This is a genomic window from Arthrobacter sp. Ms25, from assembly GCF_059090365.1.
This window is the reverse complement of sequence record NZ_JBNHFP010000006.1, coordinates 1-50,507: the sequence shown is the minus strand read 5'-3', so window position 1 is coordinate 50,507 and position 50,507 is coordinate 1. Positions and strand designations below refer to the sequence as shown.

Below are 50,507 nucleotides of genomic sequence, written 5' to 3'. Positions count from 1 at the left end.
TGACCGGCTGCTCCTTCGTCGCATCCGGTGGATGTGTCTACGACGTTTTTTGCTGCTGTCCTTACGGATTATGCGCCCCCGCTCCAGCCTGTCCAGCCCCTCCTGCGTCGGGGCCTGCGGCCTGGAAATTTTCCTGCGGCGCTCCTTCGTCGCTTACTTCCTTCGGAAATTTTCCCTGCCTTGCCCTGCGGGTGGACAGGCTTCCGACGGGGGCAAGCGAGCAAGCTCGCCAGCAGCAAAAAACAACGGGGGAGGGGCCAACTGCTGGACCACCACCACCCTCAAACCCGCACCGCAACCATACGAGGAGCAAGACAATGACTGTTCTGGAACAGATAGACCCGGCCCAGCTGACCATCGACGCGAACGTTCGCGCCGATGCCCAGCTCGACAAAGCGTTCCTGGCCTCCGTCAAGGAACACGGAGTTATCCAGCCCGTCGTCGCCCACCGCACCGAGGACGGCACCCTGCACGTGCTTTACGGCCAGCGCCGCACTCTCGCTGCCGTGGAGAACAAGCTGACCAGCATGCCCGTCTACATCGTGGACAGCCTTACCGAAGCCGACCGGCTGGCCAAGCAGGTCGTGGAAAACGACCATCGGCAGGCACTGACCGATCAGGACCGGGCCGAAGCCTTCCACCAGCTCTCCCTGCTGGGAGTCTCCGCCATCCAGATCGCCCGCAGGACCGGGGCGAAAAAAGCCGTGGTTGATGCGGCCCTGAAAGTCCGCGCCAATGACACCGCCACCGCCGCCCTCGCGGGCGGCATGACGCTGGATATGGCCGCTGTCGTCGAGGAATTCAGCGACGACGAGGACGCGGTAGCGAAACTGGAACGCACCGCCGCCGAGAACCCGCAGAACTTCACCCACACCGCCCAGCGGATCCGGGACGACCGCCGCCGCGCTGCCGAAATCGCAGAGGCCACCGCCGAGGCAGAAGCCCGGGGACTGAAGATCATCACCGAGAACGTCCTCTACTACGACTACAAGGGACCGATCGCCCCGATCGATGCCCTGCGCACCACGGACGGTGAAGCACTCACCGTCGAGGACGCAGATGCCGCATACATCGGCCACAGCTACAGCGGACAGATCAGCACCGTTTACCTGCACACGAACTGGAAAGCCGCCGGATTCACCAAACCCGGAGCGCCCCGCTCCGGTGCCATGACCGAGGAGGAAAAAGCCGAACGGCGGGCAGTGATCGAAAATAACCGGGCATGGGATGCCGCCGAAACCGTCCGGGTCGAGTTCATCAAGACCCTGCTCAAGGCCAGGACCGCCCCGAAGAACGCCCTGCGGTTCATCTCCGAAGCCATGGGCACATGCTCCTACACCGTCGCTGACGGCCTGTCCAAGCACAACGGCTTCGCCGCCGAACTGCTCGGCGGCACCGATGCATTCGGGGAACTGGCCCGGTTGACCTCCAAGCCCGGAGGAAAGCCCGAAATCAACATCCTGGCCATGGTCCTGACCGGCTTCGAAAAGAGCCTGTCCCGCCAGTCCTGGCGGCAGCCTTCCGAGACGGCCCGGACCTACCTCAGCCAACTCGCCGCGTGGGGATACACACTTAGCGATGTGGAGCGCATCATCACCGACCACGGCACCGAACCGGAAGCACAAGACCAGACCGGGGACCCCGAAGCAGGGTAAACAGGCCGGGGGAGAGGGGCCGGAATCCCTACCAGATTGAGGGATTCCGGCCCCTCCGCCGTGGGTCTGGTGGACGCGCAGTGTGTCACGGCGGCGGCCGGGGGAGCGTGTGTGCCCGGGGATCCGTTAGGCGCGCGGGCGGCGGCCTCCGCCGCACCAGCACGGGTACCGCTGCCGGTTCCTGCCGTGCCACCGGCATCAGTCAAACGCCAGGCCAGGCATGCCGGCCGGCGCCGGGGCCAACGTGCGGGCTTCCCCCGAAAACGGCCCTCCGCTGCGCTCCGGACAGAAAACCTCTTTTCCCTTGCTCGGGGCTGGGTATCTCCGTCATACAAGGCCACCGATCGTAGCCGTCCGGGGGCCCGACCCGTCAATCCACGCGCCCGGATGCCTGCACGCGGTCGCTGGAGCTCCCTTATTCCGCGCAGGCACCCGGGCACTCTCCGGGATTGACGGCCCACCCTCGACCGGCTGAATCGGTGGGGCCTCGCTGGCGGGGCAGAAAGGAGGTGCGGCTAATGAGCATCGACATCGCGCTGCAGTTCACTACCGCGGTAGTGCAGCTGGCCACAGCGGTCGTGGCTCTCTTCGCTGCACGGCGTGCGCTCCGAAAGAGCGAACGCCCCCGAGGTGGCACTCGGAGGCGCAGGCGCCGTGCGAAGAAGTAGCTGCACATAACACCCCGGTGGTCGTGACCGCCAAGGCTGCGGCCACCGGGCTCCTTTCACATTAACCCCTCCGAACCGGAAAGGAAACGGCCCATGGAACTGCTCAACCTCATCCTGTCACTGCTCGCCCTGGGCACCGCGATTACTGCCCTGGCAGCAGTGCGGTCCAGGACAAACCGCTGACTGCGAAGGGTGGAGGCCCCGGGATTACAACGGGCCTCCGCCCCCGCCAGCAAGTTCAACCCCCGATCGCGCAGAGGCACAGAAACACGGAAACACGGATTTCTGTGTCTGCGCCGGCTGCTTTCCGGGCCGGGGAAGGCAGCCCTGATACTCGCTCGCTCGCATCAGGGAAGCGGACCTCCGCTAACGCTCCGGATTATGACCGGCTGCTCCTTCGTCGCATCCGGTGGATGTGTCTACGACGTTTTTTGCTGCTGTCCTGCGGATTATGCGCCCCCGCTCCAGCCTGTCCAGCCCCTCCTCCGTCGGGGCCCGCGGCCGGGAAATTTTCCTTCGGCGCTCCTGCGTCGCTTCTATCCTCCGGAAATTTTCCCGCCCTTGCCCTACGGGTAGACAGGCTTCCGTCGGGGGCAAGCGAGCAAGCTCGCCAGCAGCAAAAAACAACGGGGGAGGGGCCAACTGCCGGCATCACCACAGGCCCCGAACCCACACCGCAACCATGAGGAGCGCACCGTGAACAACCACATCAAAGCCACCACTGCCGCCGATATGCTCGCCTTCTTCCCGCACTCCCTCGGCTTCGAGCCGCGCGAATCGTTCGGATTCATCACCCTCGCCGGTGCCAAGACCGGTGCCTCTCTGCGGATGGATGCCCCGGACGAGTCCGTCAACCCGACCGACTACGGGCAGACGGTCACCCACTACCTGCTCTCGGACGAAGCCGCGGACGGGTTCCTGATGTTTGTCTACACCAACGAACCGGCCGCGGACCCGGCCCCCGGCGCCAAGCCGTACAGCGGTTACGCCCGCGCAGTCCGCGCCGAAGCCGAAAAAGGCGGCCTGAGCCTGCGGGGCGGCTGGCTGATTACCGATGCAGGCTGGACCACGTACTTCTGCGAGGACCCGGCCTGCTGCCCGATGCAGCCGCTGAGCAGCATCCGGGACAGCGCCGTGAACGCGGAAATGGTCTACCGCGGTTCCGTGAAGCGGGCCGACCGGGCCACCGTCCCGGCCTTTACCGGCAGTGAGGGCAACTGGGAATACATCTGGGAGAGGGCGGCCCGGTACCCTAACATCGACGGACTGGACTTCAACCACCCGGACATGCGCGAGGCCCGCCGCGCATGGCACGAAGCACTGGGAACGACCCCGGACGAAGCCGACGCGGTGGAGCTGCTGGCAGCCCTGCAATGCAAGCCCCTCCGGGACCGCATCCTCGCCGACGCGATCAGCGCCACCGAGGACCCGGCCACCTACATGCAGGTGATGATCGGACGGTTCGAAGGACAGCCGGACTGGTCCCGCGTGGACGCCACCGAGGACCTGCTGATGCACCTGCTCACCTTTGCACCGGAAAACACACGGACCCCCGTGTTCTGCTTCCTCGGCTGGCTCAGCTGGTACAAGGGCCGGTCCTCCCTCGCCGCCGCGTACATCGCCCAAGGACTGGAAGCGGACCCCACGCACCGGCTGGCACTGCTGCTGATGCAGCTGCTCCGGCTGGGCACACTGCCCGAAGCGGCCAAGAAGCCCAGCACCTCCTACCCGGCATCATTTAGCCGGTAGAAGTACCGGGGGAGCGGGGCCGGAGTCCTACCAAGGGATTCCGGCCCCTGCCGTGTGCCCGCAGAATCCCCTGGGTGCGCGGGCGGCGGCCTCCGCCGCACGCTCCCCCGGCCGCCGCCATGACACGCTGCGCGTCCACACCGCCCGGCCCGGAGCACCAACACCGGCGGCCGGTACAGTGGGCACACCAGGACAGACCCGATCCCAGGACACCACCCATGCCAAACCCGGACCTCACCCATACCTCCGCCATCACCTACCCGCCTGCAGCCGATACCGTGTCGGCTGCCTCCGACACCGCCGCCGAAACGCATCTGGCCCATGCCGCAGCCGCACACCCGCCCGCAGCGGCCGGCCCAGCCGATCTGGTCTGGGCGTCAGAGGAGACCCGCGACGCCCTGGACCGCTAGCACGGCTCAGACGTAGTCCTTGTCCCAGCATGGGACAAGGGCTGGTCCGTCAAATCTCTGCCGGTTTCCGGTTCCTGCTGTCCGCAAGCTCCCAGCAGGGGAAGCGGTCCTTCGCTGGCGCTGCGGCTCTGCCCAGGTTCCTGCTGTCCGCAAGCTCCCAGCAGGGGAAGCGGTCCTTCGCTGGCGCTGCGGCTCTGCCCAGGTTCCTGCTGTCCGCAAGCTCCCAGCAGGGGAAGCGGTCCTTCGCTGGCGCTGCGGCAGTGGTCCGGCACCAGCCCGGGATCACACGGAGGCACAGAAACACAGAAACACAGAAACACAGAAACACAGAAACACGGATTTCTGTGTCTGCGCCGGCGGCTTCCCGGGCCGGTTCCAGGCAGCCCTGATACTCGCTCGCTCGCATCAGGGAAGCGGACCTCCGCTAACGCTCCGGATGGGCCTCCAGCCCGGGATTGGCCGGCTTGTGAGCGGCATGGTGGTTGATTCGGGGGGGGTCTGCGCCGTTGTGGTCGAGCCGGCGGGCTGTTACGCCGACTTCGGTCGTGGGAATGCCGGGCGCGGTCTGCGATGCCTGCCGATTCGCCTGACTCTTAGCTGTTCACCGTGGCATGGAGATGCATGTCATGCCACCCGTCTCCATGTCGAAGGGCACTGTGCTTCACACCCTCCAGCTGGAAGCCGGCTTTTTCCGCAACCTTGCATGAAGCCTCGTTCTGTACCGCGTGAGTGAGTTGGAGACGCTTAAGACCAGCGGAGTAAAAAGCCCAATCGCGAACGGCTGAGACAGCTCGCCCGGCAATGCCGTTGCCTCGAGCTTCGGGAAGGATCCAGTAACCAACTTCCCCATCACCCTCGAACAGATTGATGCGGCTTATTGCGGTGCGTCCAACAACGCTTCCCTGTTGATTACAAACTGCCCAAGTAGCACCTGTTTCCTTATCCCACAGGCCCAGCCAGTGTTTTATAAGCTCTTCCGCCTCCTGCAACTGTTGCATGTCACGGCGGTGCCAGTGCGAGATAGCTGGATCCTGATAGGCGGCAAGAACAGCCTGGCTGTCTGCGGCCACCCAGGGACGAAGGACATACGGATCCATTGCAAGAACGGGTTGTTCGCTGCGGTTAATGGTGCCCCGGGGCAGAAAAGGCTGAATCAGCGTCATCCGTTTACCCTGTCATGCGTGCCGGCGATCGTGGATGAGAATCCGGGGGTGTCGACTTCACGAATGAGATTCCCGAGTCGGCCCTGCCGCTAGAAGAGCTTCCAGTAACCGGTCTGTAAACAGACCGCACACGGGACCCTGATGATCGCTTGCTCGCATCAGGGAAGCGGACCTCCGCTAACGCTCCGGATTATGACCGGCTGCTCCTTCGTCGCATCCGGTGGATGTGTCTACGACGTTTTTTGCTGCTGTCCTGCGGATTATGCGCCCCCGCTCCAGCCTGTCCAGCCCCTCCTCCGTCGGGGCCCGCGGCCGGGAAATTTTCCTTCGGCGCTCCTGCGTCGCTTCTATCCTCCGGAAATTTTCCCGCCCTTGCCCTACGGGTAGACAGGCTTCCGTCGGGGGCAAGCGAGCAAGCTCGCCAGCAGCAAAAAACAACGGGGGAGGGGCCAACTGCCGGCATCACCACAGGCCCCGAACCCACACCGCAACCATGAGGAGCAAGACAATGACCGAGCAGTTCGAGTTCACGACACAGGACACCGGCGAGGCCGTGCGGGCCCCGCAGCTGCCCGCCGATGACCGCACCGGCGACGGATACGACTGGATGGACACCCTCACGAACACCCCGTGGTTTGTTCTGCCCAACTGGGGCAGTGAAGGCTGGGACGCCGGAGCGTGGCCCTACATCATCTTCGCCGTCGCCAAACACTACGACGGGTACAGGTCCACCCTCTACGGGTACGGCCTCTACATCGAAGGCGACACCCACACCCACTGGTTCCGGACAGTGGCCGCCCGCCAGGAAGCCATCACGGCGGCAGTGTTCGACTTCTGGAAGCTGGGACAGTCAGACGGACCGGAGGACCTGCCCAATACCGCCGCCGAACTGCCCGCCCGCTACCGCAGGCCCTACGTTCCCGGACAGGAAACCGTAGAGTAACCCACCAGCCGGCCGCGCCCCTTCCCCCAAGGAGGCGCGGCCGGCCCAGGTCCACAGACACCACGAGCGGCCCTCCGCTGCGCTCCGGCCTGAACATTGCCGCTCCTTCGTCGCGGCGCCTTAGTCCCGCTCCGGCCGGGAACCACCACCGGCCCACCCACCAGCCGGTTCCAGGCAGCCCTGATACTCGCTCACTCGCATCAGGGAAGCGGACCTCCGCTAACGCTCCGGACTATGACCGGCTGCTCCTTCGTCGCATCCGGTGGATGTGTCTACGACGTTTTTTGCTGCTGTCCTTACGGATTATGCGCCCCCGCTCCAGCCTGTCCAGCCCCTCCTGCGTCGGGGCCTGCGCCCGGAAAATTTTCCGACGGCGCTCCTTCGTCGCTAACTTCCTTGAGGAAATTTTCCCGTCCTTGCCCTTACGGGTGGACAGGCTTCCGTCGGGGGCAAGCGAGCAAGCCCGCCAGCAGCAAAAAACAACGGGGAAGGGACAACAACCCAACCAGCGCCACCAGTCCCGAACCATACCCGCTTTCCCCACAAAAACAGGTAGAAAACCCCGAGAATACACGGCAAAAGCGCTGTTTTTTCAGATGAAAAAAGCGGATAATTGAAGCATCACCACAGCAGGGACCGGCGACTAAACCGACGACGAAAACCCGAGGAATGAGTGCCATGGCCATCACCGTCTACACCAAACCCGGGTGCTCACCCTGCAAGCTCACCGTCCGCAAGTTCCAGAGCGCAGGACTGGATCCGCAGGTAGTCGACATCGCCGCTGTCCCGTCAGCCCTGGAGTACATCACCGCCGAACTCGGTTATGCACAGGTCCCCGTCGTCGTGTACGACAAGGACGGAACCGAAGATCATTGGTCGGGACTGAACCCGGACAAGATCAACCAGGTCATCACTCTGGAACAGCGCACCACCTAATCCATAAAACGCAGCACTCCACCCCCACCACACAGAAGGAAGCTGATCACCATGGCAGGCGAACCCACCACCACCATCGCCGGGAACCTCACCGCGGATCCCGAACTGCGCTTCACCCCCAGCGGCACTGCGGTCGCGAACTTCACCATCGCCTCCACCCCGAGGGTCCTGGACCGGCAGTCCAACGAGTGGAAGGACGGAGAAACCCTCTTCATCCGCTGCACCCTTTGGCGTGAAGCCGCGCAGTACGTCGCGGATTCCCTGCGCAAAGGCAACCGCGTCATCGCCGAAGGCACCCTGAAGTCCCGCAGCTTCGAGACCCGGGAAGGGGAGAAGCGGACCGTCATCGAGCTCGAGGTCGAGGAAATCGGTGCCTCGATGCGCTACGGAGCAGTCAAACCCGCCCTTCGGAGCAGCACGGCCGCAGAAGCCGCGCCGGCCAGCAGCGCACCCGCTGACGAGTCCTGGTCCGCCCCGGCCTGATAGAAACACGCCAGTGCCAGGGAAAACCGTTGAGCTGGAGGTAGGTGGAGAGCATGACGTGTTCGTGCTCTCCACCGCCCTGGCCACCCTCCGGGACGAATACCTTTACCGCGCCGGGGATCCCACCGAGGTCACCGGCGCCCCGTACCTGGCATGGGCCGCCGCGGCCGAAAGCCTGCGGCTGCAGATCCAGGACAAATGCTGATGCTTCGTGATGTACCCGGCCGGCCCGCCGTCCAAACACTAACCAGGCCGGGCAGCGCCATAGACTCGGTGGATACACCCGACCCCGACGGATACAGGTAATGAGTAAGCAGAAACCGGCCGGCTTCACCCCCTACTTCAGCGTCGAGGACGCCGACCAGGTCCGCGCAGCATTCCTCGCCGCCGGTCAGGCCGAAGGATACAAATCTGTGTCAGACTTGATCGAAGCAGCAGTGCTCCGAGAGGTGCGGCGCCTGCAGCGCAAGCACAACAAGGGCAGGAAATGGGATCCGGTACAGGCCGGCGCCCTCCGCCCGGGCCGACGGACCCTCAAGGAAGAGGGCCGCCAGACCCCATAGATTTCCTTCGTGGTTGCGGAGGATAGCAAGAACGGAAGCGGGAACCGTGTGGTGCGGTTCCCGCTTCCGCCCTTTAACGGCCCCATGAACCCGGACCTAGGTATGAGCAGACAGTGTGCTCTTGACGAGCTTTGTTCCCGCATGGCGGAGCGGAAGGGATGATCGCTAGCGACGTCAACGTAGCTATTTCATTATCAATAGGACCCTGTTCTCCGCAGAGAGTAGAGAATAACCCGGAACATGAGCGTTACATCTAGGACGAGGCTCCAGTTCTCTGCGTAGTAAATGTCAAGCCTTTTAGAATCGCTCCTGCTAAGAGTAGCCCGTCCTATAGCCCACAGCCCCGTGATCCCAGGTTTCAGTACGAGGTCGGAGCGCTCCCAACCGCCATGAATATACTCGCTTTCCAAACGGGGCCGAGGACCGACAAATGACATATCGCCGCGTAAAACATTGAAGAGCTGAGGGAGCTCATCGATCGAGTACCGGCGAAGGAATCTGCCTATCTTGGTAATCCGAGGATCCTGCTCTAGAAGGAATAGTAGGTTATGGCCCCTTGGGTCGAAAACAACCCGTTCATCCATAGTCCGGAATTTAAGCATCCGGAATTTCTGCCCGTCAACTCCTATTCGTTCTTGACGAAAAAGCGCCGGGCCGGGAGAATCCAGCTTTATGAGAATGATAAGAAGAATAAATATGGGCAAAAGGACTATAATTCCTAGGAGCGAAAGGATGATATCCATGGCTCGTTTTAGAGCTAAGGTCGCTCTAGTTGGAGCTGGGATCCCTTCGAGAAGTTGACGCGCACGAGAAATATCTCGATCGGTGACGCCAAAGAGGAATCCCATCCTGCTCCTGGGCTCGATTTTTTCTGCCGCATCTCTCCAACGATGGTAATTCTCCAGGGAGGGCCCTTGGGGCGTTTCTTGTTCCTCTTCCTCTTGAGGATCTTTGGCAAAATCCTCTTCCAGGAATGCTATGTATTGTTGTGCGGCCGAAAGAGAAGACATTGGCAGTATCCTCCTTACTGAGCGGCGACTATGATGGCGATTGCCGCGGTTCCCGCAGCCTGAATCCAAAAAAATAAATCTGACCGGCCCAGGGCCTGCTTATTTGCCTCAATCGTTAGGATTTTTGCATCAAGCAACTGGCCATTAGGTTCATTATCGTTGCTCCAGCTAGTCAGCGTCACTGGTGTAGGTCCTGGCGCGAGCCTACAGGTCCCTAATAGCAAGACGCCCACAATGACTGTGCCCGCTACGAGCCATACGACAGGGCCGGCCAGCGGTGCTTGTCCGACTTGGAGCGGTCCAATCAGAAGAGTGCATACGGCAATCAGGATACCTGCCCTCGTCGCCAGGGCATCAGAGTGTATGCGTTGCTGCGCAAGCTGCCTGTCAGTCTCGGCGTGCAGTTGATCGACGGCCATCTACTATTCTCAGTTCTCCTCGGACACTTTCTAGAATCATAGGCTTAGCCGGAGGCTGTCCTATGAAAAGGGCAAGGCTCCTCGGAAACTCCCGCGTCCGGTGCACCCAGGTGTCCGCGCTGAAGCCAGAGCGTACACGAATACGACGGAACTCGAGACACCGGCGATCAGGCATGTCATGGGCGGTGGGGGACTATTGGACATCGAAACTACTGACCCATGCATCGGCGGGAAGGTCGGGCTGCCCAGGCACCTCGCGATGTTCCACCTTCCAGCTAGTATCAGTCTCAGCGGCCACGCTCATCCAGAACTGAGACGCCACAGGATTACTGACTGGAACGCCACTGACCCGCGGCCCGGATGCGTAGTCATACGAAAAAACCTCCACCCGGTTGGGCGGAGGTTCTGATGGGAACAGTCTATCGCTCTCCGCCGACCCATCCCATTAGATCTCGCCGAAGCTGCCGGTTGTGTGATTGCACGGGCGGTCGTCGACTTCGGAAACTGACAGATTCTGAGTCCGCTAAACGGGAGACGTGGTGAGCTCTCACATCGGTGCACGGAAACGATCCTTTCTGAGCAGCCCGACCACAGGCCATCCGCGATTTACAGATCTTGTTACCCAGCTGGGGTCGGCGATAGCTGTCCCGTAGGGGATCCCTTTGGAAACTCGAGATCAGCGCCTAGGTTGGAGATGGCGTCCGTATCTCGCGGGCCCAAAAAAAGGGGGACTGTAGTGCTGGTAAGGACAGCAGCTGAAGGCGCAAATCCGATCGTGCCCACTCAGTGGGAGTTCACCGTTCTAGGGATTGGCCTGCTTGCACTGCTCCTCTTTGTAGCGGCTGTCATCGGTATTGCGCGCTCTCACCATCTCACCGGCACCGCACAGGCGCTCTGGGTACTCGTGGTGCTTGCCTTCCCCGTGATCGGTTCGCTTCTCTGGTTCCTCATCGGTCGCCGGGCTGATACCTCCCCAAGCCGCGACGCCGGTCGCAACCCGGCGAAAAGTGCCAGGTAAGGCCTTGCCAGAATGGATCTTCGTCCTCACTGCTATCTAGCCACATCGCCGACGTAGCGGTGGAGGATCCTTCAACGGACGTTTTGCGAACTAGTCAAATGCTCTTTTAGGTATGGCGTGAGCGTCCGCGCCTCACGACGCCTGACATGATGATGTCTCCAAATACATCTAGACGTGAAGAGGTCACTGTGGCTACCCAGTCGGAGGTCTTTCGTCAGGGCGCGCCGGTAGGGATTCGCATCCTAGGTGCCGTCATCGTTATCGCGTGTCTCAGTGGCGCGATACTCGGGTTGACGGCGGCCAACGGTGATTTGGGGATTCTTATTCCTATCTCAGGCCTGTTAGTCGGTGCCGCGCTTGGGGTCGCAATCAGCGTTAGCAACATTGCTGTCTCGGTCGACGGACGGCAGATCGCCGTCGGCCTTTGGCCGCTGTACGGGCGCACACTGACACACGAAGAGATCGCTTCGTGCTCGTTAGTTGAGAATGTTCACCCGGTCAGATTCGGCGGTACAGGCTATCGACGGGTCCCTGGGGGCCGCATCGGACTGCTCTGGTCGGGTGGGACCGGTGTCGAAATCGTGACCACCGAAGGCCAACGCATCACTGTGGTCCTGGATCACGCGGAGGAACTCCATGCCGCCCTGACTCGGATCTCCTGAGACTGTCTGCCCTTGAGTCCTTCCCTATATGTTCCCAAGATAGGTTCCCAAGAGTTTGAGAACTTCAGAACCAGCCGTATGCCGGGCTTACTAATCGCCATCGGATGTTTCCCTTCAAGAGATCCATGCTTGCCGATACCGTCCCGTAAGCCGGTCCTTTAGCGCAACGTGCTGCCACCACTTCCCCTCCGGGAACGTCGCCATGTCGCTGCCGGCACTGAGAATTACATATACCCCGCCCGCGAAAAGGCCCGGTGAGGGTGGTCCAAATGCCACGGTCAGCGCTGCTGCAAGAGCGTGCACGAATACGATCGTTATCGTGCCCTGCCCTTGCCAGCGTGGGCATCCTCCAGTCGTTCGTGCTGTATGCGGCTAATTTTGCACGGAAGGCTGAACGGATCCTTCCTGAACGAATATTGCATCCAAGATGGGTTTCGTGCGCCCTTGATGGGGCATCCCCGACTCCCTGGCGGCTGACACTGGTCCCGTTTACTTCAGAGGCACCGGGGAGAGTTGGCGGATATGCGGTTGAGGTAAGGGCACTTATTTGCAGACTAGAGTAGGTAGGTTGGTTTCGCGGTGGGGGCGGAGTTCACGCCCTGATATTCCTTCAATGCTTAGGCGGCAAGCATGGCACAGCGCGTACAGGTACAGCTTCTCGATGACATCACCGGCGAAGAAGCCGCAGAGACCATCACCTTTGGCCTGGATGGTGTCTCCTATGAAATCGACCTTTCCGCGGACAACGCCCACCAGCTGCGCGACGAGCTAAGCATTTACTTGGAAAAGGGCCGCAAAGTGCGCGGCAGCGCGGGGTCGCAGCAGCGCTCTAGGACTTCTTCACGGGATGAAACCCGCCGTATCCGTGAGTGGGCGGAGAAGAACGGTTACAGCCCCAGCAGTCGGGGGCGGATCAGTAAGACCATCATCGAGGCGTACCAGGCAGCCAACTCCTAAAGAGGTCGGCTCGCTGTCGTCCTTGGCCTTGGAAAGCCTCCCACGGCTTTCCCCGCACCTTCGCCTGTCAATAGGCCTATACACTCATTGACGGTCGTATTGTCATAGTTTTCCGGGGGGATAGTTTGAAAAGTTCGAAGCTTGCCGTTGCCGTATTTGTTCTTTCGATGGCGTTAGCCGGTTGTGCGGGGGAAAGCAGCCAGGCAGGAGAGCAGGGGAACCAGCAGGCCTCTCCTTCGGCTTCTCCGTCCCCCACTCCCACGCTGGATCCCTTGGAGCGTCTTCCTGAGCGGCCCTTCGGACTTGATCCTGTCAAAATGGCAGCTGACCCTGCGTCCTACGGTATCGAGTGGGAAACGACCGGAAACCGGGCCGACGCGGCAGAGGCAATCAGGACGTTCCTGCAGGCAAAATGGGTGGAGGACGAGCGCGATGTCAGCGTCGCCGGCCCTGATGTGGAACAACTCGAGGCCAGCATCAATGACAGCCGTTACTTCATCACGATGGTTACCCTTCCCTCCGTGCTGGAGAAGGGGCAGCAGGGCCTGGACTTCGCGCGTGCCCTGGAAGCGGATCCGGCCGCGGAATTCCCCGGCAAGGAGGCGCTGTACTACCCGCTGCACAACGCAGTGGTTGCGGGACCGGACACTGAGGACTCTGATCAAATCGCTGAGGACCTCCGGAAGGAGTGGCCGGATTTGAACCCCAACGAGCTTGTGTGGGTGAGCGATCTCGAGGGAGATGGAAAGCGCACTCCGATTGATCCCGCGGCCGAGGTGGAGACAGCGGTCGAAATCAACCGGATTGAGGATCCCGACCCGGCGAGTTATGGAGATTTCGCAATCCACGCCACGATCCACTACTTAGTAACGCTGATGGATGGACGGAAGGCTGAAGCGACCAATAACTCGCAGTTCTGGATGAAAAATGAAGACGGGCGCTGGAAGATTAATGGCTACCACAACGATGCGGCCACGCTCACGGCCAAACGATAGCGGGCCGTGCCTGCTGCCGTGAGGGGCAGGTGCCAGTTGCGCCGGCTCCAGGGCGCCCGGTCGCGTGAGCTCAATCCCTTGGATCCTGCACGTTGATTTGATCTCGACCAATCCATTGCGGATGTCAGGCAGCCCTGCCTGCCTGGCCCTGCTTCTCAACGATCGTCAGGACGGTCCAGGAACGCAGATACGGCCAGCACCCGTTGAGCCGGGACGCTCTCTTCCACCAAGCGTTCAAGCTGGGATCGTTCCTGAACCTGTCTTCCACAGCAACTTTTCTGGATGCTCTGCTAGTGCTGGGATTAAAAGCGTCATCCTCATCGGAATGCCCGGCATCGAAAAGCGACTCGCCCGCTATCCCCAGCTCTACAGCCGCATCGGCTACGCCCACGAATACCGGCCCCTGACACCCGACGAACTCACTGCCGTCCTCACTCATCGACACCCCACCACAGCGAACACAGCAGCTGACGGAATCGCCCACACCACCGCCATCGCGGCCATCGTCCGCATCACCGGCGGCAACTTCCGCCTCGTCGACCGGCTCCTCACCCAGATCGCACGCACCCACTGGTTGAACAACCTCGACACCCTCACACCCGAGCTCGTCGACGCAGCCCGAGAAGCACTCATCATCGGCCACTAAACTCTGTGAAAACCGTGCCACTTATCGTTGCAACTCATACGGCACGGCTTGTATCACGCGAGTGCCTTGTATCCCACGGGATAGAAGACGTTCACGTGAGACAGTGCACCTGCCTCGCCACACCAGCAAGGTTGGTGTCTCGTCACTATGTGTTGCAACCTACTGCTAGCTTTAGTGACATGATGATCGGTTACAAGACACTGTCGAGGATTCCGTGGGAAAAGTGATTGGGTATGCCCGGGTTTCCACCAAGGCCCAGGATCCGGATCGGCAGATTATGGACCTGCTGGCGGCTGGCGTGCGTCGCGATGACCTTTACATCGACCACGGCGTCAGCGGAGCCAGAGCGTCCCGCCCGGGATTCATGCGGGCCTTGGAAGCACTTCACGAGGGTGACACCTTGGTGATAACCACCCTGGACCGGCTCGGTCGGTCCACGGTGAACATGCTCGGTTTGTCCGAGGATCTGAAGGCCAGGGGAGTGAATCTGCGGGTGTTGAACCTCGGCGGGGGAAACGTGGATACCGGCACCCCGATGGGATCCATGGTCTTTACTGTCATGGCTGCTTTGGCTCAGATGGAGCTGGAGATCAAACGGGAACGTATTAACGACTCCGTCTCCAAACGTAGGGCGGCAGGCAAAGACCTTGGGGGGCGGCGGGTGCAGTTTAGTGACAGTCAAATCCGCAACGCCCGGCGACTCATTGAAGCGGGGGAGCCGGCTGTCCACGTTGCCCGCGACCTGGGCATGTCCCGAGCTACTCTTTACCGGCGTATGGCTGAACTCGATGCCAAGGAATGGGTAAGCACCCAGGGGCAGATGCAATCAGGAAGTCGTTGAGGCTCGGCAACACGTCGCTATCCGGTATGTTGACGCGATTAGGGCACGTAAAATTCACGAGGCTCACTGGCTTGAACCGAGAGCGCACCGCCCGGTCCGTTGCCGCCCACCGTGTGCGCGTATGGCTTGCCCGATCCGTGATTCCTGCCTGCGCAGGCGCATTCACATAGCCATGCTTTCTCAGGATTGCCACGGTCCCAACACTGCTCAACGCACTTATCGACCCCACCGTGCTGGATGACCTTGACCCGCCCGTAGCGTTTAGCCAGCCCGAGAATGACCGTGTTCGTGTGAGTCCGCGCCACGGACCAGACGCCACCGTTGTACTTCACCTGCCCCTTGCGCGATGCATTGAACATTTCACCCAGGATCAAATAGCCGGCACCCTTGCCCTCATAAGGAAGATTTAGGATCTCTGTCCGTTCTGCAGGTTGGATGACCACAGTTACATCGCTCATGAGTAGAGGGTAGGGTGTGATTCTTCCGGCAGCCAATCGTCTCGCTTGGGGTCGAGCCGGGGGACGCGACAGAAAAACGTTAACCGGCGTGTCGCCATTTCTTCATTCCGGCTGCCCGCCGCACGCTTGGGATATGAACCAGAAACCGAAGGGCCGGGCTGTCCCCTCTATTCAGTCTGCAGCTTCACAGCACATGGTGCAGATGACGGGGGCGGCGGAGACTGCGCAGCGGTATACCAGCCAGATCGCGCAGATGACGGGGGCGGCGGAGACTGCTCAGCGGTATGCCAGCCAGATCGCGCAGATGACGGGGGCGGCGGAGACTGCGCAGCGGTATGCCAGCCAGATCGCGCAGATGACGGGGGCGGCGGAGACTGCGCAGCGGTTCGCGGCGGAGGCTTTGCAGACCACCGGAGCAGCAGCTTTGGTGGAACGGTATGCAACGCAGCTCGCACAGATGACAGCCGCGCCGTTGGCGGATTTGAGCTGGGTTATGAAAATGTCCTTTTTCCCGGCGGCGGATCTAACGCGGGCACTGGATTGGTTGCCTTCCAGGTTGCTAAACCGGGATACAACTGAATTGTTCAAGCCGTTACTGGAGAGCACAAAATCTGGACTCCCAGAAGGGGCGACTGATGCTTTGGCGTCTTGGGCGGAGGAACGACTTACAGGCACCGGGACAGCCACTCCTGAGCGGTTCGCAGAAATTGCAGAAACATTCGCAGACGTAGAGCTGGACGAGGAAACCGAGCGGCAGCTTGAACATCTGGCGCAGGACAAAACGGGCCTTATGGCGATCGTGAACTCTTGGGGTCTTCGGCTCATCCCCAAGACGCGTGCAGATGTCTTGGCACTTGCAATACTCGGAGGCTTTACCGCCTTCATGCTCCTGTTCGTGGGGCTATTGGCGGCTCCGGTGCTGACCGGATTCATCGTCACGAGTATCGGAGGAGGGGTAGCAACCGGGCAAAGGATCTACGGGATGTCGATAAAGTACACTCCTGCGGCCCGTGCGCAACTCGATGCAGCAACGGGGCCTAGCGATGAAGGGCAGACGGATTAGCTTCCTGGGTGGAATCCGCCGAGGTTTTCTCCGCACACGGGATTCTCATTATTTCCCGGGGCTCCGTCTCGCTGTCGGTGCACAGGACCAATCACCTTCTTCAGCGTCAGTTTGCTGGGCCGAGATGAAGGAGGTTTGAGACGATGAAGTTCGAGGAAAGGTACTGGACATGGCAGACCAGGAGGAAGTCGAGAGGCGGTATCGCGCGGTCTTGGAAGCATTCGTAGTGCGGAGCAGGCGGGTAGATGCCCACTCTCTCATGACCGATCCCGAGAAAGTCCTTGCGATGTCCCAGGGCGAAATGAAGCTGCAACTAATCCCTCGGAGCGGGGAGAGGTTTCTAGTGCAGGATCTTCCCAGCGAGGAGGTTCTGGAATCTGCCGCAGCGCGACTCCGGCCGTTGATCCTCAACGAAGATCCCGTCTACTGGGGGAAAGCCCTGAAAGCTCTCGGTTACTTCCTCCGGGACAACAATGATCCAGAGATTCAAGGATCCTTTAGGGAGCTTAAGGATCGTTGGCGGAAACGGGTAGACACACAACCTGGCAAGGCTCGCGCGTACTTCCTACAACTGAAGCGAGGCGATGACGCTCCTACGTCCACTATCGTGGACTCAGATTTAGGTATGGCGTGGTTCTATGGCGATGTCGTCCACGCTGATGCAGGGCGGCGTGAAGTTGGTGCCGTGTATGGCATCAAGGAGCGATACAGGGCCGCTGCGCTGCTCATTTCCAATGTTCTCGTGTGCAATCGCATGACCTTGAATTTTATTCGCCAGCTGCACGAGCGAGGACTACTTGAATTGGATGGGGAGGCCTTCTCAGAAGAAGTGGTGGTAATGGATACCTGCTTCAGGACGGCGGCCGAGTTCTATGTAGGAGCGCCCGGGACTGAGATGCCCAAGGACATCACGGGATCCATTCCAGAAGGTTTCGAGCAATTCGATCCTATAAAACACCTCCCGGGAGGGAAGGGTCCTGCAGCAGGCGCAGCAGCTTCCTCCAATGAAGTTCCCTAGTAAAAGCCGGACAGCGCACGGAGGGAGATGGCGGGGACCTCTCCCTCCATCTTCCGTCAGCTCGCGGAGCCCCTCTTTGGATCTCAGTTGCACCCTTCCGGCCCATAGTTTGAGGAGGAATCCTGACTGGGGGCGGTATTGAGAGCCTTACGCAGCTGCTTCAGCCGCTCCAAGACTTCGTCGAAGGTAAGTACCGTCACGTTACTCAGACCTCTACGGTAGCGGCTGAACGATTCACGTTTTTCTTCGGTGAGCGACGAGACTCTTCCGGTGATCACCACGCCGTGTAGTTCATTCACCGTGTTGAAACCAGATCCCGAAAACAACACCATGGCGTACTCAGCGGCCGACGCCATTTGCGATTGAACCTGCGCGACGGGTCCCCCCAGATCATCGTGTGGACTGTAGACCGCGCTGGAGTCTTTCCCGCGGTAGGGGGCGGATCTCATCAAAGCCGCCCCGGGCGTCTTGATCTCCACCAGGACCACAGAATGGGTGAGCGGGTTCGCGCACAGAAAGTCGGTGATCCGAGATCCGCTGCCGTCGAAACCTTGAGTCTTCACCGTTGCCTGTTCACGTTCGACGACCAGAGGCGTGGAGAGGATGAGCTGGAGAGCGAAATGGTTGTTGCCAAAGAAGTTCTGCCAGTGGGGCTCGCTGTTGGCTTTCGAACCCAGGTTTGATTCGAATTCGGCGATGAGGGCGTCTAAGGACACTAGCTCGATGTCGTCACGCAGCCTAATGAGGCGCTGTGGATCTTCTTTAGCGATCTTCGGCGCGGCGTTCGTTACCGCGTCAGCGAGGGTGACCCGGTCCTCAGTGGTGGTCACGTGCCCTGTGGCCACCTCTTCGGTGATCAGCCGGATCACCGGGTGCTTGGTGTACTTCGGATCCACATTCTCCGAATGGAGCAAGCCCTTGAATGCGTTGTGCGCTTCGGCGTCGTTAACTCGTTGAACCGCAGACTGCCCACGACCCCGGTTGCGTTCCACGGCCGCACGGTATCGCTCAAAACGTTGGAGCGTGACACGGTAGGTCGATCCATCCGGAGAGGTACCTTCATCTCCCATCTGTAGAAAACGGACGACGGTGCACTCGGTATTGTCTTCGATTTCCTTAACGAATCCCCTGTAGCTCTTGTTTATGCCAAGACCGAAAGCGTAAGTGGAGTTGAAGCCCTTCGGTAGACCTGCCACTTGAAGGAGAAAAAAGCGGTCATTCTCGTAGCTGTGATCGCTGATGGACCATTCCGGAAGTTCGACCTGGAGTTCTTTGATCTGGCCCCTATTGCCGCTCGGAAAGATCCGCATCAGCTTTTCCCCCATCCGGTAGCGGAGGGCCTCGTACGGAACCGCGTCACGTTGGTTTCCGATGTAGGTCACCACGAATTCATCCTCGTCGCTGATGCACTCAAGTCGGCCCGAACTATCGGTCCTTTCGACTTCGGCAGCCTCGGCGGCGTCAAATGCCAGCTCCGGTTTAACGGGGCTTTCACTAAATGGATTCGTGAGCATATTGGTCCCCCTGATGGTGTCCGTCCTAGCGTTTAGCTTAGGTACCCAAAATTCTCCCATGATGCACATTAGGCTAGGGGCGGTGCTGTGCTGAGGATCGGGAAGGGACGGCATGATGGCCCCTCGGCGAGGTCACGGGGCGGGGAGCTGGACGGCCGAGGTCGACAAGCTGATCCCCGGCCAGGATCCCCGCCCGCGCGCGTACTAGCGTCCCTCGATTCTCGGCTGCGGAACGCCCCGCAACGATAGCCGCACGCCGGTTGTACGGGTCTGTGGCGTGGATATCTCCTCAGCCTTCACGCGCGGAAATCCGGGTGAGAAACTCGCATGAATGCTCGCTGACAGGGTGGCTTCACGGTGTGTGGACTCTCCCGGTGTGGTGGGTGGGATTTTGCCCGCCGCCGCGAGGGTTAACGCCTCCTCGAAGCGTTGGTTTACCGGGTCCGTCCGGTCCAGCCAGGCCAGTTCTTGCAGCCGCTTCAGATCGGCTTTGAAGAGGGTGGCCCAGTCCTCGCCAAGACGGGGAATGTCTTCGGTATTGGCCCACCCCAGGGAGTTGCTGCGCAGCGGCAGCAGAATGCCGGGATTGGCAGCGGCACTGTGCCAGGTTCGGTGCCGGCCGTCGGACCACGTGCTGTCCCAGGGGTCCATCGTGACTGCTTCGGCAGGGCTGAACCACGCTCGGACGATTTTGAGTTCAAGTGGTGACAGGCCGGGGTCCTGGACGTGTATGTGCCCGCGGCTCACCGGTGCGGGACTGTCTTCGTAGGAGCCGGAGGCAAGCACGTCGCCGACATCCTCGAGGACGTGCCCGATGGCTTTCCAGTTCTGGTCGTATGACTCCCAGCGGGGCTGGCCGTCTCGCACATCCGGGTCCGCCACTCTGGGAGCCAGCTGATCCGGTGTTGCCCGCCACCAGGTGAGTGGGCGGTGCACGTCGATACTTAACCACGGCATGGTGCTGTCCTCCGGCCCTTCGTTTATGTTGGCGAATGCCTCCGCGGGGAAATCATGCCAGCGTGAGTTGGCCGGGTCGCGGAACCATTGGTCGACGGTTTCGGGCAGGTAGCGGATGACCCGCCTACCCAGCAGATAGTAGTCCGGGCCGATGTTTCGGCGTCTCCACTCGGCCAGCTCCTGGACGCTGACACCGTATTTGTGGGCTACCTGTTCCGGGGTGATGAGTTGCTTCACGGTCTTGCTCCTTTTCTCCTGCCACCGTTTCTTTCGGCAACGCCGTCAAACCTTGCCCGCGAAGTGAATTGGCCAGCCGGAGCCGGGGGAGCGTGGAATACCGGAGGGAGCGAAGCGAGTGAGGATATGCCGCGAAAGCCCCCGGCGCAGGCTTGCCAAGAGAAGGGCGGGCAGTACCATCCAAAGCCGAAACGGAACGGCGCAGCCGGTCAATGTCTCAGGAGCGCAGCTCCCGAATGTTGTAGGAGCCGGGTGAAACGAAAACGGTCCGCCCCGCGGAGCAAGCTATAGACTTGGGTCCCCCAAGTCGCCTGCCCACTCTGGACCTGGGTCCGGTCGTGGGTCACACTGAGCGTGTTGTCCCCGCTGCGGGGTCGCTGCGCTGGGCTGAAAGGCAGGGGAGTGCCATGGGGCGTCCGTCCGAGAACCGGCTGTTTGGCCGCCGCAGGCGTGCCAACGTTCAGGGCGGCCGGCAGCACGATCACCGGGTGAAGGTAACCCCGGAGGAGGAAGCCCAGCTGCTGCGTTTGGCGGCGGCCCAGCGGGTGACTGTGCCGCGGCTTCTGATCGAATCCACCCTTGCAGCTGCAGCCGGGGAAACGCCCACGGAACGCAAACAGGCCATGGCCGAATTGTTCGCGCTTCACCGCCTGCTGGCAGCGGTGTCGAACAACGTGAACCAGATAGCGCGGGCCACAAACGCGACAGGGGAGATGCAGGCGGAGTCCGCGGCGACGTTGAAGAAGGTCCGGGACGTCGCCGGACGGATTGATCAGGCGATCGACGGTCTGGGGTTCCAGCAATGATGCCCAATGTTGTGCGCGGTGAGCGGATGGCGGGTCTGATGATGTATCTCGTCGGACCGGGCAAGGCCAACGAGCACACGGAACCGCATCTGGTCGCCGGGGACCCGGCGCTGCTCGCCTGGCATGATGACGCCGAGCTGGACCGCGAAGGAGCACTGGGGATGGCCCGGCATCTGGAACGGCCACGCAGTGCCTATGGAGTGAACGTCACCGGCGGGCACGTGTGGCACTGCTCGCTGTCTCTGCGCGCCGACGAGGGCATGTTGACGGATGAAAAGTGGCAGGCCATCGCCAACGACTTTGTGCAGGTCATGGGGTTCGACGATCACGAGGGCGCGAAGGCCCCCTGCCGTTGGGTGGCCGTCAGGCACGGGGTGTCGAAGAACGGGAACGACCACATTCATGTGGCAGTGAATCTGGTTCGGGAAGACGGCACCAAGGCCTCCATTCATAATGACTTCCGCCGCGCCCAATCCGCTGTCCGGGCGCTGGAAGTGAAATACGATCTGGAACAGCTGGAGTCAGTGAAGGCTGAACGCGCCACTCGCGGCTACGACCCTGCCGAACGCGAGTCCGTAGCCCGCCGGCGCGCCAGGGCCAAGTACGAAGGGCAGCGAACCCGTTCAGGCGAGGAACAGCAGCCGGCGTGGGATGCCTTAACCAAGGCCGAGAGATCAGCTCACGTAGCCGCTCAGCTGAAGGAAACCCAGCCCCGTCACGAGCTGGCGCTGAAAGTCAGAGCAGCAGCAGCAGCGAGTGAGAACGAAGCAGAGTTCGTGCGCAGGATCAGGCGCAGCGGCTGCCTGGTGCGCCCGCGTTTTGCTGAGAACCGGACCGACGTCATCACCGGCTATTCCGTGGCTGAGCGGCCGCACAGCGGCGAACGGCCGATCTGGTACGGCGGCCGGCAGCTCGGACGGGACCTGACACTGCCCCGGCTGCGCGGTGACTGGCCGGACACTCCGACAGGAGCGAGTGACGCTGCAGCCGAATGGAACGCGGCCAGGAGAGGACGACGCGTCGTTCATGCGGGACGGGAAGTCCGGGACGTTAGTCCTGAAGCGTGGGAGCAACAGATCACGCAGCTGCAGGAACTCGTGGACGGTCTACATGCGGTCGACGTGAACGATAAGGACACCTGGGCCACCGTTGCACGGCAGGCGTCCGGAGCCCTGGCAGCATGGTCAAACACCACTGAAGACACGCCCGGTGACCTCGCGGCGGCGTCGGAAGTTCTGTCCCGGACCGCCCAAACGTACCGCCGCCCGGCCACCCCGAGGAGGGCCGGGAGCACCGCTCTCTCAGGCACCGCCGTACTGCTCGCCAGCGCGATGCACCACGGCCAGGGAGCCGTTGCGCAGGCGGCCGTGATCAGAGAGCTGCTGCGGGTTACCCAGGCCGTCCATGCAGCTGCCCTCGCCGGAGGCCAGGCACGGCAGGCCAGGCTGCTGGCGGAAGACACCAGGGCGCGCCTGGTCCGAATCCGTGACGCCATGTCGCACGCGGGACCGGCAACCGACACCGAGGCCGGCACCCTCGCCACCCGTACCGGCGACCGGAATCCCGTGCTGGAGCCGCAGGCCCAAGCCATGCTCGACAGGCTCCGGGCCGGGCAGGGGAGACCTCCCGCTGCAGGGGCGCCGGTCCCCAACAGGATCGAACCGGCCGTTGAACGACGCACCAGTAAACCGGGCCCAACCCGCGGCCCGGAACGATGAGGGGAGAGGGACCATGGCCGAAGAAACCGACGGCATTGAGGAAGCTTTCGACGGGGAGCTGCGCGTCCTGGTGACCGCAGCCGGGCAGATTGCCGAACGGGTGGCACGTGCCCGTGAGGACGCCTCCCGCCGGGCCCAGATGGACAGCGAGCAGGCAGCGCGGGAGCTAAAGGCCCGGTTCGAGGCCGAACGAAAGACAGTGCACCTTGAAGTGTCCAGGGTCCACGGCCGCGAATGGTGGGACCGGGCCACTCCCGAGCAGATGGCGCACACTTACCAGCTGGCACGGGCCTGGGCACAGGACGATGCTGAGGCAGCCAGGGCCGAGCAAACGATGCGCACGGAATTCCATACCCGTTACAACATGGACACGGACACGACCGGGGCCGATCCCGCCGCCGTCAGGACCGCTGTGCAGAAGGCAGAACGCGACCGTGCTGATGCAGATGCCGAACGCCACCGTGCAGCCACGGAAGCAGCGGAAGCTCAACTGCTGCTGAATCAGGCCGATCAGGAAGAGCTCCGGGCCGATGAAGAACGCCTGTCAGTTGAGCATGAGCACGCCCCAGGCATCCAGGCCCAGCGGCTAGCCGAAGCTGAGGCTGCCGGAGATCGGTCCGGAGCGATCCGGGAGGACGGACGGACCGCGTACGACAGTGCTGAACGGCGTGAGGAGACCGCCCGGGACCTTGAATCCAAAGGCGTCGACGGGCAGACGGTGGCAACACGGATGAGAGCCGATGTGAGTCAGGCGAAGCCAGCGACTGAAGCCGTGACAGATGCCAAGCCGAAGGCGCCGAAGGCTCGTAAGGGACGCAGCTCCCGTGCCGCACAGATCCAGAACGCGGGGCTGGATCGGCGTTAGAGCACTAGCAGTTCCACCATCTGCGGAGGTTGTAGAGGATCGGTGAGGACCCGGCCGCGCCGACTGTGACACCCGTGCCGGGCCCTGCTGCATAGAGCAGGTATGAACTTCGACGAGGTTCTTGCGTGAACCTGCAACGAGGTTCTCGCATCCCCCAAGTGAGTGGAGCTCTATGTCCGAGTTGAACGTCCTATTCCAAGAGCTGGTGGCTGTCCTTTTGCCAGCTGGTGCACCCGCCGTCATTGTGCTGATCGCCTCGCCCCAGCTGAGGATCATCATCAAGCGGAAGGCCAAAGGGAAGCGCAAGAAACGGTGAGCAAAAGCGCCCGGGACTAGTACAGTTCCCGAACGTCAGGAAAGAGGCCTGGGGGAGGGGCCGCGTATGGCAGCGGTCCCCCCTTCGTCTCTTGGTTCTCCCGGCTGACGGCTTCCGCCGCGTAGAAAGGCCCCTGCGGGTCCATCAGCACGGACATGTGGTGATCGGCATGGTCCCGCCACCAGACACTCATTCCTGTACTGGGGTCCAGTCGGAGGTGTTCCCAGGAGCGCCACAGGGCTTCAAGGCGGATGACTGCTTCGTCGTATTCCCACCACCGTGCGGCCCAGACGCGGGACTTCCCATCAATCCTGCGGCGGTAGGCGTTGCGCAGATACTCCCGCACGAACTCATCGACACTGCCGAAATACAGTGCCGGCACCGGTGGTCTGTCCGGTTGAGTCGGCCCGGGGTTTTCCGACGCCTGCTCGGACGGAGCATATTCCTCCACCCCCCAGTCGGTCACCGTGCACCTCCTGTGCCGTAGCCGGCGGCAGCAGCAGCTGTCTGCGTCTCAGCGTCCTTGATGGTTCGTTTGGCCTGGGGATCATGGGCGGATATAGAGGCTCGGACCTGGTCGGCGTGTGGGCCCGTCATCCACGGTTGGGTACGGATGAGGGTGGGGCGGTTCCCGGAAGCCATGACGACCGCCCGGCCCTTGGGCAGGGCGGCCAAGTCGGCAACGTCGAGGATACGTTCGCGCTGCAGGTGCTGGGAGACCGTGCGGTGTCCCGTGCCATGCGAGGTGGAGGAAGAGAGCCGGTCGTAGTCTCCAATGATCTTGGCCAGATCTTCGAGAAACGCCGCTTCGGACACGCCACCGCCGTAGACCTTAACATTCGATGCACTCCAGAGTTTTTTCATCCCTGCCTCCCCCCAGACCTCCGCCCCCTGGGACCAGCTTTGAAGGATGGTCATCAGGACGATTCCCCGGGAGCCGTAGTGGCTGTACAGATTGGGCAGGTCGCGCCAGCGGCAGACGTTGGCCGCCTCATCGAGTACGCCCAGCAGGGGAACGGGCAGCCGACCGCCGGCGGAGTGCACCGCCTGCTCTTCGGCTGCCTCAATAACGGCGACCGTCAATGCCGTCACCAGCGGCCCCGCGGTCCCGCGGCCTTCCTTGGACAGGCTGTAGAGCGTGCCGCCATTGCGGATGAACGAGTCGGGGTCGAACTGCGGACGGGAGTCGGCCATGGTGCGAGGCGTTACCCAGGCCGAGACCTGCCGGTTGGTCAGGCAGGAGGCCATTTGCTGTGCCGTACCGAAGACGCCGGCGCGCTGTTTGTCCGGGGCGTCGACCACGCCGTCAACCTGATCTGCCAGCAAATCGAAGTCGTGAAGCCGGAGAATATCGGCTGCAGTGTGGTCCATGGGGCGGGTCAGCCAGGTGTACACGTTCGTGATGGATCGCTGGTCAAGGGCAGCTGCAAGAAGCAGCGCCGCCAGCAGGTCCTGGCCGGCAGGATCAAAATAGGCGTCCGTTTTGGCTCCGGGGTCCCGGGACCCGGCGGCGAAGTGCTCGGCCATTTTCTGGGCACGAACCTCGTCCGTGACATAGCTGAGCGGATTCCACCACCACGTCGGTTCTTCCAAGGCGATGGACTGCGGGTCAAAAACCCACACGGCACCGGAATCTGCACGAATATTGCGGGTAGCGTCCACGACGTCGCGTTTATTGGACGTGACAAGCACCGGGCCGGGGGCGGTGAGGATAGCCGGGACGGCACGGCTCGTGGTCTTTCCCGTGCGCGGGCCCCAAATGTCGATGTGCATGTCTTCCCACGACCCGTACAGAGCCCGTCCTCCGCTTACCGTGCGCCCAATCGGAACCCCGGGAGAGTCCTCCACCCCGAGACGGGCCGCGGTGGACCGGGCGTTTTTAATCGTGAGTGTCTCAACATCCCGGCCGCGCCCCATGAAATTCGCGGCCCGGTCCACCCGGCTGCGTGATTTCCGGGTTATCCGGAGCAGGAGAAACACCAGGAGCACCATCATGATGACGGCCGCGGCGACCCCGGCCAGGACCCACCAACCGGCCGCCCCCGGCCAGCTCAGCTCACCGCCGATCAGGCCGAAGACCAGCTCGAACGGATCCTTAGGCAGTGTCTCACCCGTGCCGGCCACACGGTGGCCCACATGCATCGCGGCATAGACGGACCCGGTTCCCGTCACCACGAGAAGGACGGCAACCCACACCAGCGCCGCCTCGGCCCCGATCCCTCCGGGATCGCGGCGGCGGTTGTTCGGGGTGTTCACCGTTCCGCCTCCTCGATGAGTTCCTGGACGCGGCGGCCGACACGGGATTGTTCATGCCAGCGCTTGTTCGTGTCGTTGATGGAAGCCTCCACGCTCGTGAGCTGAACATCGACCGGTATTCCCGGCCGGCCGCCGACCTTCACCAAAAACTTTCCGCGGCCGGGCGGCTCGGCTTCTCGGCCGGTGGACGGGTCCCAGGCCGGAGGATCCTGCCAGCCGATCAGCAGGGACTGTTCGGCCTGGGAAAACGGGACCGCTGCGGTGAGCAGGGGCATTTCCGCGGACGGCAGGCCGCCGCAGATGACCATGCCGGAGCGTTCGACAAAGCCGCGGGCCTTCATCCGGTCCTCCTCACTGGCCAGCGCCTGCAGGTCACTCATGGTGTGAGAAATCATCGCCATCCCCACCCCGCGCTGCCGGTTGAGCCGGGTGAGGGCATCCACCCGGTCGACCATGCCTCTGCCGGCCCGGAGCGCCCGCCAGAGTTCATCCAGAATCACGAAGTAGTGCCTGCGCGGTTCCAGTCCGGCGTCGGCAAGGGCATTGGCCACGTTCACCGTGCCGAAGCCCGCGGACCAGCAGGCCAGCAGGGCCGCTGCCTGCAGATCCATCTCCGAATCGTCAATCGCGGAAACGTCATAGACAACAGGGGCGTCACGGCGCATCGGATTGGTGGTCTGGCGGGAAAATGTCTCCCCCAGACGGCCGCCACCCACCAGACCGATCAGGGAAGCTTCCAGCCCTTCGGTGATGGCTTTGTACCGTGTGTCGTCGCCGCGGTCGAGCGCCACCGCCCGGACTTCGGCGGGCCCGAGCTGGATCACCCGCAGCAAATCCCCCAGCACGGGAATGCCGTCATGGTTTTCATCCAGCCACTTCAACGCGCGGTCGATAATTGTTTCTTCGCGGTCGTTCGGCGGAGCCGAGCGCAGGATGGTGAGCAGGGCAGAGACCATGGTGTGGCGCCGCCCGTGAGCGTCAGCGACGACCTGGGAAGCTTCCTTCTCATGTCCGGCCGCCCGGAGCCGTTCGGCCGCCTGGGTTGCCTCTCCGGGATCCAGAACGTTCAGGTATCCGCGTCCGCGGCCCAGGGTGATGACTTGCCCGCCCAGGGCTTCGATCAGGTCAACGTAGTCCGGCTTCAGGTCTCCCAAGACCAGGGGCATCACCCCGTAGCCTGCCAGGCCCGTTGCCATGCGCCGGACAAGGGTGGATTTCCCGAGCCCGGGTTTGCCAAGAATGAACGCACTGGGGTTGCTGAGCAGTTTTGCGCGCTGGAACCAGGAAATCGGATCACAGCACAACGTCGCGCCGGTATGAATGTGCCGGCCCAGCGGGACGCCGATCATCGGTGTGCCGGTGCCAATGGAAAACGGCCACATCCCGCATACCTGAACGGTGGTTCCCCGCCATTCATCGGCCTGCTGGACATAGGCCGCCGTCCCGCGGCCCCGCCCCAACCAGCCGCGCATCGGAGGGCGTTGCGGACGTATGTCCCGGGTCTTTCCTTTGTCAGCCCGGGGCTGTGCGCCGGTCTTGTTCTCTCGCTTGCCGCTCACAGCTTCTCCCTGAGCTCGGTGGGAACCTTGATATGTTTCGGCAGGACCAGACCCAAGGGCAGTGCCGCAGCGAAAGCTGAATCCTGGGACCCGTACACCGGGCGGAGCCGTAACCGGGCGGTCGCGGCCAAGTTATCGACCGCCGCACGCGCGTCGGCTTCCTTGGAGAGGTCTGTCACCGTCGCGGTGACCAGCAAACCAAACTGGACCAGCCCTGCCCCGGAGGCTTCTTCGCTCGCGGTGGCAGCAGCTGCCCGGACCGCCAGCGTGTCCCGGGCGGCAGGTTTATTTGAGGAAGTCACCCGGAACTCCGCTGACCGGAGGTCTGCTTCGACGATTGCCGCTGCTTTGGCTGCGTCCAAGGGCCGGTACAGCAAGGTGACGCGCTTCCGGGCAATATCCCGGTGCGGGGCGAGCAGCCTGGCCAGCACGCCGCTTTGAACGTTCCCGCGCGGCGCCGCCGTCATGGCCCAGGTGCATGAGTAGGCGGAGTCGTGGCGGTATCCATTCCAGTAAGCCTGGGCGGCAGCCGGCCCTACATCCGGCCATGACAGCTCAGGTGTTTCCCCGGCAGCATGGGCCTCGTCAACGAGTACAGCCGCGGCGGGGTCGAAGGACACCCGGACCACTTCACACAGTTCCTGGGCAGAGAGCGGATGGGCGGCGCCTGCACCGGTGGCCTGAAGCCCGGCTGTCAGGCCGGGAAGCCGGGCAGCGAGTTCGCGGCCTATTTCCTCCGCCGGACGTTTTTTGCCGCCTGTACGCTGCGCGGCGCTAAAGGTAATGGACACAAAAGCCTTGATTGTGGAGGACCCTGAAGGATACCGCCCGACCACTTCAGCGAGCATTTCGAGTGCAAAGGCGGGCGCATCGTCGTCTATGTTCAGGGCAACTTCCCGGCGAAGCCTGGTCCCTGAATCGGGTGCGGTTTCCAATGTTACGGACGCTGCTTCCACTCCGGGTTCGTCGCCCAGATTCGCCAGCCAGTGTCCCCAGTCCGCAACCCATACATCGATCTGCTCCTGATCAACAAGAGCAGCTCCGTCAGGTTCTGTTCCGATGACTACGGAGTATGAGCCAGTGGCAGGGGTATAGAGAAGCGCGAAGGGCCGACCATAGGAATCCGTATGCTCGCTTAACCGGATCGGGGCGGCCAGGCCCGGAAGCTGGCATGTCCCCCATAGTGCCCTTCCCAATGGGCCTGAGCGATAGATGTTCGATCCCCGGGAGCGTGCTGACCACCAGGCCAGCCGGGCTCCGCTTCTGCTCAGGAGATTCTTGCCGTGGGAATCCTTGGCCAGAACGGCAAGCATGGCAACACCCAGGATGCCGGCAAGGATGACCGCTTCGAGGAGGCCTCTAATCATGACCATCATGACGATCAGAACGAGGCCACCAAGCAGCATCGCTGTTCCAACGGACCCGAGACCGAGGACGCCGGCGGAGGTAGGGCGCCGCCAGTTGCCATAGGTTCTCGGTGCGCGGTTGTTCGTATCAGCGACTGCCATCCGGGCCGCCTCCTTCTCCTGTTGCGTCCTCTCCGAGACTCTGTGCTGCCTGCCCGGCCCTTTGTCCTGCCTGAAGCGCTACGCCAGCCGCAATACCAATAGGGCCGGCGGCAGAGCCTGCCGCTGCGGATCCTGCCGCAGCACTTCCGCCTCCGGACGCTGCGGAGCCCGCTGCTGCGCGGCCGCCGGTTGCGGATCCTGCCGCTGCACCGCCGCCGCCCGATGCCGCGCCGCCTCCGGTTGCCGCACCGGACGAGCCGGCGGGAGCTCGGCCACCGCCGCCTGTGCCGGAGCCTCCCTGCGGTCCCGTGCTTTGGCCGCCGTGGGAGCTGCCGTTTCCTCCGCCGCCTCCGCCGGTGGGTCCTCCAGGCCCGGTGGGTCCTTCGCCTGCGTTGTTGGATGCTTGAGGTGTCGATCTTCCGGAGTTACCGGCAGCCATGCGTCCCAGGGCTGCTGCACCGGTGGGAATTGCCGCCATAGCTCCCAGCGCCAATGCTCCGCCAGCCCCTCCGGCCATCGGGCCGACCATGGGTGTCACGAACTTCATCAGTGCCGGCAGCGCAAACAACGCGATGAGCATGAGCATGAGGCCGGTGAGGATCGCCAGCAGCCCTGTGCCGTCGTCGGCAAAAACCTTCGTTCCCACGAGCTGAAATGAGGCGGCATAGACGATGGCGGCCGCCGGTTTGTAGAGGATGAAGGCGATCAACCAGCTGATGCATTTCCTAAACCAGTTTTTCCCCATCTCGGTGTTTGTGAACGACGCTGACAGCGGAAGGATGCCAGTCAGGATGACCAGCATTCCCCCGCGGGCAACCATCAATACAATCTGAAAAGCAGACGTCAGGATGGCAAACAGCCCAAGGATGATGATCAGTAGCGGACCTAGGCCGTCTCCGGACGCAGATGTGAGAGCGAGCATGTCAGTCAGGTTTGTCTGGAAGCAGGTCGAGCCGGGGGTGGATACATCGCAATCCGTCGCTCCGTTCATGATCCAGACGGAGAATGAGTCGGCAGCTGCTACGAGGAGCCCAACGATGGTTGTCCCCGCACCGGCGACCACTACTAGTGTCAGCAGGCTTTTAACCGTGTCGCGGCCTGGTTCGGCACGCTGTTCCCACGCCATTCTTGCGCCCCCGATAATCACAGAAACGACAGCGGCTGCGCCCATGTACCACCAGAGACCTGATTGGAGGAACAGCACCGCACCGGCTGCGTTGGACGGGCCGGAGGGCAGCAGCCCCGCTATCAACGCACTGGCGGAGGAAATCAGAACAACCGCAACCAGCAGCAAGCCAACTTTGCCGACAGCAGCGATCCCTTCTCCTGCCCGCAACCGCGTCGCGATGAGGGCGCCGAGGATAAACAGCGACAGGACGGTTATGCCAAGGCTGACCCAAGTGACATAACCCAGCACCGTGGTGATGTTCCCGGCATCAGGCGCTGAGCTCCCAGGATCTATTGAGGACCCGCCGCCGGTACCGGTCAGATTCGGGGTTCCGATGTTTACCCACATGGTTCCAAGGGAAGCGATTGTGTTTGAAACCGCCCCCATAACTGCCTCGGCCATGTCCTCGATCGAACCAGTGAGGGCGTTGCTCGCTACGTCTTTTGCGAAGCAGGACCATTCCCAGAGTTGGCAATCCTGTTCTTCCATCTACATCATTCCCTCCACGTCACGTATCCCGCGAGATCGGGTATCTGTGCGAATCGCAGAGGATTGGAGGTGTTCTGCGGCAACAGCTTCCAGTCACCGTTTTCCCAAACGAGGTCGTAGACCGTAGACATGTAGGCGGTTTCCCCAGAGGCAGCAATACGGGCGGCGAGATCGATCCGGGCGTTACCGCCGTCGTAAGCGAGAACTTTAAAACCTTCAATGCTCAAGCGCATTTCCGGCGGAGCACCCGTGGAGGGGGCAATATCCGTAAGCAATTCCTGCCGATTCACTGTCTCTTCAGAGAGGAAATAGTTAATCCAGGCCACGGATGCCGGACCGGAGCTCTGCACAGCAGCATTTGCAGCGGCAAAGAGTGCACCCTCTGGGGACCGCTGGAAACAGTGCCGAACCGACTCCGTGTTCGTTTCGGCTGGCCCGAACTCTGTGGATGTGGGGAAGGCGAGCGTGTCTTGGTATTCCCACACCGTCTCCGGTGCGGTGGAGACTGTTCCGGATAGGGACCCGCCTGGAAGCCCGCAGATGCTGTCAGCAGCAGGTGGCCCGGGTGATTCCTCTTCCTGCGTCGGTGTTGCACTCGAAAGCGGAGGAGTGGCTGCCTCTGATTTGGGCTCCTTTTGTGTGGCGGTCACGCCGAGAAACACACCCGCCACGATGACCAGAACCACGATCACCGCGGCGATGAGGAAGCCCGGCCTTGCGAACGGACTCTGTTGGTTGTCATGGTTTGAAGCCATGTTTGCCCCTTAGTTAGGCGAGGAATCCGACCAACGCGCCGGCTGCGGAAATGACGATGACGCCACCTAAGGACATGCCGATCTTTCCAACGTGTTCCCCGCCTTCACCTCTGCGGGACTGAATAGCCATCAGTGCCCCTGCTGCAAACAGGCCGAGCACGCACACCGCCAGTGCAACCCACTTGCCCCAGCTCATAACGCTGTTGAAGCCTTCCGTTCCGGGGGGTTGCAGCGGATCGGGGTTCGGGACTTGGGCAGGGACCAATGCCAGCAGATCACCGGCGGAGGCGAGAGTTGTCATAAGCACGCTCATGGCGTTCCTTTCAATTTCCCCGGTGCGGGGCACCGGCTCGGATGAGTTGGTTCAAATCATCGATAAGACGTCGGACCGGGCGCGGTACATCTGCGATTGAGAGACCTTCTCCCAGACGCCATGAATCGATCCAGGGGACTGACCAGGTACGCGGCACTCCCCCACTGATCAGGCGAGCGAAGTCACGCAATTGCCGGGGAAGTTTGCCCGGTGCATCTGCCACGAGGACCAGGCCAATCACCTTCGCTGCAGGGATGCCTCCGGATGCCCACTGGGTCGCGGCCGCCTGCGCAGACAGCAGACCGGCCATGCTGGTGCGGGCTACCAGGACAACATGTGCGGGACCTCCGTCCAGAGGATGAGGCCAGCTGTGTTCCGCGGCCGCCCAGCCATCTACCAATGCGGCCAAGCTCGATTCGCCGGAACCGCCGTGAGTTCCTAGCCACCATAAGTCCGCGTTGGAGATCCGGTCCGTCACGGAAAGGAGGTCCTTTGCGGCGGGCGCCGGAACTCCGTTTTGAGGCGTTTGAGGTCCCGTGGCCGGTGGCAACTGCTCCGATATCACCTCCGGCAGGGGGAGCTCAACCGAATCCGGTTGAGAGAGCCACGGGTTACGCGCAGACGACACGACACGATTCCTTACTAATAAGGTGTAGGAGCCTATGTGTCCCACAGAGTAGGCGTCTATAGCGGAAGGAAGCAACGGTATGCGCCCTATATATTTTTTTAGCTACCTATGTTCGTTTAGTGGTGTTTCGTTTAGGCTCGCGACATGCAGCACAGGACATGGGAAACGGCAGTGAAGGACGCCAGAGGAACCGAAGGCCTCGACTCGCTCTTTGCTGACCGCCCCGAGACCCTGAGCGTGGACGAAGTCGCGTTGCTGCTGAACATCAGCCGGCAGAACACTTACTCCTGGCTGCGCGACGGGGTCATACCCGGCTACAAGATAGGCAACACCTGGCGGGTCATCCGTGACGAACTCAAAGAAACCATGAGACTCGGCGCAAATTCGCATACCCGCAGGACTCAAGGCAAGGACGACGACGAGGACTGAGATGAACCGGTTCCCTCTGCGCATGACCGCTCTGATTTGCATCCTCGCAATGACCGGATGCGCCGGGAACCAGGAGAAGGCAGGAGAGGAAGCTGCCGGAACCACGCCCAGCGCATCGGCGCTGCGGCCGGACCTGAATCGATTCACACCGCCCCCGCCCGGATATGTCGACGATCACACTGGGGAGAAGGTTACGCCAATAGCCGTCCCCACGTGGGATGAAAAATCACGTAGTTCACTGCTCAGCGCAGCGGACCGGGCGACGACGGCCTTTGCCCGGCCGTCCCTGGACTATGACACCTGGTGGGCGGACCTGGAGCCGCTGCTAAATGAGCAGGCGATCCAGGACTACGCCTTTGTTGATCCAGCCAATATCCCTGCAACTACCGTCACAGGGCCTGGGGTCCTGGTCGATGATTCAAGCGCATATGTCGGTTACGTGGATGTTCCCACGGACGCAGGTGTCTATCAGCTCATACTGAATCGCGCCGACGCAGACTCCCCGTGGCTGCTCAGCCGGATCAGCCCCCCGGAGACAGGCAATTAACCATGGCCGGGTCGAGAACGGGAGGGATTATGGCCATAGTCTCCGTTCCGGTGCTCATCTTCGGCACAGTCTTCAGCCTCATGCTCTTCGGCGGGCAGGAGGCGTTGGCGGACTGCAACCCGGCGCCGGGAAGCGAAACAGGGATCAGCATTGACCCTGACAGTGTTCCGGACGCCACTGTCGCCGGCTATGGCCACGAGCAGCTGGTGAACGCCGCACACATTATGCGCGCCGGTAAGGATCTGCGTCTGGGAGTACGGGACCAGACCATAGGCGTCATGACGGCAATGGGTGAATCGTCGTTGACCGTCCTCGACCGAGGCGACGGTGCCGGCCCCGACTCGCGAGGACTGTTTCAGCAGCGGGACAACGGCGCCTGGGGATCCTATGCCGACCGCATGGACCCGTACATCTCAGCTACCAACTACTTCGAAGCGCTCATGGCCGTCGAGGCGAGAGAATCCCTCGAACCAACCATCGCCGCCAGCAGGGTACAGAGAAACGCCAACCCCTATCACTACGTCCAGTACTGGGACCCCGCAGTCCAGGTTGTTGAATACCTAGCCGGCACCGACACAGGGCTAAAGGAAGGCAACGGCAACAACGTCTGCGCCGGAGGCGAACTTGTCCCGGGTGAGGTCAATCCCAATGGATGGTCCAAACCCGGGGCCGGCCCAGTCAACGGCGGATACGGTCCCCGCGGCGTCATCAACACCCCCGCCGGCCCCACCCCGGCGTTCCACTACGGGGTAGATCTGGAGGCCGGCGGATGCGAAGGACCCATCTGGGCAGCGCAAGCAGGCACCGTCAGCCAGATCTTTCAGGATCTCAGCGGCGGATGGATTATCGAAGTCGATCACGGCGGCGGCGTGGAGACCTGGTACGTCCACATGTACTCCAACGGAATTCTCGTCCAGATCGGAGACAAGGTCGACGCGGGGCAAATGATCGCCCGAGTCGGTAACTCCGGGTTGAGCACAGCATGCCACCTACATTTTGAGGTCCATGTCTCCGGCAATCCCGTTGAACCCACCTCGTTCCTTGCTGAAGTCGGTATTACCTACTAACCGAAGGAGTTCACATGAGCAACACACCCACGGAGTGGCCAAAAGTGGAAGCCATCATCAAGGAAGACGGCACCGGGGAAGTCAGGATCGGAGGAAGAATCCATCCCATCCAGACCAATGCCCTATCTGCCGCCCGGGCAGAAGCCGTGGCGGCCGTTGCCGCAGCGGCCCGGAAGCTGGGCCGTGATCTGCGCGCCTCAATGAGCGACCCTGACGGGGAATGGGCGCTGATCATCCACACCGATGGATCCGTCGAAGCCGACCCGCAATCCGACACGCAGGCACAGGCCAGGGCTGTCCCAGCCCAACCCTCCCGGCGCAGGAAATCCACCCGAAACCCCGGAAACACAGGCACCTCCCCACAGCATCAGGCCAGGACCACCTCCCAACCCGCCCCGCAGCAGAAGGCAACACCACCCACGGAAAGCACGGCAGCAGAACGCCCAAAAACAGAACCGTCCCGACCGGGAGAAGAAAGCCACGGTGCCCCTGGACAGTCCCCTCGAGCCGGGTTGAAAGAAACCTCTTTCCTGGTCAGTGCACCGCTCATGGAGCCTGCCACCCAGGGCTGGCGCGGAACATTCAGCCGACTTGGCTTCCGCATGGAACCCTCCCGCGAAGAACTCGCGGAGCGTGAAGACATCCGCACCGTGAGCCAGCACTGGCCCGGGCCCCGCACGGTCGCTGTCGTCAACCGCAAGGGAGGAGCCAACAAAACACCCACCGTCGTCATGCTCTCCGCCATCCTTGCCCGCTACAGCGGTGCCGCCACCGTGGCCTGGGATAACAACGAATCGCAGGGAACTCTCGGATGGCGCACCGAACAAGGTGCCCACAACAACAGCGTCCTGGATCTCATCGACTGCTCCCAGTCGCTGCTGTCCCCTAGTACCAACGCAGCCGAAATAGCCCGTTTCGTTCACCACCAGACCTCGGACAAGTTCGATGTTCTCCGCTCCGACGAGAACGAAGAAGGAGACCATGAAGTAACCGCTGAAGAAGTGGACATCGCCCACCAAGTGCTCACGCGCTACTACCGTCTCATCGTCATGGACTCAGGCAATACCGCCCGGGCAGCTAACTGGCGGCGCATGGTTCACCACACCAACCAGCTCGTCGTCCCGGTTACAGCCATTGAGGACCGTGCAGAAGCTGCACGCCTGACTCTCCAAACCCTGGAAGCCCGCGGCGGCCACGATGCCGAGCTGGCTCACAATGCCGTCGTTATCGTCTCCGAATCCACCGATTCCAAACACAGCATGAGCGGGGACGCACTCAAACGGGCCAAAGCAGAGGCCCAACGGATAGCGGATGGCTTCGCCCCCTATGTGCGGGCCGTTGTGCGGATCCCCTATGACCCGGCCCTGGTCAATGGACCGATTCGCTACGACGCACTGCAGCCGGCAACGCGCCGGGCCTGGCTCGCGGCCGCTGCTGCTGTGGCCAGAGGGTTCTAGATGGATCCACACCGCCGCGGTCGTCCGGACACTGGCGCTGATGGATGATCAGTGGGCAGCGACTCGAATCGAACACGAAGATCGCTTAGACGTCGTTGGACATTGATTACCGGGATAACCGGCAGAAGAACCTCTGTCCCGCTTCAACTACAGCAGATTGCCATAACTCTTCACCGACACGCATGTAGCAGCCCCATATGTGAATTGCCGTTGTCTTGTACTGCGTACGGTGCGCCTTAAAAGCAGCTCTCACTAGGATTAATAAGCCAATTCCCCGTCCTGCCAGGTGTCAGGGGATAGCGACTTCTCATCTGTGAGAGCAGACTGCATACAAGGGGTAATTCACAGTTGCAGAAAAAAACTTTTCTAGAGGGGTTCCCTTTGCGCTGAATCTTTGCCAGAGTGTCACCAACGTCAGGCACATCGAACGATGCATGCAGACACGAATACTTGGGGGAGTAATTCTTGCGCGACGACCTTGAACCTTTCTGTACAGCAAGTCCATTCTATTTTTCAGCGCCGGAGTCAGGTGTAGACAGATCAACCAAATACGAGGTTGAGCTAAAGCCTCCATGGCGAGCACGGCGCGACTTTGAATGGACGTACATAAGTTATCCTGATGCTGAAATCCCAGAACAGGGCTGGAAGGTCCATATAAGTTCGATCTTTGAAGACGCCCGCAAAGTCTTAGAAATCGTCTCGGACGTATGTACGAAGTTATCCATCCCGTACAAGTACCTGAGTTCAGAGTCAAGATTCCACAACCGGAATAGCAAGGTATACCCGCGAGAGCATGCGGGAAAATTTATTACTATCTATCCCGATGTCGACCAGGTGCTGAGCCTCGTAGAGACCTTAGAAGCGCTTCTCCAGGGCTTTGACGGACCTTATATACTCAGCGACAAGCGTTGGAAGAAAGCCCCGGTCTTCCTTCGTTACGGAGCCTTCAAAGCACCCAAAGCCAGCCCGCACCAAAGCGGAGAGCTGCCTAAAATACTGAATCCTTCTCAGGAGGAAGTGGAGGATAACCGGGAGGCATACTTTCATTTTCCCGGCTGGGCTCCGGTACCCTCCGGACTGGAAAAGTGGGCAGCCGAGGATCCTTCAGCTGATCAAACGATGCCATTCGCGATCGATGAGGCGATCCAGTTTTCCAACGCTGGCGGCACCTACAGGGCTGTATTTGAGGGTGTGCGCTCTATCGTCAAGGAAGCGCGGGCTCATGCCGGCCTCGACCTGGAACGCCGCACCGCGCATCAACGCATCGCACACGAGGAAGCGGTCCTACGTGACCTTGCCGGCCTTCCTTGGACCGCTGATGTACTTTGGAGCGGCACCATTTGGGAACACCACTTTCTGGTGGTTGAGGAGCATGAGGCTATTCCGCTTAATCGATGGGTAACGCGGCGGTATCCTCTCTATGACCGGAGCACTGAAAAGGTCAACAAGTATCTTGGAGACACACTCGAGATCTTGGATAATCTGGTCACAGCTATCACTGCGATCCATAGTCGCGGATGGTCCCACATGGATCTTCATCCCAGTAATGTCCTAGTCCGCGAAGACGGGCACCTCGACGTATATATTATCGATTTCGAAAGTGCAAAAAGGACCACGGCCGGGCCGCTATACCAAACCCTTGCGGCACCAGGCTTCAGGACGAAAGAGCGAGCGGATCCAATAGACATTGACTGGCACGGAGTTGCTCAACTCGCGTCGTACATGTTGGTGCCGGTCATTGTTCAGTCCGAGCTTGTGCCCTCATACCCAATCCAGGTAGAGCGGTTGTCACGACTGCTCGTGACAGGTGGCGACGAGAACCGGCGGTTACACGAAGAGCTTGGAGAGCGCATAGCCGCCTTGCGGCAGCGTAGTCCAGAAAGTCTCTGGTCGGCGCGGGACAATCCGAAGGCCGACGGGCTGGTCCTGTCTGAGTACCGAGACGACGGTAACGACCAGAGCTTCACAGAGCGAATACTGGACGGACTCGCACTGGCAAGGGCGACGAAACCCGACAAGGCCCGCAAATACCCGGTCCACCCATACGGTATCGACCAGAATTTGACGGGACTCGCCTACGGCGACAGCGGAGTACTTAGCACCATAGCGTCAGTCAGCGGCTTTCCGTTGGACGACAAAGACATCAATGAGTTGATTGCCGAGGCGCGCGAAGGTGCGTATGCGGGCCTATTTGTCGGAGCGATTGGTGCATCCATGGCCTTATCGGCGGCGGGGCATGCGGACCATGCTGCTGAGATTGTCTCTTCACGTGTAGAAGAGCTGGTGAGGCAGGGCGGCGTGCGGGTGTTTGATGAACTACCTGGGGCTCTCCTCGGAGGTATACGGGTCCTGGCCAACGCCGATGGTGACGCACTGGAGCAGTCGACGGCGGTCCAGTTTCTCATTGACGTTGCTGCATCAGTAAGGACCGCCTACACGAGCAACCCTTCAGGTTTCGCGCCTCTCGGCGCCGCCAGGGGGCCGGCAGGCAACCGGCACGAAGAGCAGAACTCCGGTTTGTTGTACGGGCATCTAGGGTTGGCATGGTTGTTTTCCGACATATATAACCTGACCAACGACCAGGGATGGCTGGATGCAACGAATCTAGCCCTGAGAAATGAACTTACGGGCTACGAGTTCGACGAGAACCACGGCACCCTGCAGCTGATTCAGGGGCAGAGGCAACTGCCATATTTGTCGATGGGCAGCGCAGGGTTCGGTCCCGTCCTGGCTGGGTTCAGTCGGGACGACATCGATGAGGATATATCACAAAAAGTTCCAGCGCTTCTGGTAGCAACCGATGCCACATTTTCGGTATTCCCAGGCCTTTTCAACGGGTATTCAGGTTTGGCGCTAGGAAACCTGGGGATACGCACCTTCATGGGCCAGACACCCACCTCTGCAGACGCTCTTGAAGAAGCACTAAAAGGGTATGCAGTCTCGAGCCAGAATTCACTTCTGTTCGCGGGGGACAGCGGCCTACGAATCACTACAGACTACGCTACGGGCGGAGCGGGAATCGCCTTAGCGCTGCACAGAGTCCGGCAGGGTTTATGTGACCCGCTGCCGGTCTGCCTTTCTCCGGTGCGGGCTTATGCGCCGGGTTTGTCACGAGGGGGGGTGAACAACAATGACCGGATCGATTCTTGACCTTCAGAAGATGAGTGCTCAGAGCACGATGATGGGTGCCGATGATCAGCAGCGCTTCAGCACTCTCAGCTGGGTGAACTGTGACGGCTGGGGCTCCAGCAGCGCCAGTGCAGACAACTGTCACTAGGCAATAAGTAAACGGGGAAGCGTGTGATATCGCACGCTTCCCCGTCAGTCGTTAAGGAGTTTATGTGAATCCGTCTCTATTGGTAGCCCGAGGAGTCAGCAAGTCATTCGCGCCTAAGGGGAGAGGGAAGGACTCTAAGACGCAGCACGTATTGCATAGCGTGGACCTTACGGTGGAGTCAGGCGAACGGGTGGCTATAGTCGGCCCTTCAGGTTCTGGGAAAACTACGCTCCTATACTGCCTGGCCGGGTTGGAGCCTGTTACCGAAGGAGAAATCTCCTTAAACGGCGAATCGTTACCCCGTAACAACCCAGATGCACGGGCTCGCGTACGGCGTTCCCATGCGGGGTTTATTTTTCAGTCTTACAACCTAATCCCCGCGCTGACCGCCATAGAAAATGTTCTAGTGGGGGCAAAGCTCGCGGGAAAGAACCTGTCGCGGAGTTCGGCTCTAACAGCGCTGGCGCAGGTGGGGCTTGAAGATAAGGCCAGACACACGCCGGACGAGCTTTCTGGTGGGCAACAGCAACGGGTTGCTATAGCACGCACTTTGGCACTGAGGCCTGACATCATCTTCGCCGACGAACCTACAGGCGCGCTGGACGTCACAACAGCAAACTCCGTGATGAGTCAATTATTCGAGCTGAGCGCAGACGGAAGCACATCCGTGGTAATGGTGACACACGACGTTTCCTATGCGGCCATGGCGGACCGAGTCCTGATCATGGTCAACGGGAAGATACTTCGATCATTGACCAGCCCTGACGAGAACACACTGCTCCAAGCGATCTCCGCAGAGCGTACCCAGGCTGAAAGGCTGTAGCCGGTGCTGGTACTTGCCTGGAAATCTTCGATTCACGGACGTTCGTACTGGGTTGGCCTGGCAATCATGGCCGCTGTTACGTCGCTGCTATTGAGCGCTTATGGGTGCATCCTTTTTAGGGCTCTCACCTCCTACCAAACAGGTTCGATAGACGACAGGACCCTCGAAGGAATTGTGGGGTTTACCGCCACACCGCTGCTGCTTCTGACAATCACCGCTGTGGCCGCGCTCGGGTCGATCGCCAATCTTGCCGTCCAAGGGCAGCAGCGATCCTACGGCCTGTGGCAAACCCTGGGGGCGCAGCCCACGCAGGTGAAGAACGTGGTGTTACTGCAACTCACTATCGTGTCGGCACCTTGCACGGTAGCCGGTGCTATCGTCGGATCCACCCTGTCGACGCCGATTATTTCGGACCTTGTCCGGCGTGAACCAGCCGTTGCCGCGGTGTCGGCGAATCCGTCACTCTGGCAGATCCTTGGTATCGCCTTTTTCGCCCTGGTTATCTCGATAGCGGGGGGCTATCGGTCTGCTAAGGCGGCAGGACGGACTCCGCCCGCTGGGCTGCTGTCAGAAGTGGAGGAAACAAGCAAAACCGTGTCTATCAAGCGGTGGATGCTTACTGTTGTCCTTATCGGCGTATCCTGCGCCCTGGCGATTGCCATTCAGAGTGTCCCGCCGGCCGGGGCCTCAAGCAATGGGCTCGTACTGGGTCTGCTAATACTCTCCGCCGTAGCGTGTACCGCTCCAATCGTGGTACCGACGCTCATCACGGTCCTGTTTTCGGGCATTGCGCGGGGGTCGACCGGATGGGAGCTGGCATGGAAATATTGTCGATTCCGTGCGGCCCAATCCACCACAACCATAATCCCGCTAGCTTTCGCAATCGGAGTAGTGGCTACCTACATCGGAGTACAGGCTTGCCTTAAAGCTGCACTCACACAGGCCGGCGGAAGCAGTGAAGCCGATGCTGGTGCCGACCTGCTTGTCTTCGGGTCACCGCTTGTTGTAGGCGCGTTCGCGGCCGCGATTGCCATATTTATGGGTGGCCGCCAGTTGAAGCGTGATTTCGCCTTGCTGCAGGTCGCCGGCGCATCCTCCCGTCTCATCTGGGCCGTCGCCTTATTGCAGTGGTTAATCTATAATCTGATGGCTCTTATGATCGGACTGATTGGAAGTGCGATCGCAATAATTACCACTTGGATGGCAATAAACAACTACACGCCGCTTTCCAATCTGGACATAAACATGGGACCACTTATTTTCGTCGTTCTCCTCGGCTCTGCCCTGACCGCCGTCGCAATTGCTGTTCCTACACGCAACGCCCTGTTGCAACCACCCACGAGAATTATCGCCATCCAATAACTGCACTGGAGAGAAGCCGCGACATGAACTATCTTTGGCCATATCTCAGGCCCCAGTATCGCCTCGTAAGCTTGCTCGTTCTGATGTCTATCCTGACCGCTGGAGTTACTTTGCTTCAGCCGTTCATCATACAGAATATTATCAAAACTGCGTCGGCTACTGGACAGCTAAACTGGGCAATGGTCTTTACGCTCTTCGGTGTTCTCTTGCTAGTAGCTGTCTTAAAAGGTGCTCAACTCTATGGACTCAGCGTAATCGCTGAAAACGTCATTTACGGAGCGCGACGAGTCATCATTCGCAAGTTCTCGACCATACCGATATCTGAATATGACAGGCATCAGAAGGGGGACTTGGTCTCGCGCCTTAGCTCGGACACAACCTTGCTCCGAAGCGCGATAGCTGGCGGCGTTACGGACGTCGTAGGATCTTCGTTTCTGATTGTTGGCGCCATTATCGCGCTATTTATTATTGACCCGGTCCTTACTGCTGCGTCTATGGGTGTTCTCGCTGTAACGGCTCTAGTGTCCATTGCTGCGGCAAAACGGATAGGTGGACTGTCACACTCGGCACAAACCCAGATGGGCGCCCTCGTTTCTTCCACCGAGAGATACGTCGGCGGGGTAAGGACGATACGCGCAAGCGGAGCGGAGACAGCTGAGATCGAAAGCGTAGTGAGAAAGTCTTCGGAAGTACGGCAGGCAGGATTGCGCATCGCTCGCACAAATTCTCTTTTGTCCCCCATCAACACCATCAGCGGATACCTGGTGATCATGATCGTCATCGGGTGGGGTGGGTACAGGGTGGCCTCAGGAACGGTACAGCTGGCTGACCTCGTGACCTTCATGTTTCTTTTGTTCGTCCTCATCGGGCCGATGGGGCAAATCTTCGCCGCGATAACGAGTCTGGGCAACGCGGCCGGTGCCGCGCGCCGAATCCAGGAGGTTGTCGATCTCAAAGACGATGTGGAACCCGCCGCCGCCAGGCCCCGTGAAGGTGGACTCACGAACACTTCAATAGAGTTCCGGAACGTTTCCTTTTCGTATGACTCCGGGAAACAAGTGGTCGACGAACTCTCCCTGATCGCTGCGCACGGAAAGCTGACGGCACTGGTTGGCCCCTCCGGAGCAGGGAAGTCCACTGTACTTGCGTTGATCGAGCGCTTTTACGAACCGGGATCCGGTGCGATATTCATCGGGGGCGAGCCCATCACGGATTTTTCCAAGGAGTACCTCCGGCAGCAAATTGCGTATGTCGACCAGGCTGCCCAGATACTTGCGGGAACGTTGAAAGACAACCTGACCCTGGGGCTCGGTACACCATCGGACCAAGACTGCATGAAGGCTCTCCAGCAGGTCAATTTGAGCAACCTCGTAGACAGAGCACCCAAGGGCCTACATGCACCTGTAGGCGATTCAGGGGTTCTACTTTCAGGAGGCGAAAAGCAGCGCCTGTCCTTGGCCCGGGCCATACTCAGTGGCAGACCCATAATTCTCCTAGATGAGCCCACCGCGGCGCTGGACGCAAATAATGAAGAGGCTTTTCAAGAAGCCCTGAGATCAGTGTCCGGTGAGCGCACAATCATTGTCGTTGCCCACCGGCTGGCCACGGTGGCCGACGCCGACTGTATACATGTTCTCGAGAGCGGCAAATTGTCGGCCCAGGGGTCGCACCACGAACTGCTTCAGATCTCCCCGCTATATCGAGAAATGTCAGCGAAGCAGTACCTTTCGATATGACGGAGCTCAGGTATAGCCATGACGGATGGGGGAACCGGAATGACGGAAGCGAGCGGATTACGGCTCGGCAGCCTGATCCGTATGGTCATCTCTCGCAACTAAGCAGTCACGATAAGATCGAGCGGCTGCGGGCTGAACATGAACTCAGCGTAGAGTCTTTTCGGAATCTCACAGCTCTGCAGCAGGACCTGACGGCCGAACTTCTCGGTGCCCTTTCCGATGATCATGTGCCCACAGCCACTCGGGGCAATTGGACGTACAGCTACCTATCCTCGGATCCTGGGTCATTCAGAGTGTCTAGGCAGAGCGGTGACGGACTACCGCAGGTGGTGTTTGACCAAGCCGAGTTCGGACAAAAGTCTTATAGCAAACTTGGTGGATTCGATGTCTCGCCAGATGGCGAGTACATCCTATTTTCGATTGATGAGTCAGGACGTGAGGAATATCAGCTATGGCTCCGTCATGTTGAATCCCAGCTTGATATAGGCCCGATATCAGGACGCACAGCAGCTGGCGCATCCTTCTCAGCCGATGGCACTGTTCTCTACTACACAGACAAGGGTTGGGCCGGCGCAGGTCCCCATCTATATCGGTACCACCTCCGGGATGGGACGAAGCGTATTGTGCAGGTAAGCTTCGCTCCCGCGGACACTGTTCGGGTCTCTCTCACACGCAGCTCGCGCTTCCTGAGGATCACTGCTCAGAACGGCGGCAACTGCAGAATTTGGCTGTTGAGGCAAAACGATCCGTTGTCCGCACCCCAGTGCGTTCACGAGGGCAAGCATGCGCTAGTGGAGGACCTTGGTGCCGATAGGCAGGTGCTGGCGCTGCTTCGGAGACGTCCGGAGGCTACACCCGAGGTCGTCCTTTTACGAGACGATACGGGCACGCAAGTGGGTTATTTAGTGGATCCGGCTTTAGATGTCGTGGTACACAAAGTGACTGCCTTCAGGAAGTTTTTGGCGCTCCTATATAGCGATTCAACCGGAAACCATGTGGCTATAGTTGTTGATCGTCAAGATCCTTCGCTTGCGCCGAATGAGCATAAGCCTGCGGGTATAGATACGTATTTTGGCCGCGCTGTCCAGCTGGAGGAACCTGCAGGGTTGCGGATTATTTCTGAGGGTGTCAACCAGGACTGGAACCAGGGATATTTCGAAACGTTGATCCGTTCCTATACCGAGGAGCCAAAGAGGACTCGGCACATGGTGGGGGACGAGGCTGCAGACAAACGCATCAGCCACTCATCGATTCCGCCGGGCACGGCTGTGGTTGACAGTAAATATAGCCAGTTACGGCTTGCGGTAGAGGTTAGCGACGGGACAGAAATCCCCGTGACACTGATCTGGCGGACTTCCGCGATCCCAATGACCGCGGACGGACCGCGTGTAGCTCCGCCGGCGGTGATGTACGCATATGGAGCCTATGGCGTTTCATTAGCCGAGCCGCGCTACGACCCCGCGCGGCTGCCTCTCCTCGACAGGGGAGTGCTGTTTGTCATCGCGCACGTTCGAGGAGGGGGTGAATTCGGCGAGGAATGGCACAAACAGGGACGCGGACTCGCGAAACGGCGTGCGATTCGGGATTTCTCCGACGCGGCCAATCGGCTGTGCGCTAAGGGGTGGCTGCAGGCCGGGTCAATTGTCGCAGAGGGACACAGCGCCGGCGGATTGCTCGTCGCTGCTGCGGTCGGTGAGCGACCGAGCCTCTTCGCCGGTGTCATTGCCTTGGCGCCCTTTGTGGATCCTCTTGGCACGCTCACGAATGCTGACCGGCCGCTTCAACCGACGGATGTGGCGGAGTTCGGGGACCCGCTAAGCGACCCCGCGGCATTCCGCGAGATCCTGACCTATTCACCGTACGAAAATGTGGTGTCCGGTTATCCTCCCGTACTTGCGGTAGTGGGTGTTCAGGATGTGAGAGTGTCACCGATGGAAGCGGCGAAATGGGTGCTTCGCCTCAGGGATGCGGGTAACCAAGCGCACCTAGTTGCGCTTGATGCCGGGCATCAGGGTACTTCAGCTCCTGAAGAGCAAGCGGAGCAGCGCGCATTGGAGCTGTCCTGGATCCTTGAGCGACTCAAGCTGACAGGTTTCTAAAGAAGTACCCGCACGCATGACGGCGTTTCCCCGATGCAACGCGTCCACGCCTGTAACCCAGTCCCGCCCTGCTACACGAACCCAGACCCCCACTTTTGACTTAAGGGACAATGCCGATAATTTATCTTATGTAAAGTTTTTGGCTTCAGTTCAGCAATTCTCCGGCGATACATGACCTACGCGTCAGAGCATCCAACCGGAACTGTTTGGTCTTGGAGAACCCCGTCGGGTTTTCTCACAACGCCTCCCCGCGTACCCCAGTGCCCTTCATATTTCCTACTGCAGGGCGAGAGGGGCAGCGCTAACGGGAGGAGTAATTCCGACACGCCGGGCGAACTCCCACTTAAAGCAATCTGATTCAGGTTTGCTTAGGACAGCAGATCCAACCGAAAGAGGAAACCATGGCACAGCGCAGCAAGGGCCCGCGCCACGTGATTACCGCTCGTTTGCCGATCAGCGACGCCGAGAAACTGGCGGCCGTTGTAGCGGCCACCGATGAGAACCGCAGTGATCTCGTCGCCAGACTCGTGCACAACTACCTGAAAACCATCGACCTGACCCAGCTGAACCACGACCAGGAGACACTGACTTTGGCCGAGGCAAGTTAAAGCAGAAGGCCCGCCGTAGCGGGCCTTCATCAAGTATCGCGTTCAGATCCACATCTTGGCGGATCAGAGATCTGAACTTTTCAAAGCCTCCCGTGAGGGTGGCCCCGTTTGCTATGTCCTGAAAGGATTAGCTGGTTTCTATGGTACCTGCAGAGTACCCGTCGTCAACATTCGACGTGCCGTGTCCAGCCGACCCGCACGAAGCATGGGCGCTTGCCCCGCTGATCGCCGGCGCCCCGAGCTATCGGACCGGCCGATGGATCGGCGGACGCTTTCAGTATCCGCGTCCCCGCATCTCGCCTCCGATCACCCGGGCCCTGCCGTCCCGGCCGGCAGCGGTGCTGCTGCACGGGGCAGACGGCTCCGTTGCCACCCTCTGCCTGGACCTGGACACGTCCAAAGCACTTCCTCAGGTGGTTGACGACGACGCCCGACAGCTCGGAAATCTACTGGATGAGTGCGGTCTGCGCTACGTAGCGGATGTCTCCCCCAGCGGCGGGCGGCATCTCTACGTTCCCCTCGCCGAACGCCTTTCCTCATCTGAGGCTCGCGAACTTGTCGAGGCACTGAGCCTACGGAGCCCGAGCCTGGACCCGAGTCCGCACCAGAACATCACCGACGGATGCATCCGCGTACCCGGCTCCGTCCATAAGACCGGCGGCCACCAACGGCTCACCACTCCCCTATCGAGCGCCTACGACATTCTGAAGCGCCGGAACCCCGCCCGCGCACTGAATGCTCTGCGGCAGGCACTGGCCCCCGAACTCCTCCGAGCAAGGAGGCTGAAAGACCGCGCGGCCCGGCAACAAACAAACCGGGAACCCGGCTCTGCGGTAGCGACGCCGGCACCGGCTGGCACCCAGTCTGCCCTCCGGCTAATCGCCCGCACCGGCCTCTACGACACAGGCGCCTACCCCAGCGCCTCGGAAGCTCGCATGGCGGTACTCACCCACTTCGCTGCCTGCGGATGGACACACGAGCAGGTACACCGAGAGCTCACCGGCCAGTTTCCCGGACTGGCGGCACTGTACGGAACCCCTGCCAAACAGCAGCGACTGTTCATGCCCGAATGGCACAAAGCATCCCAATGGATTCAAAACACACGCCCTTTCCGGGATCGGAAGGGCACTACCCGCATTAACGACACAAGCCCCCCAAAACCCACAGGGGGGGCCGTCCCTCCTAGTCCGGCAGCTGTTCATCAACTGGTGAACGACCTGGAAAACGTTCTGTACAGTGTTCTGGATCTGCGGCTCATGAAGCTTGGCCGGCAGGGGCTGAGCTTGAGGCTCTTATTCAGGGCGATCCTCGGCTACATGCGGACCATGGAAACAGACGTACTTGACGTGGGATGCCGGACCTTTGCCGTTGCTCTGGGTAAGCACCACGGCACTGTTTCCCGTCTCCTGCCGGTGCTGGTGGAAGCTGCCGACGGCATTCTGACAAAAACCGCCGATGCGCGTGGCCGCGCTGCCGACGTTTATCTCATACAACTGCCTGAACACTTCGAACAGCTGGCGCGGAGTCTTTCCTGGCGGCGGGGAAAGATCCACGCCGTGCGGCCGGTGTTCCGGGTCCTGGGCGACGTCGCAGCGTTAGTGTACGAGTCTGTCGAGCGCGCACGCCTATCCCCCACCACGGCCGCCATAACCCGCATCACCGGAATCAGCCGAACGGCAGTAGACAAGGCGCTTTCGACCCTTGTCGAGCATCAACTGATTCAGCGGTGTGACGGCCGCTGGCGTGTGTGCCCGGCAACTAACCTGACTTCCCTAGCGCGACGTCTGGGCGCCTTGGAAGAAACGGCCGAACAGATCACCCGACACCGCAGGCAGCGAGCCGCCTGGCACGCGTGGCTGGACCGGCATCTGATGCCTGCCCTGGCTGAGTACGAGGTTGATTCAGGTACCGACCAGTACTGGTTCCCACCGGCCGACGACGATACGGAGTTCCAACAGACGCTATGGCAGGCAGCCTAACCCAGCGGTCCAAGAGCTGAGTGGTACCACACTAGCACTGGTGTGGTACCGAATAGCCTGGGTCTGGCGGCTGGACCGGCATCTGATGCCAGTATGAGATTGATTCAGGTATCGACCACTCCTGGGATCCCCAGGCCGAAGACGATACGGGCGTTTATCCCCCACCACGGCCGTCATAACCCGCGTCACCGGAATCAGCCGAACGGCAGTGGAGAAGGCGCTTTCGACCCTTGTCGAGCATCAACTGATTCAGCGGTGTGACGGTTGCTGGCGTGTGTGCAGGACAGCCGACTTCCCCCGCGAAGACGCCCCAACGGCACACTCCGGCGGTACCACACTAGTATTGGTGTGGTACCAGATGGGACTCAGGGCTGGACCGGCATCTGATGGCTCAGTCCAGGCGCCCCGCGCCCGCACTGAGCATGAGGGTTGATTCAGGTACCGATCAGTACTGGTTTCCCATCAGCGGCAAACGATTCGGGGGTTCCTACTCTTTGGCGGGCTGCATCACCAGCGTGACATTTGCGGTACCACACTAGTACCACACTAGTATTGGTGTAGTACTAGTGTAGTGCTAAGCTGACTGCATGATTCTTCTCGTGGCACATCAAAAGGGCGGGGTAGGTAAATCAACCCTGGCGGTCAACCTCGCTGTTGAGCTACAGCGACAGGGCGCCGACGTCATCCTGGTAGAAGCGGACCCTACGGTGCATACCGTCATGAACTGGGCGCGTGACCGGGAAGATAATGGCCACCGGCCCCTGCAGGCAGTGCAAAAAATCGGCAACCTTCGATCCTCCCTGACCGACCTGGCTAGCAAGTACGATCACGTCATCGTTGACGCACCGGGCAAGGACAGCAGGGAGATGCGGACCGCCATGACCATAGCCAACGTCTTCCTCATGCCCGTCCAACCCTCGCAGGCCGATCTGGACACCACCGAGAGCGTTGTAGCCACCCTCACGGAAGCGACGGACTTCAACCCCGGCCTCAAGGCACTTGCGGTGATTAATAGGGCGGCGACCAATGTGTTCACCAAGGACATCAAGGATGCACGGGGTTATCTTTCCGATTTTCCGGAGCTCGACGTGGCCCGCACCGTCATCCATGAGCGCAAGGTCTATCAAAACTCACTGGCCGAGGGATTAGGCGTGGTCGAACTGAAAGACTCCAAGGCAAAGGCCGAGGTGCAGCTACTGGTACAGGAGATTTTGGCATGGCAGTGAACCGACGGGGCCGGCAGAGCCCTGTGACTGAACGTGACATCGAGGAATTCGCCGCCCGCGCCGAACAGCCGGCACCGGCCGCTACGGCCGGCGCCGCGACTGCCGGAAAATCCCGGGTGCGGGAACCCAAAACCGCAGGCATTAACTTCCGGATGACCGAACGGCAGATGGCCCTGCTGCGCACAGCGTCTGCCCGCGAGGACATCAGTCAGCAGAAGGTTCTTGAGCGAATTGTCTGGCCGGCCCTGGAAGAGCGGTACGGCCAGGAGAGCCTTTAGTACCACACCAGTACCGGTGTGGTACCAATGTCACCGGGCCGTTGTCGATTCTGGTTGCCATGACCCCACGGCAACCTTCATGGAAGATCGAATACCCTCCGCGAACACATCCCGAGGTTTACGGCACTCGGACACCCCGCCGCCGGGAACCGCAAAGGAACCGCCCTTGATGCCGCCACGCCTTTACCTGGGTACGCACGCCTTTACCTGGGTACGTAAGTCGTAACGGTTCATGCCGCATCGCTAATCTCGTCCAAAACCCACGAGTCTGACGACGGTTTGCGGCGGAGCGTGAAGGTGCGAAGCGACGCCGAGGCCGTCAGTCGGACCTGGACACGCCAGAATTCGACACTGACTAAATCTCCCGATCCTTTAGCAGCAGAACGGCCGTGGTTCCACCAATCGGCCCGGGTAAACCAATGGACCGGATCCGCAGCCACCGCCCACACCCGGTCCTGATAGCGGACTGCCAAGGGCAGGCCCGCAGACGTGAAGCGTACCTGCACGACTTCACACTCCGCGGAAGCATCCACTGTTGCGGTCATGTGCGGTCCCTACCTCCTGTATTGGACTCCATTTAGCTCCCACCATTAGAACATACGTTCGAATGACGGCCGCCAAAGAGGACCTGAAACACGGAAACACGGAAACACGGAAACACGGAGTTCTGTGTTTCCGTGTTTCTGTGTCTACTGGTTTCCGTGTGTCCAGGTAGGACAGCCCTGATACTCGCTAGCTCGCATCAGGGATACGGACCTCCGCTTCGCTGCGGACTGTGACCGGCTGCTCCTTCGTCGCATCCGGTGGATGTGTCTACGACGTTTTTTGCTGCTGTCCTTACGGATTATGCGCCCCCGCTCCAGCCTGTCCAGC

The 50,507-nt window shown here is 60.8% G+C and carries 49 protein-coding genes; 35 read left to right on the top strand and 14 right to left on the bottom strand.

Annotated elements, in window-relative coordinates; all coding sequences use genetic code 11:
- The first annotated feature begins 317 nt into the window (after window positions 1–317).
- The 4 genes from AC5RT8_RS16265 (at window position 318) to AC5RT8_RS16250 (ending at window position 4,482) form a co-directional block, all read left to right on the top strand.
- Window positions 318–1,655, top strand: a complete 1,338-nt coding sequence (locus AC5RT8_RS16265; RefSeq protein ID WP_494096760.1) for a ParB/RepB/Spo0J family partition protein — start codon at window positions 318–320, stop codon at window positions 1,653–1,655.
- Window positions 1,656–2,173: 518 nt separating this feature from the next.
- Entirely contained in the window at window positions 2,174–2,323 is a 150-nt protein-coding gene (locus tag AC5RT8_RS16260; RefSeq protein WP_494096759.1) for a hypothetical protein, read from the top strand.
- A gap of 696 nt (window positions 2,324–3,019) precedes the next feature.
- Entirely contained in the window at window positions 3,020–4,072 is a 1,053-nt protein-coding gene (locus tag AC5RT8_RS16255) for a DUF4192 domain-containing protein (RefSeq protein ID WP_494096758.1), read from the top strand.
- Between the two features lie 218 nt (window positions 4,073–4,290).
- The gene (locus AC5RT8_RS16250) at window positions 4,291–4,482 is read left to right on the top strand and encodes a hypothetical protein (protein ID WP_494096757.1); all 192 of its coding nucleotides are present in this window, start codon (window positions 4,291–4,293) and stop codon (window positions 4,480–4,482) included.
- A 593-nt stretch (window positions 4,483–5,075) separates the two neighbouring features.
- On the opposite strand, the gene AC5RT8_RS16245 is transcribed toward AC5RT8_RS16250, so the two are convergent.
- Window positions 5,076–5,645, bottom strand: coding sequence for a GNAT family N-acetyltransferase (locus tag AC5RT8_RS16245; protein ID WP_494096756.1), 570 nt, complete (start codon window positions 5,643–5,645; stop codon window positions 5,076–5,078).
- Between the two features lie 508 nt (window positions 5,646–6,153).
- Between AC5RT8_RS16245 and AC5RT8_RS16240 the strand changes: the two genes are divergently transcribed.
- The 5 genes from AC5RT8_RS16240 to AC5RT8_RS16220 all read left to right on the top strand — a co-directional run bounded on the left by AC5RT8_RS16240 (window position 6,154) and on the right by AC5RT8_RS16220 (window position 8,570).
- Window positions 6,154–6,588 (top strand): hypothetical protein, encoded by a 435-nt coding sequence (locus AC5RT8_RS16240; RefSeq protein ID WP_494096755.1) that lies wholly within the window; start codon window positions 6,154–6,156, stop codon window positions 6,586–6,588.
- 678 nt (window positions 6,589–7,266) lie between these two features.
- Complete coding sequence (locus AC5RT8_RS16235) at window positions 7,267–7,524, top strand: glutaredoxin family protein (RefSeq protein ID WP_494096754.1); 258 nt, start codon at window positions 7,267–7,269, stop codon at window positions 7,522–7,524.
- Between the two features lie 51 nt (window positions 7,525–7,575).
- Window positions 7,576–8,007, top strand: a complete 432-nt coding sequence (locus AC5RT8_RS16230) for a single-stranded DNA-binding protein (protein WP_494096753.1) — start codon at window positions 7,576–7,578, stop codon at window positions 8,005–8,007.
- A gap of 13 nt (window positions 8,008–8,020) precedes the next feature.
- Window positions 8,021–8,212 (top strand): hypothetical protein, encoded by a 192-nt coding sequence (locus tag AC5RT8_RS16225; protein ID WP_494096752.1) that lies wholly within the window; start codon window positions 8,021–8,023, stop codon window positions 8,210–8,212.
- Between the two features lie 100 nt (window positions 8,213–8,312).
- Window positions 8,313–8,570, top strand: a complete 258-nt coding sequence (locus tag AC5RT8_RS16220; RefSeq protein ID WP_494096751.1) for a ParB family protein — start codon at window positions 8,313–8,315, stop codon at window positions 8,568–8,570.
- Between the two features lie 194 nt (window positions 8,571–8,764).
- On the opposite strand, the gene AC5RT8_RS16215 is transcribed toward AC5RT8_RS16220, so the two are convergent.
- Window positions 8,765–9,580, bottom strand: coding sequence for a sugar transferase (locus tag AC5RT8_RS16215; protein WP_494096750.1), 816 nt, complete (start codon window positions 9,578–9,580; stop codon window positions 8,765–8,767).
- Window positions 9,581–10,774: 1,194 nt separating this feature from the next.
- Here AC5RT8_RS16215 and AC5RT8_RS16210 point away from each other — a divergent pair.
- From AC5RT8_RS16210 to AC5RT8_RS16185, 6 genes are all read left to right on the top strand, one after another.
- On the top strand, window positions 10,775–11,017 hold the full coding sequence (locus tag AC5RT8_RS16210) for a PLD nuclease N-terminal domain-containing protein (protein ID WP_494096749.1): 243 nt from the start codon (window positions 10,775–10,777) through the stop codon (window positions 11,015–11,017).
- Between the two features lie 188 nt (window positions 11,018–11,205).
- Entirely contained in the window at window positions 11,206–11,679 is a 474-nt protein-coding gene (locus tag AC5RT8_RS16205) for a hypothetical protein (protein WP_494096748.1), read from the top strand.
- Window positions 11,680–12,309: 630 nt separating this feature from the next.
- Window positions 12,310–12,636, top strand: a complete 327-nt coding sequence (locus AC5RT8_RS16200) for a histone-like nucleoid-structuring protein Lsr2 (RefSeq protein ID WP_494096747.1) — start codon at window positions 12,310–12,312, stop codon at window positions 12,634–12,636.
- A 317-nt stretch (window positions 12,637–12,953) separates the two neighbouring features.
- Window positions 12,954–13,631, top strand: coding sequence for a hypothetical protein (locus AC5RT8_RS16195; protein WP_494096746.1), 678 nt, complete (start codon window positions 12,954–12,956; stop codon window positions 13,629–13,631).
- Between the two features lie 325 nt (window positions 13,632–13,956).
- A complete protein-coding gene (locus AC5RT8_RS16190) occupies window positions 13,957–14,277 on the top strand; it encodes a TniB family NTP-binding protein (protein ID WP_494096745.1) in 321 nt (106 codons plus the stop codon).
- A 214-nt stretch (window positions 14,278–14,491) separates the two neighbouring features.
- Window positions 14,492–15,118, top strand: a complete 627-nt coding sequence (locus tag AC5RT8_RS16185; RefSeq protein WP_494096744.1) for a recombinase family protein — start codon at window positions 14,492–14,494, stop codon at window positions 15,116–15,118.
- Window positions 15,119–15,156: 38 nt separating this feature from the next.
- On the opposite strand, the gene AC5RT8_RS16180 is transcribed toward AC5RT8_RS16185, so the two are convergent.
- Window positions 15,157–15,576, bottom strand: coding sequence for a hypothetical protein (locus tag AC5RT8_RS16180; RefSeq protein WP_494096743.1), 420 nt, complete (start codon window positions 15,574–15,576; stop codon window positions 15,157–15,159).
- A 133-nt stretch (window positions 15,577–15,709) separates the two neighbouring features.
- Here AC5RT8_RS16180 and AC5RT8_RS16175 point away from each other — a divergent pair, with 133 nt between their 5' ends.
- Window positions 15,710–16,639, top strand: a complete 930-nt coding sequence (locus AC5RT8_RS16175) for a hypothetical protein (protein WP_494096742.1) — start codon at window positions 15,710–15,712, stop codon at window positions 16,637–16,639.
- Between the two features lie 169 nt (window positions 16,640–16,808).
- Window positions 16,809–17,657: a hypothetical protein gene (locus AC5RT8_RS16170; RefSeq protein ID WP_494096741.1), complete on the top strand. Its 849-nt coding sequence runs from the start codon at window positions 16,809–16,811 to the stop codon at window positions 17,655–17,657.
- Between the two features lie 83 nt (window positions 17,658–17,740).
- Here the strand turns inward: AC5RT8_RS16170 and AC5RT8_RS16165 are convergent, their stop codons facing one another.
- Both AC5RT8_RS16165 and AC5RT8_RS16160 read right to left on the bottom strand, forming a co-directional pair.
- Entirely contained in the window at window positions 17,741–19,171 is a 1,431-nt protein-coding gene (locus tag AC5RT8_RS16165; protein ID WP_494096740.1) for a Shedu anti-phage system protein SduA domain-containing protein, read from the bottom strand.
- A 204-nt stretch (window positions 19,172–19,375) separates the two neighbouring features.
- A complete protein-coding gene (locus AC5RT8_RS16160) occupies window positions 19,376–20,365 on the bottom strand; it encodes a helix-turn-helix transcriptional regulator (protein WP_494096739.1) in 990 nt (329 codons plus the stop codon).
- Between the two features lie 407 nt (window positions 20,366–20,772).
- Here AC5RT8_RS16160 and mobC point away from each other — a divergent pair, with 407 nt between their 5' ends.
- From mobC to AC5RT8_RS16140, 4 genes are all read left to right on the top strand, one after another.
- Entirely contained in the window at window positions 20,773–21,171 is a 399-nt protein-coding gene (mobC, locus tag AC5RT8_RS16155) for a plasmid mobilization relaxosome protein MobC (RefSeq protein ID WP_494096738.1), read from the top strand.
- On the top strand, window positions 21,168–22,889 hold the full coding sequence (locus AC5RT8_RS16150; protein ID WP_494096737.1) for a relaxase/mobilization nuclease domain-containing protein: 1,722 nt from the start codon (window positions 21,168–21,170) through the stop codon (window positions 22,887–22,889). The genes mobC and AC5RT8_RS16150 overlap by 4 nt, the downstream gene beginning before the upstream one ends.
- A 13-nt stretch (window positions 22,890–22,902) precedes the next feature.
- Window positions 22,903–23,754, top strand: a complete 852-nt coding sequence (locus AC5RT8_RS16145) for a hypothetical protein (protein ID WP_494096736.1) — start codon at window positions 22,903–22,905, stop codon at window positions 23,752–23,754.
- 172 nt (window positions 23,755–23,926) lie between these two features.
- Window positions 23,927–24,070: a hypothetical protein gene (locus tag AC5RT8_RS16140; protein ID WP_494096735.1), complete on the top strand. Its 144-nt coding sequence runs from the start codon at window positions 23,927–23,929 to the stop codon at window positions 24,068–24,070.
- Window positions 24,071–24,086: 16 nt separating this feature from the next.
- On the opposite strand, the gene AC5RT8_RS16135 is transcribed toward AC5RT8_RS16140, so the two are convergent.
- The 8 genes from AC5RT8_RS16135 to AC5RT8_RS16100 all read right to left on the bottom strand — a co-directional run bounded on the left by AC5RT8_RS16135 (window position 24,087) and on the right by AC5RT8_RS16100 (window position 32,596).
- Entirely contained in the window at window positions 24,087–24,452 is a 366-nt protein-coding gene (locus AC5RT8_RS16135; RefSeq protein WP_494096734.1) for a DUF4913 domain-containing protein, read from the bottom strand.
- 80 nt (window positions 24,453–24,532) lie between these two features.
- A complete protein-coding gene (locus AC5RT8_RS16130) occupies window positions 24,533–26,326 on the bottom strand; it encodes a type IV secretory system conjugative DNA transfer family protein (RefSeq protein WP_494096733.1) in 1,794 nt (597 codons plus the stop codon).
- Window positions 26,323–27,798: a putative type IV secretion/conjugal transfer ATPase gene (locus AC5RT8_RS16125; RefSeq protein WP_494096761.1), complete on the bottom strand. Its 1,476-nt coding sequence runs from the start codon at window positions 27,796–27,798 to the stop codon at window positions 26,323–26,325. Before AC5RT8_RS16125 ends, AC5RT8_RS16130 begins: the two co-directional genes overlap by 4 nt.
- 83 nt (window positions 27,799–27,881) lie before the next feature.
- Complete coding sequence (locus AC5RT8_RS16120) at window positions 27,882–29,393, bottom strand: SCO6880 family protein (RefSeq protein WP_494096732.1); 1,512 nt, start codon at window positions 29,391–29,393, stop codon at window positions 27,882–27,884.
- The gene (locus AC5RT8_RS16115) at window positions 29,380–31,050 is read right to left on the bottom strand and encodes a TrbL/VirB6 family protein (protein WP_494096731.1); all 1,671 of its coding nucleotides are present in this window, start codon (window positions 31,048–31,050) and stop codon (window positions 29,380–29,382) included. The genes AC5RT8_RS16120 and AC5RT8_RS16115 overlap by 14 nt, the downstream gene beginning before the upstream one ends.
- A 5-nt stretch (window positions 31,051–31,055) precedes the next feature.
- Window positions 31,056–31,805, bottom strand: coding sequence for a DUF8175 domain-containg protein (locus AC5RT8_RS16110; RefSeq protein WP_494096730.1), 750 nt, complete (start codon window positions 31,803–31,805; stop codon window positions 31,056–31,058).
- A 13-nt stretch (window positions 31,806–31,818) separates the two neighbouring features.
- A complete protein-coding gene (locus AC5RT8_RS16105; RefSeq protein ID WP_154580097.1) occupies window positions 31,819–32,118 on the bottom strand; it encodes a hypothetical protein in 300 nt (99 codons plus the stop codon).
- Window positions 32,119–32,128: 10 nt separating this feature from the next.
- Entirely contained in the window at window positions 32,129–32,596 is a 468-nt protein-coding gene (locus AC5RT8_RS16100) for a DUF6668 family protein (protein WP_494096729.1), read from the bottom strand.
- A 294-nt stretch (window positions 32,597–32,890) separates the two neighbouring features.
- On the opposite strand from AC5RT8_RS16100, the gene AC5RT8_RS16095 reads away from it, so the two are divergent.
- From AC5RT8_RS16095 to AC5RT8_RS16030, 14 genes are all read left to right on the top strand, one after another.
- Complete coding sequence (locus AC5RT8_RS16095) at window positions 32,891–33,175, top strand: helix-turn-helix domain-containing protein (RefSeq protein ID WP_494096728.1); 285 nt, start codon at window positions 32,891–32,893, stop codon at window positions 33,173–33,175.
- 22 nt (window positions 33,176–33,197) lie between these two features.
- Entirely contained in the window at window positions 33,198–33,722 is a 525-nt protein-coding gene (locus AC5RT8_RS16090) for a hypothetical protein (RefSeq protein ID WP_494096727.1), read from the top strand.
- A gap of 29 nt (window positions 33,723–33,751) precedes the next feature.
- Window positions 33,752–34,789, top strand: a complete 1,038-nt coding sequence (locus tag AC5RT8_RS16085; RefSeq protein WP_494096726.1) for a M23 family metallopeptidase — start codon at window positions 33,752–33,754, stop codon at window positions 34,787–34,789.
- 14 nt (window positions 34,790–34,803) lie between these two features.
- Window positions 34,804–36,246 (top strand): MinD/ParA family ATP-binding protein, encoded by a 1,443-nt coding sequence (locus tag AC5RT8_RS16080; protein ID WP_494096725.1) that lies wholly within the window; start codon window positions 34,804–34,806, stop codon window positions 36,244–36,246.
- Between the two features lie 465 nt (window positions 36,247–36,711).
- A complete protein-coding gene (gene lanKC, locus AC5RT8_RS16075) occupies window positions 36,712–39,396 on the top strand; it encodes a class III lanthionine synthetase LanKC (RefSeq protein ID WP_494096724.1) in 2,685 nt (894 codons plus the stop codon).
- Window positions 39,397–39,406: 10 nt separating this feature from the next.
- Complete coding sequence (locus tag AC5RT8_RS16070; RefSeq protein ID WP_494096723.1) at window positions 39,407–39,523, top strand: hypothetical protein; 117 nt, start codon at window positions 39,407–39,409, stop codon at window positions 39,521–39,523.
- Between the two features lie 64 nt (window positions 39,524–39,587).
- Window positions 39,588–40,346, top strand: coding sequence for an ABC transporter ATP-binding protein (locus AC5RT8_RS16065; protein WP_494096722.1), 759 nt, complete (start codon window positions 39,588–39,590; stop codon window positions 40,344–40,346).
- A 66-nt stretch (window positions 40,347–40,412) separates the two neighbouring features.
- On the top strand, window positions 40,413–41,708 hold the full coding sequence (locus AC5RT8_RS16060; RefSeq protein WP_494096721.1) for an FtsX-like permease family protein: 1,296 nt from the start codon (window positions 40,413–40,415) through the stop codon (window positions 41,706–41,708).
- Between the two features lie 83 nt (window positions 41,709–41,791).
- Window positions 41,792–43,444, top strand: coding sequence for an ABC transporter ATP-binding protein (locus AC5RT8_RS16055; RefSeq protein WP_494096720.1), 1,653 nt, complete (start codon window positions 41,792–41,794; stop codon window positions 43,442–43,444).
- Complete coding sequence (locus tag AC5RT8_RS16050) at window positions 43,441–45,543, top strand: prolyl oligopeptidase family serine peptidase (protein WP_494096719.1); 2,103 nt, start codon at window positions 43,441–43,443, stop codon at window positions 45,541–45,543. The genes AC5RT8_RS16055 and AC5RT8_RS16050 overlap by 4 nt, the downstream gene beginning before the upstream one ends.
- A gap of 401 nt (window positions 45,544–45,944) precedes the next feature.
- The gene (locus tag AC5RT8_RS16045; protein ID WP_494096718.1) at window positions 45,945–46,151 is read left to right on the top strand and encodes a hypothetical protein; all 207 of its coding nucleotides are present in this window, start codon (window positions 45,945–45,947) and stop codon (window positions 46,149–46,151) included.
- Between the two features lie 140 nt (window positions 46,152–46,291).
- Window positions 46,292–48,130 (top strand): hypothetical protein, encoded by a 1,839-nt coding sequence (locus AC5RT8_RS16040; RefSeq protein WP_494096717.1) that lies wholly within the window; start codon window positions 46,292–46,294, stop codon window positions 48,128–48,130.
- Window positions 48,131–48,717: 587 nt separating this feature from the next.
- Window positions 48,718–49,356, top strand: coding sequence for an AAA family ATPase (locus AC5RT8_RS16035; RefSeq protein ID WP_494096716.1), 639 nt, complete (start codon window positions 48,718–48,720; stop codon window positions 49,354–49,356).
- Window positions 49,357–49,379: 23 nt separating this feature from the next.
- Window positions 49,380–49,634 (top strand): hypothetical protein, encoded by a 255-nt coding sequence (locus AC5RT8_RS16030; RefSeq protein ID WP_494096715.1) that lies wholly within the window; start codon window positions 49,380–49,382, stop codon window positions 49,632–49,634.
- Window positions 49,635–49,864: 230 nt separating this feature from the next.
- Here the strand turns inward: AC5RT8_RS16030 and AC5RT8_RS16025 are convergent, their stop codons facing one another.
- A complete protein-coding gene (locus AC5RT8_RS16025) occupies window positions 49,865–50,179 on the bottom strand; it encodes a hypothetical protein (protein ID WP_494096714.1) in 315 nt (104 codons plus the stop codon).
- Between the last annotated feature and the right edge of the window lie 328 nt (window positions 50,180–50,507).

Coding starts and splice junctions, on each gene's coding strand:
- AC5RT8_RS16150 (WP_494096737.1), top strand. CDS start 21,168: ATGATGCCCAATGTTGTGCGCGGTGAGCGGATGGCGGGTCTGATGATG.
- AC5RT8_RS16085 (WP_494096726.1), top strand. CDS start 33,752: ATGGCCATAGTCTCCGTTCCGGTGCTCATCTTCGGCACAGTCTTCAGC.
- AC5RT8_RS16245 (WP_494096756.1), bottom strand. CDS start 5,645: ATGACGCTGATTCAGCCTTTTCTGCCCCGGGGCACCATTAACCGCAGC.
- mobC (WP_494096738.1), top strand. CDS start 20,773: ATGGGGCGTCCGTCCGAGAACCGGCTGTTTGGCCGCCGCAGGCGTGCC.
- AC5RT8_RS16250 (WP_494096757.1), top strand. CDS start 4,291: ATGCCAAACCCGGACCTCACCCATACCTCCGCCATCACCTACCCGCCT.
- AC5RT8_RS16070 (WP_494096723.1), top strand. CDS start 39,407: ATGAGTGCTCAGAGCACGATGATGGGTGCCGATGATCAGCAGCGCTTC.
- AC5RT8_RS16025 (WP_494096714.1), bottom strand. CDS start 50,179: ATGACCGCAACAGTGGATGCTTCCGCGGAGTGTGAAGTCGTGCAGGTA.
- AC5RT8_RS16140 (WP_494096735.1), top strand. CDS start 23,927: ATGTCCGAGTTGAACGTCCTATTCCAAGAGCTGGTGGCTGTCCTTTTG.
- AC5RT8_RS16200 (WP_494096747.1), top strand. CDS start 12,310: ATGGCACAGCGCGTACAGGTACAGCTTCTCGATGACATCACCGGCGAA.
- AC5RT8_RS16175 (WP_494096742.1), top strand. CDS start 15,710: ATGAACCAGAAACCGAAGGGCCGGGCTGTCCCCTCTATTCAGTCTGCA.
- AC5RT8_RS16050 (WP_494096719.1), top strand. CDS start 43,441: ATGACGGAGCTCAGGTATAGCCATGACGGATGGGGGAACCGGAATGAC.
- AC5RT8_RS16115 (WP_494096731.1), bottom strand. CDS start 31,050: ATGGAAGAACAGGATTGCCAACTCTGGGAATGGTCCTGCTTCGCAAAA.
- AC5RT8_RS16090 (WP_494096727.1), top strand. CDS start 33,198: ATGACCGCTCTGATTTGCATCCTCGCAATGACCGGATGCGCCGGGAAC.
- AC5RT8_RS16235 (WP_494096754.1), top strand. CDS start 7,267: ATGGCCATCACCGTCTACACCAAACCCGGGTGCTCACCCTGCAAGCTC.
- AC5RT8_RS16095 (WP_494096728.1), top strand. CDS start 32,891: ATGCAGCACAGGACATGGGAAACGGCAGTGAAGGACGCCAGAGGAACC.
- AC5RT8_RS16260 (WP_494096759.1), top strand. CDS start 2,174: ATGAGCATCGACATCGCGCTGCAGTTCACTACCGCGGTAGTGCAGCTG.
- AC5RT8_RS16265 (WP_494096760.1), top strand. CDS start 318: ATGACTGTTCTGGAACAGATAGACCCGGCCCAGCTGACCATCGACGCG.
- AC5RT8_RS16215 (WP_494096750.1), bottom strand. CDS start 9,580: ATGTCTTCTCTTTCGGCCGCACAACAATACATAGCATTCCTGGAAGAG.
- AC5RT8_RS16055 (WP_494096720.1), top strand. CDS start 41,792: ATGTCTATCCTGACCGCTGGAGTTACTTTGCTTCAGCCGTTCATCATA.
- AC5RT8_RS16035 (WP_494096716.1), top strand. CDS start 48,718: ATGATTCTTCTCGTGGCACATCAAAAGGGCGGGGTAGGTAAATCAACC.
- AC5RT8_RS16060 (WP_494096721.1), top strand. CDS start 40,413: ATGGCCGCTGTTACGTCGCTGCTATTGAGCGCTTATGGGTGCATCCTT.
- AC5RT8_RS16145 (WP_494096736.1), top strand. CDS start 22,903: ATGGCCGAAGAAACCGACGGCATTGAGGAAGCTTTCGACGGGGAGCTG.
- AC5RT8_RS16165 (WP_494096740.1), bottom strand. CDS start 19,171: ATGCTCACGAATCCATTTAGTGAAAGCCCCGTTAAACCGGAGCTGGCA.
- AC5RT8_RS16105 (WP_154580097.1), bottom strand. CDS start 32,118: ATGAGCGTGCTTATGACAACTCTCGCCTCCGCCGGTGATCTGCTGGCA.
- AC5RT8_RS16195 (WP_494096746.1), top strand. CDS start 12,954: ATGGCAGCTGACCCTGCGTCCTACGGTATCGAGTGGGAAACGACCGGA.
- AC5RT8_RS16170 (WP_494096741.1), top strand. CDS start 16,809: ATGGCAGACCAGGAGGAAGTCGAGAGGCGGTATCGCGCGGTCTTGGAA.
- AC5RT8_RS16230 (WP_494096753.1), top strand. CDS start 7,576: ATGGCAGGCGAACCCACCACCACCATCGCCGGGAACCTCACCGCGGAT.
- AC5RT8_RS16120 (WP_494096732.1), bottom strand. CDS start 29,393: ATGGCAGTCGCTGATACGAACAACCGCGCACCGAGAACCTATGGCAAC.
- AC5RT8_RS16125 (WP_494096761.1), bottom strand. CDS start 27,798: ATGCGCGGCTGGTTGGGGCGGGGCCGCGGGACGGCGGCCTATGTCCAG.
- AC5RT8_RS16180 (WP_494096743.1), bottom strand. CDS start 15,576: ATGAGCGATGTAACTGTGGTCATCCAACCTGCAGAACGGACAGAGATC.
- AC5RT8_RS16240 (WP_494096755.1), top strand. CDS start 6,154: ATGACCGAGCAGTTCGAGTTCACGACACAGGACACCGGCGAGGCCGTG.
- AC5RT8_RS16190 (WP_494096745.1), top strand. CDS start 13,957: ATGCCCGGCATCGAAAAGCGACTCGCCCGCTATCCCCAGCTCTACAGC.
- AC5RT8_RS16220 (WP_494096751.1), top strand. CDS start 8,313: ATGAGTAAGCAGAAACCGGCCGGCTTCACCCCCTACTTCAGCGTCGAG.
- AC5RT8_RS16040 (WP_494096717.1), top strand. CDS start 46,292: ATGGTACCTGCAGAGTACCCGTCGTCAACATTCGACGTGCCGTGTCCA.
- AC5RT8_RS16110 (WP_494096730.1), bottom strand. CDS start 31,805: ATGGCTTCAAACCATGACAACCAACAGAGTCCGTTCGCAAGGCCGGGC.
- AC5RT8_RS16045 (WP_494096718.1), top strand. CDS start 45,945: ATGGCACAGCGCAGCAAGGGCCCGCGCCACGTGATTACCGCTCGTTTG.
- AC5RT8_RS16080 (WP_494096725.1), top strand. CDS start 34,804: ATGAGCAACACACCCACGGAGTGGCCAAAAGTGGAAGCCATCATCAAG.